Origin of the sequence: Blautia sp. AF32-4BH, assembly GCF_003460565.1 — a bacterium.
In the GTDB taxonomy this organism is placed as follows: domain Bacteria; phylum Bacillota; class Clostridia; order Lachnospirales; family Lachnospiraceae; genus Fusicatenibacter; species Fusicatenibacter saccharivorans.
The window spans coordinates 1-57,671 of the sequence record NZ_QTVL01000006.1 but is presented as its reverse complement, the minus strand read 5'-3'; the positions used below and the strand labels follow the sequence as shown (position 1 = coordinate 57,671).

Annotated in this window: 45 protein-coding genes, 1 tRNA gene and 4 pseudogenes (1 of these 50 running past the window's edge); 37 read left to right on the top strand and 13 right to left on the bottom strand. The window is 45.2% G+C overall.

Annotation, left to right across the window (positions count from 1 at the left end):
* Positions 1 to 134, top strand: the end of a protein-coding gene (locus DWZ44_RS09010) for a sugar O-acetyltransferase (protein WP_022462409.1). Its footprint begins 487 nt before the window's first position; the window shows 134 of its 621 coding nt (coding positions 488–621); the start codon falls outside the window, past its left edge; it ends in the stop codon at positions 132 to 134.
* 170 nt (positions 135 to 304) lie between these two features.
* On the opposite strand, the gene DWZ44_RS09005 is transcribed toward DWZ44_RS09010, so the two are convergent.
* A tRNA-Phe gene (locus tag DWZ44_RS09005) sits at positions 305 to 377 on the bottom strand.
* 180 nt (positions 378 to 557) lie between these two features.
* On the opposite strand from DWZ44_RS09005, the gene DWZ44_RS09000 reads away from it, so the two are divergent.
* From DWZ44_RS09000 to trmL, 6 genes are all read left to right on the top strand, one after another.
* A complete protein-coding gene (locus DWZ44_RS09000) occupies positions 558 to 2,309 on the top strand; it encodes a B12-binding domain-containing radical SAM protein (RefSeq protein ID WP_117804694.1) in 1,752 nt (583 codons plus the stop codon).
* A 41-nt stretch (positions 2,310 to 2,350) separates the two neighbouring features.
* Positions 2,351 to 3,088 (top strand): 3'-5' exonuclease, encoded by a 738-nt coding sequence (locus DWZ44_RS08995; RefSeq protein WP_117804693.1) that lies wholly within the window; start codon positions 2,351 to 2,353, stop codon positions 3,086 to 3,088.
* A gap of 24 nt (positions 3,089 to 3,112) precedes the next feature.
* On the top strand, positions 3,113 to 3,271 hold the full coding sequence (locus tag DWZ44_RS18200; protein ID WP_158565857.1) for a hypothetical protein: 159 nt from the start codon (positions 3,113 to 3,115) through the stop codon (positions 3,269 to 3,271).
* Between the two features lie 55 nt (positions 3,272 to 3,326).
* On the top strand, positions 3,327 to 4,880 hold the full coding sequence (locus DWZ44_RS08990; RefSeq protein ID WP_117804692.1) for a VanW family protein: 1,554 nt from the start codon (positions 3,327 to 3,329) through the stop codon (positions 4,878 to 4,880).
* A 135-nt stretch (positions 4,881 to 5,015) separates the two neighbouring features.
* Complete coding sequence (locus tag DWZ44_RS08985; protein ID WP_158565856.1) at positions 5,016 to 5,996, top strand: AIR synthase-related protein; 981 nt, start codon at positions 5,016 to 5,018, stop codon at positions 5,994 to 5,996.
* A gap of 32 nt (positions 5,997 to 6,028) precedes the next feature.
* Positions 6,029 to 6,529, top strand: coding sequence for a tRNA (uridine(34)/cytosine(34)/5-carboxymethylaminomethyluridine(34)-2'-O)-methyltransferase TrmL (gene trmL, locus DWZ44_RS08980; RefSeq protein WP_117804690.1), 501 nt, complete (start codon positions 6,029 to 6,031; stop codon positions 6,527 to 6,529).
* A 42-nt stretch (positions 6,530 to 6,571) separates the two neighbouring features.
* On the opposite strand, the gene DWZ44_RS08975 is transcribed toward trmL, so the two are convergent.
* From DWZ44_RS08975 to DWZ44_RS08960, 4 genes are all read right to left on the bottom strand, one after another.
* Positions 6,572 to 7,063: a CinA family protein gene (locus DWZ44_RS08975; protein ID WP_022461605.1), complete on the bottom strand. Its 492-nt coding sequence runs from the start codon at positions 7,061 to 7,063 to the stop codon at positions 6,572 to 6,574.
* A gap of 63 nt (positions 7,064 to 7,126) precedes the next feature.
* Positions 7,127 to 8,545 (bottom strand): sensor histidine kinase, encoded by a 1,419-nt coding sequence (locus tag DWZ44_RS08970; protein WP_022461606.1) that lies wholly within the window; start codon positions 8,543 to 8,545, stop codon positions 7,127 to 7,129.
* The gene (locus DWZ44_RS08965) at positions 8,545 to 9,249 is read right to left on the bottom strand and encodes a response regulator transcription factor (RefSeq protein WP_022461607.1); all 705 of its coding nucleotides are present in this window, start codon (positions 9,247 to 9,249) and stop codon (positions 8,545 to 8,547) included. The genes DWZ44_RS08970 and DWZ44_RS08965 overlap by 1 nt, the downstream gene beginning before the upstream one ends.
* Before the next feature lie 74 nt (positions 9,250 to 9,323).
* On the bottom strand, positions 9,324 to 11,699 hold the full coding sequence (locus tag DWZ44_RS08960; RefSeq protein ID WP_117804689.1) for an endonuclease MutS2: 2,376 nt from the start codon (positions 11,697 to 11,699) through the stop codon (positions 9,324 to 9,326).
* 348 nt (positions 11,700 to 12,047) lie between these two features.
* Here DWZ44_RS08960 and DWZ44_RS08955 point away from each other — a divergent pair, with 348 nt between their 5' ends.
* The 11 genes and pseudogenes from DWZ44_RS08955 to rhaD all read left to right on the top strand — a co-directional run.
* Positions 12,048 to 13,484, top strand: coding sequence for a S1C family serine protease (locus DWZ44_RS08955; protein WP_117804688.1), 1,437 nt, complete (start codon positions 12,048 to 12,050; stop codon positions 13,482 to 13,484).
* A 237-nt stretch (positions 13,485 to 13,721) separates the two neighbouring features.
* Positions 13,722 to 14,672: a 3'-5' exoribonuclease YhaM family protein gene (locus DWZ44_RS08950; protein WP_055228015.1), complete on the top strand. Its 951-nt coding sequence runs from the start codon at positions 13,722 to 13,724 to the stop codon at positions 14,670 to 14,672.
* Positions 14,669 to 16,345: a 23S rRNA (uracil(1939)-C(5))-methyltransferase RlmD gene (gene rlmD, locus DWZ44_RS08945; protein WP_117804687.1), complete on the top strand. Its 1,677-nt coding sequence runs from the start codon at positions 14,669 to 14,671 to the stop codon at positions 16,343 to 16,345. Before DWZ44_RS08950 ends, rlmD begins: the two co-directional genes overlap by 4 nt.
* Before the next feature lie 30 nt (positions 16,346 to 16,375).
* Complete coding sequence (locus DWZ44_RS08940) at positions 16,376 to 16,879, top strand: AAA family ATPase (RefSeq protein ID WP_117804686.1); 504 nt, start codon at positions 16,376 to 16,378, stop codon at positions 16,877 to 16,879.
* A 588-nt stretch (positions 16,880 to 17,467) separates the two neighbouring features.
* Positions 17,468 to 17,671, top strand: coding sequence for a hypothetical protein (locus DWZ44_RS08930; protein WP_109257794.1), 204 nt, complete (start codon positions 17,468 to 17,470; stop codon positions 17,669 to 17,671).
* Positions 17,672 to 17,884: 213 nt separating this feature from the next.
* On the top strand, positions 17,885 to 18,889 hold the full coding sequence (locus tag DWZ44_RS08925; protein WP_055176168.1) for a virulence RhuM family protein: 1,005 nt from the start codon (positions 17,885 to 17,887) through the stop codon (positions 18,887 to 18,889).
* 3 nt (positions 18,890 to 18,892) lie between these two features.
* A complete protein-coding gene (locus tag DWZ44_RS08920) occupies positions 18,893 to 20,578 on the top strand; it encodes a recombinase family protein (RefSeq protein ID WP_117804685.1) in 1,686 nt (561 codons plus the stop codon).
* Between the two features lie 396 nt (positions 20,579 to 20,974).
* Positions 20,975 to 21,268 carry a ParB N-terminal domain-containing protein gene (locus tag DWZ44_RS08910; protein ID WP_055267517.1) on the top strand — a complete coding sequence of 98 codons (294 nt, stop codon included), beginning with the start codon at positions 20,975 to 20,977 and terminating at the stop codon, positions 21,266 to 21,268.
* Between the two features lie 429 nt (positions 21,269 to 21,697).
* Positions 21,698 to 21,961 (top strand): hypothetical protein, encoded by a 264-nt coding sequence (locus DWZ44_RS18690; protein WP_055267519.1) that lies wholly within the window; start codon positions 21,698 to 21,700, stop codon positions 21,959 to 21,961.
* Positions 21,962 to 22,375: 414 nt separating this feature from the next.
* The gene (locus DWZ44_RS08900) at positions 22,376 to 22,612 is read left to right on the top strand and encodes a hypothetical protein (protein ID WP_118700810.1); all 237 of its coding nucleotides are present in this window, start codon (positions 22,376 to 22,378) and stop codon (positions 22,610 to 22,612) included.
* 90 nt (positions 22,613 to 22,702) lie between these two features.
* A pseudogene (gene rhaD, locus DWZ44_RS08895) lies at positions 22,703 to 23,245 on the top strand (rhamnulose-1-phosphate aldolase); the annotation flags it as partial.
* An 8-nt stretch (positions 23,246 to 23,253) separates the two neighbouring features.
* Here the strand turns inward: rhaD and DWZ44_RS08890 are convergent.
* Positions 23,254 to 24,291, bottom strand: coding sequence for an AraC family transcriptional regulator (locus DWZ44_RS08890; protein ID WP_158565855.1), 1,038 nt, complete (start codon positions 24,289 to 24,291; stop codon positions 23,254 to 23,256).
* Between the two features lie 214 nt (positions 24,292 to 24,505).
* On the opposite strand from DWZ44_RS08890, the gene DWZ44_RS08885 reads away from it, so the two are divergent.
* From DWZ44_RS08885 to DWZ44_RS18195, 13 genes are all read left to right on the top strand, one after another.
* Complete coding sequence (locus DWZ44_RS08885) at positions 24,506 to 25,597, top strand: alpha/beta hydrolase (RefSeq protein WP_055267525.1); 1,092 nt, start codon at positions 24,506 to 24,508, stop codon at positions 25,595 to 25,597.
* Between the two features lie 35 nt (positions 25,598 to 25,632).
* A complete protein-coding gene (locus tag DWZ44_RS08880) occupies positions 25,633 to 27,885 on the top strand; it encodes a glycoside hydrolase family 3 C-terminal domain-containing protein (RefSeq protein WP_117802661.1) in 2,253 nt (750 codons plus the stop codon).
* A gap of 62 nt (positions 27,886 to 27,947) precedes the next feature.
* Positions 27,948 to 30,743 carry an alpha-L-rhamnosidase gene (locus DWZ44_RS08875; RefSeq protein WP_117804683.1) on the top strand — a complete coding sequence of 932 codons (2,796 nt, stop codon included), beginning with the start codon at positions 27,948 to 27,950 and terminating at the stop codon, positions 30,741 to 30,743.
* Between the two features lie 14 nt (positions 30,744 to 30,757).
* A complete protein-coding gene (locus tag DWZ44_RS08870; protein WP_117804682.1) occupies positions 30,758 to 33,388 on the top strand; it encodes a family 78 glycoside hydrolase catalytic domain in 2,631 nt (876 codons plus the stop codon).
* Between the two features lie 105 nt (positions 33,389 to 33,493).
* Positions 33,494 to 34,306: an SGNH/GDSL hydrolase family protein gene (locus DWZ44_RS08865; RefSeq protein WP_242953300.1), complete on the top strand. Its 813-nt coding sequence runs from the start codon at positions 33,494 to 33,496 to the stop codon at positions 34,304 to 34,306.
* Between the two features lie 103 nt (positions 34,307 to 34,409).
* Positions 34,410 to 35,786: an MFS transporter gene (locus tag DWZ44_RS08860; protein ID WP_158565854.1), complete on the top strand. Its 1,377-nt coding sequence runs from the start codon at positions 34,410 to 34,412 to the stop codon at positions 35,784 to 35,786.
* Between the two features lie 23 nt (positions 35,787 to 35,809).
* Positions 35,810 to 38,065, top strand: a complete 2,256-nt coding sequence (locus DWZ44_RS08855) for a beta-glucosidase (RefSeq protein WP_117804680.1) — start codon at positions 35,810 to 35,812, stop codon at positions 38,063 to 38,065.
* Positions 38,066 to 38,278: 213 nt separating this feature from the next.
* On the top strand, positions 38,279 to 41,089 hold the full coding sequence (locus DWZ44_RS08850) for an alpha-L-rhamnosidase (protein ID WP_055267552.1): 2,811 nt from the start codon (positions 38,279 to 38,281) through the stop codon (positions 41,087 to 41,089).
* 14 nt (positions 41,090 to 41,103) lie between these two features.
* Entirely contained in the window at positions 41,104 to 42,456 is a 1,353-nt protein-coding gene (locus DWZ44_RS08845) for an MFS transporter (RefSeq protein WP_055267537.1), read from the top strand.
* Positions 42,457 to 42,668: 212 nt separating this feature from the next.
* Entirely contained in the window at positions 42,669 to 43,079 is a 411-nt protein-coding gene (locus tag DWZ44_RS08840) for a family 78 glycoside hydrolase catalytic domain (RefSeq protein ID WP_081633645.1), read from the top strand.
* Entirely contained in the window at positions 43,076 to 44,170 is a 1,095-nt protein-coding gene (locus DWZ44_RS08835) for an alpha/beta hydrolase (RefSeq protein ID WP_055267539.1), read from the top strand. The genes DWZ44_RS08840 and DWZ44_RS08835 overlap by 4 nt, the downstream gene beginning before the upstream one ends.
* An 889-nt stretch (positions 44,171 to 45,059) precedes the next feature.
* Positions 45,060 to 45,890 (top strand): alpha/beta hydrolase, encoded by an 831-nt coding sequence (locus tag DWZ44_RS08825; protein WP_147326096.1) that lies wholly within the window; start codon positions 45,060 to 45,062, stop codon positions 45,888 to 45,890.
* A gap of 82 nt (positions 45,891 to 45,972) precedes the next feature.
* Positions 45,973 to 46,287 (top strand): hypothetical protein, encoded by a 315-nt coding sequence (locus tag DWZ44_RS18195; RefSeq protein WP_010782299.1) that lies wholly within the window; start codon positions 45,973 to 45,975, stop codon positions 46,285 to 46,287.
* Between the two features lie 2 nt (positions 46,288 to 46,289).
* Here DWZ44_RS18195 and DWZ44_RS08820 read toward each other — a convergent pair whose 3' ends face one another.
* A complete protein-coding gene (locus DWZ44_RS08820) occupies positions 46,290 to 46,607 on the bottom strand; it encodes a hypothetical protein (RefSeq protein WP_010782300.1) in 318 nt (105 codons plus the stop codon).
* 3 nt (positions 46,608 to 46,610) lie between these two features.
* Positions 46,611 to 47,528 (bottom strand): annotated as a pseudogene (locus DWZ44_RS19315) (ParM/StbA family protein).
* 220 nt (positions 47,529 to 47,748) lie between these two features.
* On the opposite strand from DWZ44_RS19315, the gene DWZ44_RS08810 reads away from it, so the two are divergent.
* From DWZ44_RS08810 to DWZ44_RS08790, 5 genes are all read left to right on the top strand, one after another.
* Positions 47,749 to 48,423 (top strand): response regulator transcription factor, encoded by a 675-nt coding sequence (locus DWZ44_RS08810; protein WP_117804679.1) that lies wholly within the window; start codon positions 47,749 to 47,751, stop codon positions 48,421 to 48,423.
* A complete protein-coding gene (locus tag DWZ44_RS08805) occupies positions 48,411 to 49,589 on the top strand; it encodes a HAMP domain-containing sensor histidine kinase (RefSeq protein ID WP_117804678.1) in 1,179 nt (392 codons plus the stop codon). The genes DWZ44_RS08810 and DWZ44_RS08805 overlap by 13 nt, the downstream gene beginning before the upstream one ends.
* 116 nt (positions 49,590 to 49,705) lie before the next feature.
* Complete coding sequence (locus tag DWZ44_RS08800) at positions 49,706 to 50,776, top strand: ABC transporter permease subunit (protein ID WP_117509306.1); 1,071 nt, start codon at positions 49,706 to 49,708, stop codon at positions 50,774 to 50,776.
* The gene (locus DWZ44_RS08795) at positions 50,773 to 51,429 is read left to right on the top strand and encodes a transporter (RefSeq protein ID WP_243002043.1); all 657 of its coding nucleotides are present in this window, start codon (positions 50,773 to 50,775) and stop codon (positions 51,427 to 51,429) included. The genes DWZ44_RS08800 and DWZ44_RS08795 overlap by 4 nt, the downstream gene beginning before the upstream one ends.
* A gap of 3 nt (positions 51,430 to 51,432) precedes the next feature.
* Entirely contained in the window at positions 51,433 to 52,305 is an 873-nt protein-coding gene (locus DWZ44_RS08790; protein ID WP_117802665.1) for an ATP-binding cassette domain-containing protein, read from the top strand.
* 37 nt (positions 52,306 to 52,342) lie between these two features.
* On the opposite strand, the pseudogene DWZ44_RS08780 reads toward DWZ44_RS08790, so the two are convergent.
* The 3 genes and pseudogenes from DWZ44_RS08780 to DWZ44_RS08770 form a co-directional block, all read right to left on the bottom strand.
* Positions 52,343 to 54,070 (bottom strand): annotated as a pseudogene (locus DWZ44_RS08780) (tetratricopeptide repeat protein); the annotation flags it as partial.
* Positions 54,071 to 54,226: 156 nt separating this feature from the next.
* Positions 54,227 to 55,468, bottom strand: a complete 1,242-nt coding sequence (locus DWZ44_RS08775) for an IS256 family transposase (protein ID WP_117804675.1) — start codon at positions 55,466 to 55,468, stop codon at positions 54,227 to 54,229.
* Between the two features lie 88 nt (positions 55,469 to 55,556).
* Positions 55,557 to 56,081 (bottom strand): annotated as a pseudogene (locus DWZ44_RS08770) (Archaeal ATPase); the annotation flags it as partial.
* Between the two features lie 250 nt (positions 56,082 to 56,331).
* Here DWZ44_RS08770 and DWZ44_RS18995 point away from each other — a divergent pair.
* On the top strand, positions 56,332 to 56,466 hold the full coding sequence (locus DWZ44_RS18995; protein WP_004844681.1) for a hypothetical protein: 135 nt from the start codon (positions 56,332 to 56,334) through the stop codon (positions 56,464 to 56,466).
* 47 nt (positions 56,467 to 56,513) lie between these two features.
* Here DWZ44_RS18995 and DWZ44_RS08765 read toward each other — a convergent pair whose 3' ends face one another.
* Together DWZ44_RS08765 and DWZ44_RS18685 are read right to left on the bottom strand one after the other, a co-directional pair.
* Positions 56,514 to 57,122: a hypothetical protein gene (locus tag DWZ44_RS08765; RefSeq protein WP_055195104.1), complete on the bottom strand. Its 609-nt coding sequence runs from the start codon at positions 57,120 to 57,122 to the stop codon at positions 56,514 to 56,516.
* The gene (locus tag DWZ44_RS18685; RefSeq protein ID WP_009245306.1) at positions 57,115 to 57,300 is read right to left on the bottom strand and encodes a hypothetical protein; all 186 of its coding nucleotides are present in this window, start codon (positions 57,298 to 57,300) and stop codon (positions 57,115 to 57,117) included. Before DWZ44_RS18685 ends, DWZ44_RS08765 begins: the two co-directional genes overlap by 8 nt.
* Between the last annotated feature and the right edge of the window lie 371 nt (positions 57,301 to 57,671).

The following is a 57,671-nucleotide window of genomic DNA, read 5'->3' as shown; positions in this document are numbered from 1 at the left end:
ACATTCCGGACTGGTCGATTGCAGCAGGAAATCCGTGTAAAGTCATTCGGAAGATTACCGAAGAAGATAAACAGTACTATTTCAGAGATAGAAAATTTGATGATGAAGCATGGGAGGTCATCAAAAATCTGTAAAAACGAAAAGCTTTCTTGGGCAGTTATGCGATGAAAAAAACTCTGTACCGTATCCATCCGGGAATTTCCGGGGATGCGGTGCAGAGTTTTTTTGCGATAGGGAGACAGGAGATTCTGCCAGATTTTGCTGTGGCAAAAAAATGTGAATCCTGCTTTTGTGCAGCAAAAAATGCCCAGAGCCGGAATCGAACCAGCGACACGAGGATTTTCAGTCCTCTGCTCTACCAACTGAGCTATCTGGGCATTTTGATTTCCTGTTGGAAACCTTTGTTAATATAACATGGATTCGCGAAAATTGCAACTGTTTTATCGAAAATCGCGAAAAAATTGTGCTTTTGGAGGAATGGCGGTGTATTTTCGTTCGAGAATGTGGTAGTATAAAAGATATGCAAAGAGGAACCAAGGAGAAGTATTAGAAAGATTATGAAAATTATTCTGACTGCGGTCAACGCAAAATATATTCATTCCAATCTCGCAGTTTATACACTGCAGGCGAGCGCGGAGAAAGCCGGCGCGTTCCCGGAGATCCGCGAATTTACGATCAATCAGTCAAAGGATTCCATGCTGCGAAGCCTGTTTCTGGCGCGTGCAGACGTTGTCTGCGTTTCCTGCTACATCTGGAATATATCAATCGTAGAGGATCTGATTACAGAATATCATAAAATCAGTCCGAAAACAAAGATCTGGCTTGGCGGGCCGGAGGTTTCGTACCATGCAGAGGAGATGCTGGAGCAGTATCCGTTCCTTGCCGGAATTATGAAAGGCGAGGGAGAAGTGACTTTCCGGGAAATAGCAGTTTATTATCAGAACCAGGAGAATGGGATGGAGGGGAAAACGCTGGAGGAGATCCATGGCATTACATACCGTGATGCAGACGGTGCAGTCAAAAGCAACCCGTGGCGTCCGGTTATGGATCTGTCCGAGGTGGATTTTCCCTATGCAAACCTGAAAAAATTTGAGAACCGCATCATTTATTATGAGTCGAGCCGTGGCTGTCCGTTCTCGTGCAGCTACTGCCTTTCTTCCATTGATAAAAGGCTCCGGTTCCGAAATCTCGATCTCGTAAAAAAGGAGCTTGCCTTCTTTTTGGAGCAGAAGGTACCGCAGGTTAAATTTGTAGATCGTACCTTCAACTGCAAAAAAGATCACGCAATGGCGATCTGGAAATTCATCGCAGAACATGATAATGGTGTGACAAATTTCCATTTTGAAATTGCTGCCGATCTGATTACGGAAGAAGAGCTGGAACTTTTGAATACGCTGCGGCCGGGACTCGTACAGCTCGAGATCGGCGTGCAGTCTACGAATCCGCAGACGATCGAAGCAATTCACCGGAAGATGGATTTTGGAAAAGTGACAGAGATTGTCAATCGGATTGCGAAAGGAAGAAACATCCACCAGCATCTGGACCTGATTGCGGGACTTCCCTACGAGGACTATGCAAGTTTCCGCCGTTCTTTTGCGGATGTCTATGCGCTCCGGCCGCAGCAGCTGCAGCTCGGATTTTTAAAAGTGCTTCGAGGCTCCTTTATGTATGAGCATACGAAAGAATATGACTGCCATTATCAGGAACGGGAGCCGTATGAGGTGCTTTATACAAAATGGCTGCCGTATGATGATGTGCTGAAACTGAAAGACGTGGAAGAGATGGTAGAAGTCTATTACAACAGCGGTCAGTTTGTCCACACGCTGCCGATGATCGAGCGGTTGTATGAGAACCCGTTCGACTTCTTCCAGGAACTCGGTGATTTCTACCGGGCGAAGGGCTACAGTGAGGCGGCGCATAACCGGATCCAGCGGTATGAAATTCTGCTCGAGTTTTTACGGGACGAAAAACAGCAGGACGAAGCATTCTTCCGCCAGATGATGGTACTCGATCTGTATGCGCGGGAAAATATGAAGACGCGGCCGCATTTTGCAAAGGATCCGTCGGAATGGAAAAACGAATCGCGTGATTTTTACCAGAAGGAAGCCGAAACGAGAACGCTTCTGCCATCGTATACGACATACGATTGGAAGCAGCTGCAGCGCATGACGCATGTGGAAGTTTTTGATTACGATGTGCTCGGAAACGGGGAAAAGGCGCGTACGGTACTCCTGTTTGATTATCAGAAGCGCGATCCGCTGACGGGAAATGCGGAGATGATCGACTGTAGTGAGCTTTTTTACGCTTGACATTTCAAAAGAACATGAGATACTAGAAAAGGTAATAAAAGATGAAAATACAAGATTTTGTAGTGCTCGATCTTGAGACAACGGGTCTTTCTGTAAAGGAAGACCAGATTCTGGAGATCGGTGCAGTAAAAGTGCAGGGCGGAGAGGTCACGGCATCGTATGAGACTTTCGTCAATCCGGGCAGAAAAGTGCCGGAGCGGATCACGGAACTCACCGGAATCCGGGATGAGATGATTGCGAATGCGCCCGATGTGGAGACTGCTGTCCGCGGCTTTCTGGATTTCTGCGGCGGCCTGCCGCTTCTGGGGCACAATATTCTGTTCGATTACAGCTTCATCAAGCAGGCAGCGATAAATGCCCGTCTGGACTTTGAAAAAGAAGCGTGGGATACGTTGAAAATTGCACGGAAAGCCCTCCCGGATCTGGAGAGCAGAAGCCTTGAAGCACTCTGCGGCTACTATCAGATCCCGCGGGAACACGCACACCGTGCAATGGACGATGTGCTGGAAACGCTGGCACTGTTCCGAAAACTGGAAGAAGGATTTTCGGAAGATCACCCGGAATGGTTTGCCGCAGCGCCTCTGAAGGCCAAAATGAAACGTGAGGTTCCGGCGACGGAGGCACAGAAAAAATATCTGGCGGATCTGATTCGGTACCATGAGCTGGATCTCGAACCGGAGTGGGGAGCACTCACAAAAAGCCGTGCATCCCGCATGATCGATCAGATTATTCTGGAACATGGAAGAATGGAAAAACGACAGAGAACTGAGAAAAAATAGAAGAGAAAAAGAAAGGATGGAACGATGAGTAGTAAAGTCAATCGAAAAGCCCCGACAGAGGCACAGAAAAAGAAGAAAGATCCGCTGGCAAAGAAGAGAAATGCAGCAAAGATACTGGCATTGATTCTTGCAGTGGTTATGGTGCTTGGTATGGTTCTTCCAGCACTTTTATGGCTGGTGTAAAGAGATTCTGTAAAAGACAGAGTGAAATGGGAAACGGATCAAGAAGAGGCACAGTATGAAAAACAGCAGAAAAATGAGAGGCCTGCTGGTGATGCTTATCGCATTCGCATTCTGCTTTCTGGCAGAACCAGTCAAAGCGGATGACCGGACAGCGCTGGACGGAATCTATGTAGAAGACATTTCCGTCGGCGGTATGACCGAAGAGCAGATCACACAGGCAGTAAACGACAAAATTGAACAGTTAAAACCCTCGGTTATCAACCTGTCTGCCGGAGAGCAGAATGCACAGGTGACAGCAGGGGATCTCGGACTTTCCTGTGCCAACCCGGAGGTGGCAAGAGAAGCCGTCACAATCGGGCAGGAAGGCAATGTACTGAAGCGGTTCCTGACACAGAACCGGCTCAAAAATGGAGAGACGGTGACGTTTTCCCTGAAATATACAGTCGATGGCGAGGCAGCGCGCCAGGCGGTAGAAAACAACACGGCTGTGCTGAACCGCGAGGCAACAGATGCAACGCTGACCCGCGAAAACGGCGAATTTATCGTCAATCCGGGCCAGACCGGATGCAGCGTCAACGTGGATGAGTCCACGGCGAAGGTTGTCAATTACCTGACGACAAGCTGGCGGGGCGGCATCGGCGGCGTAGAATTGGTAACAGAACAAACACCGGCAGGCGGTAATCCGGAGCAGCTTGCACTTGTCAAAGATCTGCTCGGCGAGGGTACGACGGAGTATGGCAACGGTACGAGCGGCAGAAAACAGAATGTCGCAGTCGGCGCAGAGAAGATTAACGGAACGCTGGTACAGCCGGGCGAGGAATTTTCCGTAGAGGCGGTCGTTGTGCCGTTTGATGCGGAAAATGGTTATGCACTGGCAGCATCGTATGAGATGGGCAAGGTCGTCGATTCGTACGGCGGCGGTATCTGCCAGGTTTCCACAACGCTCTATGTTGCTGTCTTAAAAGCAGAGCTTGAGGTGACGGAGCGGTACAGCCATTCCATGATTGTCCACTATGTGGATCCGTCGATGGATGCGGCGATTGCAGAGGGATTGAAAGACCTGAAATTCATCAACAATACGGATGCGCCGATTTATATTGAGGCGAGCGCGGACGGAAGCACCCTGCATTTTGCCATCTACGGCCATGAGACGAGAGATCCGAACCGCACGGTCCGCTATGAGAGTGAGACGACAAACACGGAGGATCCGACGCCGAGCCTGACGGAAGATGCGAATGCATCGTTTGGAACAATTGAACAGACATCGTACGGCTATCAGGGTTCGACGGCGCGGCTGTGGAAGATTGTGAATGACAATGGAAATGAGACGAAGGAGCAGGTGAATTCCAGCACTTACCGCATGACATCGGATGTCTATACCGTGGGAACAAAGACGGACAATGCAGCGGCGCGTGCGGAAATGCAGGCGGCGATTGCGGCAAATGATCTTGCAAAAGCAAAGGAAGTTGCAGCGAAATACAGCCAGAGCAGTTCGTCATCGAGTTCTTCGGAGAAGAAGGAAGACAGCAGCGATGATTCGGATTCGGATGGTACGGAAAAGACGGACGACAGCAGCGATACAGAGAAAACGGAGGACGATGAGGACTAGGCGTTTTCTGGTTACAGTTCGCTGGGAACCAGTGAACTGTAACATTTTCCGTGAAAAATGGGAAAGCAGAGGGAAAAGGAGTACGGATTCCGTCTGCTTTTTCGTTTGAAACAGGAAGTTCGAGGAGGACAAGGGATGCGAAAGGGTAAATTACAGCAGAGCGTGCTGGTACGCTCGGTGTTTAAGATGCTGGGGCAGAAAAGAGAGGACGCAGCAGGGCCGGCGGTCGGACGTGGGGTATCGGCACTTGCAGGAGAAAAGGAGACGCAGGTGTTTTCGTGTGCGCCGGTGCTGGTGAAGGATCCGGAGGACGCGGTGCTCGCGGTCTGCCGGGTGTGCAACAGTGTGGCCGCGGCGGGGGCATCGGCAAAAGGCGTGCTGGTGTCGCTGATGCTGCCGGAGGCGATGGAAGAAAAGGATTTAAAGGAGTTGATGCGGGCGGTTGACGGTGCGTGTGTGCGGTATGGAACTGCGGTGATCGGCGGGCATACGGAGGTGACGGACGGGGTTTTGTATCCGGTGCTTACCGTGACGGCGGCAGGCGGGACAACGCGTGCGGGGCTGTTTGATCCGTCGTGTGTGAAAGCGGATTTGGATCTTGTCGTGACGAAGGGGATTGCGCTTGGCGCGGTGTCTTATCTGGCAAAGACAAGAAGGGATGAGCTTCTGACGAGATTTTCTCCGGGATTTATCCATGGAGCGGCGGATTTTTCGGAGGATTACTCTGTCTGCCATGAGGCGGAGATTGCGATCGAGCACGGTGCGGCTGCGATGCAGGATCTCTCGGAGGGCGGGATTTTCGGGGCGCTCTGGGAGATGGCAGATGGCGCGGGTATCGGACTTGATGTGGCGCTGAAGAGGATTCCGATCCAGCAGGAGACGGTGGAGATCTGTGAGTTTTTCGGGGTGAATCCGTATCAGATGCTTTCGACGGGGGCGCTGCTGATTGCGGCGGCGGACGGCGAGGGGCTGGTGCAGAAAATGGCACTCGAAGGGATTCCATCGGCGGTGATTGGGCGGACGACATCCGGGAAGGAGAGGATTCTCCGGAACGGGGAAGAGGTCCGGTATCTGGATAAGCCGCAGATGGATGAGATGTACCGGGTTGGCAGATAAGGCTTAAATATACGACAGGAGTGATTGGTAAAATGGCACATTTGAATATTGTTCTTCATGAACCGGAGATTCCAGCAAATACAGGTAATATCGGACGGACGTGTGTGGCGACGGGGACGAGGCTGCATCTGATTAAGCCGCTGGGGTTTGATATTTCGGACAAGGCGGTCAGGCGCGCGGGGCTGGATTACTGGTCGAAGCTGGATGTGACAGTGTATGAGAGTTACGAGGATTTTCTGGAGAAAAATCCGGGGGCGAAGATTTACTATGCGACGACGAAGGGGCCGCAGACGTATGTGGATGTGCAGTATGAAGAGGACTGCTTTATCATGTTCGGAAAGGAAAGCGCGGGGATTCCGGAGGATATTCTGTACGATAATCAGGAGACGGCGGTGCGGATTCCGATGATTAATGATATTCGGTCGCTGAACCTTTCAAATTCCGTGGCGATCGTACTGTACGAGGCACTGCGGCAGAATAGCTTTGACCATATGCAGCTCGCGGGGCATTTGCGGACGCATGAGTGGAGGTAGACGGACGGGACTCTGGTGATCGTAGACGGAGCTGCATTCTTTTTATAAGGAAGAAGTTAAGATCATTTCCAATTCGGCAAAGACCTGCTCTGCGTAAAGCTGTTTGATTTCGTGGCGGGTCATGCCGGAGACGTTGGTCTGGAAGGTGAAGGTGTGGGCTTGGGCTTTGTATAAAATACAGAAGTAGACGACGCCCTGTACGCTGTCAGCGTTGTTGGGGTCGAGATTTCCGGTTGTGCCGGTGATTCCGATGGCGATGGCGGTGTGCAGGTTTTCTTGTACTGTGCGGGCCATGGCTTCGGCGCATTCGGGGGAGTAGACGCCGTGGATTTCGATGACGGAAGGGTCGACGCCGACGAGGACTTTGGTTTCGTTCAGATACGTGACGTAGCCGCCGGGGAAAATGGCGGAGGCGCCTTCGGTGTCGGTGATCAGGGAGGCGATCAGGCCGGAAGTGCAGCTTTCCATGGTGGAAATGGTGGTGTGGGATGCAATGAGCTGTTTGATGATGGAATCAATGGTGTTTGGGTTCATAGTGAAAATTACCTCCAGAGTTAGTTTGATATGTCTGGCAAAAAAGCCCCTCGGCGGAGGGGCTTATTTTGGTGCTTCGCCTTTGGCGAGTGTAAAGATAAATTCGGTACCAACGCCCTCTGTACTGATGACATTGATATTCTGGTTATGCGCAGTGATGATCTCTTTGACGATTGAAAGCCCAAGTCCCGTTCCTTTGCGGTCCTTGCCGCGGGAGGCGTCGAGCTTGTAGAAGCGCTCCCAGATTTTCGTGATGCTTGCCTTTGGAATGCCGCAGCCGGTGTCCTTGACGGAGACGAAGACTTTACCGTGCTTCTCCGTTGTCTCAACTGTGATGGTGGAATCGTTGTTGCTGAATTTGATTGCATTATCAATGAGATTGTACAGCACCTGCTGGATTTTTCCCATATCGGCGCAGACGTATAAGGTGCGCGATGCGAGGATCAGTGAAATGGAAATCCGTTTTTTTGTGCAGGTTCCCTCAAACGAAGCGGCGGTATCCTTGATGACGGCGTTGATGTCAAACGAGGTCAGATCGAGCATATTCCCTTTATCGTCGATGTCGTTCAGCGTCAGCAGGCTCTGCGTCAGCTTGTGCAGCCGTTCTGTCTCAAACAGAACGATTTTCAGATATTTTTCCTGCATTTCCGGCGGAATCGTTCCGTCGAGGATTGCCTCCACATAGCCTTTGATCGAGGTCAGCGGTGAGCGGAAGTCGTGAGAGACGTTCGCCACAAATTTCCGCTGGTATTCGCCGGTCTTGTTCAGCTCGCCGGACATGTAGTTCAGCGTGGAAGCGAGATACCCCATCTCATCGTGAGATTTAACATCAATTTTGTGGGTCAGGTTGCCGGAGGCATACTCCTTTGCACCGTTGATGATCTTTTTCAGCGGCCGGTACACGACGAGGGAGAAAAAGATCAGAATCACAAACGAGAGTCCGAACACGAGCAGGAACAGAAAATCAATCCGTGCCAGCAGACTTTCCCTCTGCTGATAGACGTCCTGCAGCGGAAGGTGGATGGCGACATAGCCATTGATCCGGAAATCGGAGGTGACGGGAACCATGACGCTCAGCATCTTGTCTTCGAAATAGCCGAAAAACGTTCCCGTGCTGTAATACTCGCTGCCGAGCGCAACCGGATCAAAACCGTCGATGATCTCCGGGTTTTCCTCATCGAGTGCAGCTGCCGTGTTCAGCAGAATTTCCCCGTCTGCGCTGATGAGCCAGATCTGGGAATTGTGATAGGAAGCCAGTGCACTGAGCGAATTGTAAAGATCCGTCAGGGAACGCTCACTGTGGTAATAAAGGTCGCCCTGTTTGGAAGCGATCTGCGTGGCCTCCCGGTACAGACTGGTGCTCGCGCTGGAGACCAGACTGTCCTCCACCATGCGGGAGCCGACCGTTGAGATCAGCGTAAAGCCGGCAATGGCGAGAATGACATAAATGAGAATTAATTTCCGGTAAAGCGTGCGTCGCATTATTTTTTAACCTCAAACTTGTAACCGATGCCCCAGACCGTCGTGATGGCCCAGGAGGCATGGTCCTTGATTTTTTCGCGGAGACGTTTGATATGAACGTCTACCGTGCGGGTATCGCCGATGTACTCATAGCCCCAGATATGGTCGAGGAGCTGTTCTCGCGTAAAGACCTGGTTTGGTGAGGAAGCAAGGAAGTAGAGAAGCTCCAGTTCCTTCGGCGGCATATCGACGGTGCGGCCCTGGTAAATGACGGAATAGTTCGTCTGGTTGATGATAAGATCCGGGTACTCGACACATTTTCCTGCGGTTGCGGACACCGGGATCGTGCGTGATGGCTGAAATCTCCGCAGCACTGCTTTCACACGGGCAACGAGCTCCTTGGAATCAAATGGTTTGATGATGTAGTCATCCGCGCCGAGTTCCAGGCCGAGGACTTTGTCGAACACCTCGCCCTTTGCCGAGAGCATGATGATCGGAACATCGGAATCGTGCCGGATTTCGCGGCAGACCTGGTAGCCGTCCATGCCGGGCAGCATCAGGTCGAGCAGAATCAGGTTCGGCTGGAAGGAGTGAAACTCCCGGACAGCCTCTTCTCCATCGTTTACAATTTTTGTGTCATAGCATTCCTTGGTCAGATAGAGAGAAATCAGTTCTGCGATATTGTTATCGTCATCGACGATCAGAATTTTCTGTTTGGAAGCCATAAAAGATTCTCCTTCACTGGGGACAGGACGGAACCGCATACAGTATGCGTTCCGTCCCATATTTTCCTGAGTTTTTATTTCTTAAACGTAACAATCGTAACGCCGGCATCGCCCTCGCCGAATTCCGCTAAATGGAAGTCCGCTACGTGTTTCTGGCGGCGCAGATAATTGTGAATGCCTTTCCGCAGTGCGCCCGTTCCTTTTCCGTGGACAACGCGGACACTCGGCAGATGGGAGAGATAAGCGTCATCGAGATATTTGTCGAGTTCGGCAACCGCTTCATCCACCGTTTTTCCGAGCAGATTGATCTCGGTAGAAATCGTGGCAGCCTTGGAAAGCTTCGATTTTCCGCTGCTTGTGCGGGAGATGGACGGGCCGGTGATGACAGCCTCGTCGATCAGCACAAGGTCGGAGATATGCACTTTGGTCCGCATGATACCCATCTGGACGAAGAGATTTCCCTTTGAATCTGGGCGGGTGCTGACAGTACCTTTGAGATTCATGCTTAAGACTTTGACGGCATCGCCGAGATGAAGATCCTGCGGGCGGAGATTTCCGGTGCGCTTCGGTACTTCCTTCGTCTTTTTCTTATCGAGCTTGTTCATCTTTTCACGCAGAGCGGTACGTTTCTGCTCCATTTCGCGGACGGAAACATTCTCTTTTCCAAATTTCTGGAAATCGCGCATCGTCTGGTCGGCGTATTCCTTCGCCTCGCGGAGAATTCTCTGTGCCTCCTCGGTTGCATTGGAGATCATCTTTTCTTTTCTTGCGTCGATCTGTTCCTGATTCTTGGCAAGGCTCTGCTTCAGAGATTCGACTTCCGCGCGGGTGCGGGCAAGCTCTTCTTTTTCGCGTTCCAGCGTGATTCGGTTCTGCTCGAGAGTGGTCAGAACGTCCTCAAACGATTCATCCTGCTCGCTGATTTCGTCTTTTGCCTTGTTGATGATGTAGTCCGGCAGGCCGAGTTTGCTGGAAATCGCAAACGCATTACTCTTTCCAGGAACGCCGACGAGCAGGCGGTATGTCGGGCTTAAAGTCTCGACATCGAATTCACAGCAGGCATTCTCCACGCCCGGTGTGGATAAGGCATAGATTTTCAGTTCACTGTAGTGTGTCGTTGCCATGGTGCGGATGCCGCGCTCGTGGAGCGTAGAGAGGATCGCGATGGCAAGCGCCGCGCCCTCTGTCGGGTCGGTACCGGCGCCGAGCTCATCGAACAGGACGAGGGAATTGCGGTCTGCCTTGTCGAGGAAGGAAACCACATTCGTCATGTGGGAGGAGAAGGTACTCAACGACTGCTCGATGCTCTGCTCATCACCGATATCGGCGTAAACCTCGTCGAAAACGGAAAGGGAGGAGCGGTCGAGTGCCGGAATGTGAAGTCCGGACTGGCCCATCAGTGTTAAGAGTCCGACCGTCTTTAAGGAAACCGTTTTACCGCCGGTATTCGGTCCTGTGACGATCAGAAGGTCGAAATCTTCGCCGAGCGACAGATCAATCGGAACGACTTTTTTCGCATTGATCAGCGGGTGGCGTGCCTTGCGCAGGTGGATTTTACCTTCGGTGTTGAAGATCGGCTCATTGGCGTTCTGCTCCATTGCAAGAGCGGCGCGCGCGAAGATGAAGTCAAGCTCTACCATGTTTTCGAGGTCGTAACGGATCTCATCGCGGTGCAGGTCTGCCTGGGCACTCAACGTAGAGAGGATGACCTCGATTTCTTTTGCTTCTTCAATTTCCAGCTCACGGATATCGTTGTTCAGTTTGACAACGGCCATCGGCTCGACAAAGAAGGTGGAACCGGTCGAGGACTGGTCATGTACCATGCCAGGAACCTGGCCTTTGTACTCGGATTTGATCGGGATACAGTAGCGGCCGTCGCGCATCGTGATGACGGCATCCTGCAGATACGTGCGGTAGGAACCGTTGACGAGCGAGATTAACTGGCTGTGGATTTTTTCCTCACACGATTTGATGGAACGACGGATGCGGCGTAGATTCGGGCTTGCATCATCGCTGATTTCATCCTCGGAGAGAATACAGCGGCGGATTTCCGTGGAAAGCAGCGTCAGAGGCTCCAGTGTTTCGAAGAGATCTTCGAGGCTGTCCGGCGTCTGGTCCGCATTTTCGCGGCGGCCGTACGCTTTGACGCGTGCCGTGTTTTCCAGAAGTGCGGCGGTCTGCAGAAGCTCCGTGATGTTCATGGAGCTGCCGATTTCGAGACGCTTTAATGCGCCGCGGATATCTTTGGCATCACCAAAGGAAATGTGGCCTTTTTTAAAGAGCCGGGTGAGCGCGTCGTGTGTCTCGTGCTGCATCCGCGTAATCTGGGAGAGGGAAGAAGAAGGAACGAGCTTCAGACATTTCTTCCGGCCCAGCGGAGAACTGGCATACGAAGCCAGTTGTTCGATAATTTTGTCGTATTCGAGCGTTTTTAATGCTTTCTGATTCATGATACTTACCTTTTCGTATTAATAATTCATCATCGTTTACAGATAATGCGGTATTTTTTATCACATACCGCCCGGATCTGATCTGGCGTCTGTACGGGAAAGCACAGAGCGCAGGTGGAATGTGGGTCACAGGTTTTTCCACTCCCCCAATTATACCTTAAAAAAGAAAAGAAAGAAACCCCAAGAACGAGAAAATGCAGGATGTTGCGCAAATGAGAAAAAAATGTAACAGTCTTCATAAAATGTTCATATCTATCTGGTAAAGTTTTTTATATATGTGAAGATTGCGGAAGCGCATATGCGCAGAGCAGTTCGGTATGGAATACAGATGTATGGAGAAAGAAATGTATGGAAAATGACCCAAAACCTTACAAATTCATGAAAGAGAGCATCAAAAAGCAGCCGCCCGACTGGAAAAAGATTGTTCTTCTGATTGCCGGATGGCTGGCACTTGCGGCGCTTGGCGGTCTGGTTGCGGCCGCGGTATTTGCGGTGACAGAGCCAAAGATTGCAGAAGCAGTTACCAGGGAAGAGCTGCCGGCGAAAGTGGATATCCCGGGAGATGAGGATCCAAACAGCGGACAGGAGCCGGATGAGACAATTACCGCATCTTCGGCGAGTGCGTCGGTAGACAGCAGCGGCTCCGGTTCGGAAATCAGCAGTTCTACAGTGGATAGCAGTACTTCAGAAAGCAGTGTATCCGAAAGTACGGTTTCAGAAAGCACAGAGGGAACGGAAAGCAGCACTTCCGAAGAGCCGGAGGAGGGCAGCGAGGTTTCCAGTGTCGATGGGGAAACGGATGCGGAGGAAAAGGACAGCAGCCTGAAAAATTATGAAGCGCTCTACCAGGATATGCTGGAAGTAACGGAAAAACCAAAACGAGCGCTGGTTACCGTCATCGGCATTACCAATCAGATGGACTATTTTAACCAGAACTATGAAAACCAGCAGCAGATTTCCGGTCTGATTGTTGCGGACAACGGGCAGGATCTCTTTATTCTGACGGAATACCGCATCGTGGAAAATGTGGAGCGGATTCAGGTCACCTTCTGGGACGAGACGATGGTGGATGCCACATACCAGCGCCACGATCCGAGCACCGGCCTTACGATTGTGAAGGTGGATGAATCGAAGCTGGATGAGGAAACACGGGACGGTCTTGCGGTTGCGCCGCTCGGCAGTTCGTATCTCGTCAGCCAGGGTGACCCGGTCGTGGCTGTCGGAAGCCCGGTCGGCTACAGCGATTCGATTGCGTACGGTGTGGTGACTTCGGTTACAAACAAGATTTCCGCGCTGGACAATGAGTACAATCTGCTGACCACCGACATCCTCGGCAGCACGGACGGCAGCGGCATTCTGGTAAATCTTGACGGCGAAATCGTCGGCATTATTGCGCAGAGTTACAGTGCCAAGGGAAACAACGTGGTGACGGGCATTGCGATTTCCCAGATCAAAAAGCTGATCGAAAATCTTTCCAACAACGTGAGCTGCGCGTATATCGGCATCCGCGGACAGGATGTCACAGAAGAACTTTCCGATAAAACCGGCATTCCAAAAGGCGTTCTCATCAGCCGCGTCGCAGACGATTCTCCGGCGATGATGGCGGGCATGAAAGAGTACGATGTGATTGTAAAGCTCGGGGAGCACAAGGTTGAGACGATCAAACAGTACCATGAACAGCTTGGCAAATACAGCACAGGAGACGTGGTTACCGTGACGGCGATGCGGAAAGGCGCCGAAGGGTATGCGGAGATGACGTTTGATGTGACGATGGGGGAAGTATAAAAAACAGAGGCTTTCGGGAGCAGAAAAAGCCGGTTTTAGCCGGTGGGGCTTCCGGAAGCTTTTCTTTTCGAATGGTTTTCCACTGGCGGATGAAAAAATACGTGCATTCTGCAGGAAAATCTGGTAGAATTGGTAAGGCATGCAGGAGCACAGGCTTTGCATCATAAAAACGGCATCATAGAAACAAAAACGGAACACTGTGTCCGCATTTATCTTAGAAAAAGAGGATTTATTTTTATGAAGTATATCAACGAACTCCGGGAAGGAAACCGCATTTCCGGAATTTATCTCTGCAAACATAAACAGTCGGCTGTTACCAAAAACGGAAAACAGTACGAAAACGTGATCTTACAGGATAAAACCGGTACGATCGATGCGAAAATCTGGGATCCGAATTCTATGGGAATCCGTGAATTTGAAGCACTGGATTATGTAGATATTATGGGAGATGTTTCCAGTTTCAATGGGGCACTTCAGGTTTCCATTAAAAATGCAAGAAAAGCGGAAGAGGGCGAATATAATCCGGCGGACTATCTGCCGACGAGCCGTTACGACATCAATACGATGTATCAGGAGCTGCTCTCCTGGATCGGAACGGTGAAAAATCAGTATCTCTCCGAACTGCTGACGTATTATTTTATCCAGGATCAGGAGACCGCAAAACGGTTCCGCATGAGCTCTGCAGCAAAAAGCGTGCATCACGGATTCGTCGGCGGCCTTTTAGAGCATACGTTAAGTGTCACCCGTTTCTGCGATTTTATGGTAAAATCGTATCCGATTCTGAACCGCGATCTGCTGATTACGGCAGCGATTCTGCACGATATCGGAAAGACGAAAGAACTCTCCCTATTCCCGCAGAACGATTACACCAATGACGGACAGCTGCTCGGCCACATTATGATCGGTGCGGAGATGGTACACGATGCGGCGCAGAAGATCGACGGTTTCCCACAGGAACTCGAGAATCAGTTAAAGCACTGCATTCTGGCACACCACGGCGAGCTGGAATACGGTTCCCCGAAAAAACCGGCAATGGTAGAGGCGGTAGCGCTGAACCTGGCGGACAATGCCGATGCCAAAATGGAAACCCTGACCGAGCTGTTTGACGCAGCGCCGGCCGGCAATGAGTGGCTTGGCTACAACCGGTTCTTTGAGTCCAACATCCGCAGAACAGGAGACTTTTCATGAGCTATCAGAAAAATGATGTACTGACGGTGAAAATTGAAGATATGGGACACGACGGAGAGGGTATAGGCAAATGCGAGGGCTATACCCTCTTTGTCAAGGACACCGTCATCGGCGATCTTGCCGAGGTAAAAGTGATCAAAGCAAAGAAAAATTACGGCTACGCGCGCCTGATGCGCCTGATCGAGCCGTCCGCACACCGCGTCGAGCCGGTCTGCCCGGTTGCACGTCCGTGCGGCGGATGCCAGTTGCAGATGCTCGACTATGCGGAGCAGCTTCGCTTTAAGGAGAAGAAAATCGCCGGAAATCTCCAGCGCATCGGCGGCATGACGGAGATCCCGATGGAGCCGATCGTGGGGATGGAAAATCCGTTCCGCTATCGAAACAAAGCCCAGTTTCCGATCGGGCAGGATAGAAATGGAAAGCTGATTACGGGATTTTATGCGGGAAGAACGCATCAGATCATGGAAAACCGGAACTGTTATCTCGGCGTGGAGCAGAACGAGGAGATTCTGAATCGCATTCTTGCCTGGATGGAGGAGAACGGCGTTCCGGCATACAACGAGGAGACCGGCAAAGGCCTGGTGCGCCATGTGCTGATCCGGTTTGGATTTATGACGAAAGAGATTATGGTCTGTCTCGTTGTGAACGGAAAGAAACTGCCGGCCGAGGAGAAACTCATCAAATCGCTGACAGAACTCGAAGACATGACAAGCATTACCCTAAGCGCAAACCGTGAGCGGACCAATGTGATCATGGGAAAAGAAATCCGCTGCCTGTGGGGACAGGGGTATATCACCGACTATATTGGAACCGTAAAATATCGGATCTCCCCGCTGTCCTTCTACCAGGTCAACCCGGCGCAGACGGAAAAGCTGTACGGTCTTGCCCTGGAATACGCAGGCCTCACCGGAAATGAGACGGTCTGGGATCTCTACTGCGGCATCGGAACGATTTCCCTGTTCCTCGCGCAGAAAGCCAAAAAAGTCTACGGCGTCGAAATCGTCCCGGAGGCAATCGCGGATGCGAAGAACAATGCGAAAATTAACGAGATCGAAAACGCTGAATTTTTCGTTGGAAAATCGGAAGAGATTCTTCCGGCCTACTACGAACAGTACGCCAAAGACCACCCGGGCGAACACGCCCACGCGGACGTCATCGTCGTCGATCCGCCGAGAAAAGGCTGCGAAGAAAACCTCCTCCACACCATGGCCAGCATGCAGCCGGACCGCATCGTGTATGTATCCTGCGATTCCGCAACGCTGGCACGAGATGTGAAGGTGCTTGGGGAGCTGGGGTATGAAGTAAAGAAAGTCCGAGGGGTTGACCAATTCCCGATGACGTGCCATGTGGAGACAGTTGTTCTTTTGTCCCAACTGAAACAAAAGCCGGATGATTACATTAATGTCACAATTGAACTTGATGATGTGGATATAACATCTGCAGAGACTAAGGCAACATATGATGAGATAAAGAAGTATGTGTCTGAACATAATGCCGGCATGAAAGTTTCCAATCTGTATATTTCACAGGTAAAGAGAAAATGTGGAATTGAGGTTGGAAAGAATTATAATTTACCTAAAAATGAAGACAGTAGGCAACCACAGTGTCCGGAAGATAAAGAGAGAGCAATTGTGGAGGCATTGGAGCATTTTAAGATGATTCAGCAGAAATAAAAGGAGTTTGATAAAGGAAAATACTGACTTATGAAAATACATATTATTGGTTGCAGTGGTTCTGGAAAAACCTATTTAGCAAATGTACTTTCAAAAAAGTATAATATTTCCTATTTCGACTTAGATGATATTCAATGGGATAATAACGCCAAAGAATATGGCAAAAAGAGAACGCTTGATGAACGAAAAGCGTTATTACAAGAAATATTATATAATAATGATGAGTGGATAATTGAGGGGGTATATTATGCCTGGGTACAGCAAAGTTTTGATGAAGCTGATAAAATATATGTTTTAGATATGCCTGGTTATTTATATAAAAGTAGAATTATTATGCGCTCTATAAAAAGAAAATTGGGAATACAAAAAGGAAAAAGAGAAACTTTGAAATCGGTCTATAACCTTTTGAAATGGACTGAAACTTTTCAAAATAAAAATCTGAAAGAAATAAGAAGTATTTTAGATAGATATGATGATAAAGTCATATGGATATCAAGAAAAAAAGATGTAGAGAAGATAATAAAGGTGGTATGATAACTTCCAGATTTGTATGTATGGTAAATCTAAACTGTATTTTAGCAATATTTCCTGAGTGGGGGCAGAAAGTGCCCCCACTTTCACTATTTGGGGGCGAAAAGCGCCCCCGGAATTCAAAAATGGCTCCATTTTGCGCCCCCGTTTTTTAAAATCTGGAATCTAAACAAGATTACAATGAAATCAGAACATAAAAAGTGGGAGCAAAAAGCGCCGTCAAAATCATAAAGTGGGGGCGGAAAGCGCCACCAAAATGATAAAATGGGGGCAAAAAGCGCCCCCACATATAATAAACAAAGGGTTCAAGGGAAAAATCCCTTGCTAGAACGGCATTTGGATGTAGACCTCTCTAATGCGTATCTAGCCGTCGCTGGGGACTGATATATAAGAAGGAATATTGTTTAAGCAGGAAAAGACATAGAAGACTCTGGCTATATCGCAGGATATGTGCCTTGAAAGAATTGATTTGTGATAGATAGAAATATTTGAAAACTACCATTCAGTAAAATCTATTCCATTTTAGTAAGTCTTGAGATAAAATATGTTCTGTGAATTATTCACAAGATAATATTTTAAGGAGGCTTGGCAATGAACAAGGATTTTGAACGCTGCTGTAGCTTTCTTGCAGACATGATTATTAAATATGCACCAGAGATAAAAGAAGAAGTAGAGGTGTGTATGATGATCAAGGATTCAATTGATGACGAGAAAGTAAGCAGGCAGAAACAATTTGACCGGTTCTGTTATTACTTAGGTGGGATAAAACAGCTTCTGGACAAAAAGGCTGCATAGGCAGCTGGCATCCTGTAGATAATATGCTACGGGATGTATACATATATTACGGGACTTCATTCATAAGAGTGGAGTCTTTTTGTTTTATTCTTTCATCTTGGAAAAAGTTTTGGTTGAACAGAGGTTGGAATGATGATAAAATTTAGTTGGGACAATAGCGAACGCATGCGTTCACATTTCATAACTAAGAAGCAATGGATTGGAGAGGTGCTTATGGCAGATAAAATTGGAACCGATGAATATGGGGAAATACTTATATATCAGACTGATGATGGGCAGACAAATATAGAAGTTAAAATAGAAGATGATACAGTGTGGCTGACACAACAGCAGCTTACTGAATTATATCAATGCAGTAAATCAAATATAAGTGAACATATAAAGCATATATTCGAAGAAGGGGAGCTGGATAAGGATTCAGTTGTTCGGAAATTCCGAACAACTGCAGATGATGGAAAAACATATAATGTTACTTATTACAATTTAGATATGATTATCTCTCTTGGATACCGTATTAAATCAGTGATTGCAACAAGATTCAGGCAGTGGGCAACAAAGCGGCTAAAAGAATATATGATTAAGGGATTTACGATAGATGACGAGCGTTTGAAAGGAAATGGTGGAGGAAATTACTGGAAAGAGTTACTTGACAGAATCAGGGATATAAGATCTTCAGAAAAGGTATTGTATCGCCAGGTTCTTGATTTGTATGCTACGAGTGTAGATTACAATCCTCATAGCGAAGAGTCTGTTAGATTCTTTAAAATTGTTCAGAATAAACTTCACTATGCAGCACATGGTCATACTGCGGCAGAGGTTATATATCAACGTGCTGATGCACAAAAACCATTTATGGGACTTACTTCATTTTCAGGTGAATTACCAGCACTAAAAGATATAGGAATTGCAAAAAATTATCTGGATGAGAGTGAACTAAAAGTATTAAATAATCTTGTATCTGGTTATTTTGATTTGGCAGAAATTAATGCAATTGAACATAAACCTATGTACATGGATGATTATGTAAAGCAATTGGATAGTGTTTTGTCATCAGGAAACAGAAAGCTTTTAACTGGTTCCGGTTCTGTAAGTCATAAACAGGCGTTGGAGAAAGCAAAGTCAGAATACAGAAAATATCAGGAGATTACTTTGACACCAGTCGAAAAAGCATATCTTGAAAGCATTAAAGAGGTTTCCAAGGAAGTAAAAAGGAGATAACATCTGATGAAAAAACAGCAGAAATGTTACATATATACAAGAGTTTCCACTTCCATGCAGGTAGATGGTTACAGTCTTGATGCACAGAAGGACAAGCTTAGAAAATACGCAGAGTATCAGGAAATGTCTATCGTCGGGGAATATTCTGATGAGGGTAAATCTGGCAAAAGTGTGGAAGGCAGACCACAGTTTAAGCAGATGCTTGCGGATGTAGAAAGTGGCAAAGACAATGTTGATTATGTGCTGGTATTTAAGCTGTCACGATTTGGAAGAAATGCTGCAGATGTTTTATCGTCATTGCAGAAAATGCAGGATTATGGAGTTAATCTTATCTGTGTAGAGGATGGGATTGACAGCTCTAAGGATGTCGGGAAGCTGATGATATCTGTGTTATCTGCGGTTGCAGAGATAGAACGTGAGAATATCCTTGTCCAGACAATGGAAGGCCGCAGACAGAAAGCGAGAGAAGGCAGATGGAACGGCGGATTTGCGCCATATGGCTATCAGCTGGTAAATGGTGAACTTATCATTGCAGAAGATGAAGCAGAGATTATCCGTATTATATATGATAAATTCGTCAATACAACGATGGGAATGGCTGCGATAGCTGCATTTTTAAATAACAGTGGTTATAAGAAAAAGCTTCGCCAGAATAACACAATTGAAGGTTTTTCTACATCATTCGTCAAGGGTGTGCTGGACAATCCGATATATTGCGGTAAGCTTGCATTTGGCAGAAGAAAAAATGAGAAGATTCCGGGAACAAGGAATGAATATCATATCGTAAAACAAAAGGATTACTTGCTAAGTGATGGAGTCCATGAGGCAATTATATCAGAAGAAATGTGGAACCAGGCACACAGAAAGCGGCAGGAGACAGGTGTTTTACAGGTAAAAACACATAGTCTTGAGCATGAACATATTTTATCAGGGATTATTAAGTGCCCTGTATGTGGAAGCGGTATGTATGGCAATGTGAATCGTAAGAAGCATCCGGACGGAGGCTATTACAAGGATTATTTCTATTATGCCTGCAAACACAGGAAGCTTGTGGACGGACACCGCTGTACTTATAAAAGACAGTGGAATGAGGACAGAATCAATGCGGCAGTTGAGGAAATTATCCGTAAATTTGTAAAGAACCCAAAGTTTGAGCAGGAAATCCGTAAGCAGATAGGAAGCAGCATTGATACTTCGGAGCTTGACAAGGAATATGATGGATTAAAAGATAGACTGAGCCAGACAACCGGGGCAAAAAACAGGCTTGCTGACCAGATGGATCATTTATCTGTATCCGATAAGAATTATGACAAAAAATATAATGACATGCAGGAACGTTTGGACAAGCTATATGATGAAATCACTGATATTGAGGATGCCATGGAAGAAGTCGAAACAAGACTATATAATATCAGGCAGGACAAAATCTCAGAAGATAATGTTTACCAGTTCCTTTTATTCTTTGATAAGCTGTATGATAAATTTACAGATCTGGAAAAGAAGACATTTTTGAAGAGCTTCCTGTCGGATGTGTTTATCTATGAGGAAGAGCAAAAGGATGGCAGAATATTAAAAGGTCTCCGGTTTAAATTTCCTATATATATGAATGGCAGAAATGTATTAGGCGTGGATTGGGACAACGAGAGTACAGATGAGTGCGTGGTTGCACTACATCGGGTCGATATGTAAGAATCCTTGATTTGCGCGAAGGCAACGAGGAGAGTTCCGAAGAAATAACTGGCTGTAAAGCCAGTGTTTATGCGGAATTCGACGACTGCCCGCGAGTCGGGAAGTTTGTAAAACTTCTCGACTTCCGGCACTTTGAGCGACATATGATGTTCTCACAGAGTGATAGAAAAACCTACAAAAAAGCAATTTCAGACGGTGTGAATGTCTCAGTCGTATTGGATGTGGGGTGTGGAAACACATAAAAGTACAATTAATATTTTGAAGTTATTCAATAGAATACGAAGCGTGAAAGACCGTTCATTTTCAAGTAATTGGAGATGAGCGGTCTTTTTCTGTTTGCAGATAACATTGACGTAACTGAGTAGAAGTTATTCTACCGGAAGAACGGAGGTTGTAATGGAAGAGATAAAGAGTATCAGAATAAGCGAGTTAAAGGACTTTAAGAACCATCCTTTTCATGTGCAGCAGGACATAGAGCTGTGTGCCCTTATGAAAAGTATTGAAGATGAGGGTGTGATTGTACCTTTGCTTGTAAGACCGAATCCTGACGGAGAAGGTTATGAAGTGATTGCAGGACACAGACGAAAGGCAGATGCCGGCTGGGCTGGTCTTGCGGAGGTTCCGGCAGTTATAAGAGAATTGGATGATGATCAGGCGATAGTGGCGATGGTAGATTCTGTGCGCCCGTAAGGCGTTTGGGGTGGACACCCAAGCGACGTGGGTCATTATGATTTTGTTTTGAGAAAACAATAAGAAAAATTATCAAGTGTGAAGAACACAGTCTTATCGCCAACAACTAACCTTGAATGGAAACATAAAGGGGACAACAGCACGTTTGTAAAGGCACAAGTCAACAAAGCTTCCAAGTTGCGACTGAGTGTCGAGGTGAAAGGTACTATATGAGGATGAAAGCTAAACTGCTTGAAGGAAAGTCAGAGGCTAGAGCTAACCATCTCCGCACCGAAGGGAAGATGTTACGGTGATGTATTGGCAGATTAGTATTTTGCTGTCTGCAATCTGCGTGATAATCAATGCAAGCTAGCCATAGGTTCATTTGAGGATGCATCTGAAATCAAGGAAAAATTCAGAGTATTTCTCGAGGATACTCTGCATCTTGAGATGTCCGAAAAAAAGACCAAGATAACACATAGTCAAGATAAAGCAAGATTTCTTGGATATGATATCACCACCGCAAAGAACTCAGCGCTTATGCAATCATCAGGGCATACAGAAATGCCTATTCAGGCGGTTGGACAGGAACAACCTGTGCCTGACGATAAGGGTGCTTCTGGGAATATGGATTACACAGAGGAGGATGTGAAGAAGTATCAGATGGATCCTGATATCAATGAGTTGCTGGATTTCAGTTTTTGCGGGGAATGACAGCAGAAGGCTACAAAACATTTATAAATGGAAGTGTTATGGCATCATTTATGGAAGGAATTGTAGCCTCAATTTTAGAAGAAAAAAGTGGTGCCGGATACGGCACGAATTGTAGCCAATTAAATACAGTTATCAGCGTAATTGAAGCCATGTATCTTTGCGAAGGTATGTGGCTTTTTCCTTTTTGCGCTGAGGATAGATTTTTTAACCAGCCCTCGTGCATTTATGCGAGGGCTAAGCCTCGCAGAGCGAAATACACCCATCGCACAAAACTTCGTTTTGTACTCTGTGTATTTCGCCCTTGCAGGGGGCTATCACGCCGGATACGGCGGTGGGTTCGTAAACGGACACCTATATGTCCACTCACATTGGCATTAGAAGTGAAAGAAAGAGTTGCAGGAGCAGATTGCTGTATTGGATAGAAAAGCAGGGAGGATGAAATCAGAGCTTTCAAATGTGCTTCAGGATGCAGACTATGCAAATGCTTCGGAGTTTTATACCGAGCTATTCATGGTTCGTGAGGAGAGGCAAAGGTATGAAGAGGCTTGTAAGGAATGGCAGCAGAAGTGTGTTGAGGTGGAACTTGTAGCGGTGAAGGATAGTAAGTATTTTGGGGACGTAATTCCGATTAGCAGGAATAGAGGGCGATAAAGTAAGGCGATGCTATTAGTGAATCTGATAGCATCTGTGTAACTACATAGTGACAATTTTGCATCTTCGAAGTGGTAGTCTATGCAAAATATCATCGAATTGGATGAAAAAGGAGAGAATTACCGCATCCTTTGGGGTCTGGTAAACGGAGGCAGACCGACCAGTGAGCTGCCGAGTCACCTGATGAACCATGAAGTGAAAAAAGGCGTTACCAATGTTTATCATGCACATACCACGAATGTGATCGCACTGACATTTGTACTGCCGTTGGAGGATAAAGTATTTACTAGAGAACTCTGGGAGATGGCGACCGAGTGCCCGGTTGTATTTCCTTCCGGAATCGGTGTAGTAGGATGGATGGTGCCGGGCGGCCGTGAGATCGCAGTGGCGACAAGTGCCCTGATGAAAGAATATGATGTGGCAATCTGGGCGCATCACGGCATGTTCTGCTCAGGGGAAGACTTTGATCTTACATTCGGATTAATGCACACCGTAGAGAAATCCGCGGAAATCCTTGTAAAGATGCTGTCCATGAGACCGGATAAAAGACAGACAATCTCACCTCAGAATTTCAGAGATTTGGCGAAAGATTTTAAAGTAACTTTACCGGAAAAGTTTCTATATGACAAATAATGTACATATCACATATTTGGCGTATCAGAAGCATGAAGCATGTTTCGATATTCCATAGGCGTACATCCGTATTTCTTGCGGAACAGCTGAAAGAAAAAGCTGGTATTCTGATATCCGACGGCAAGGCTGATATCATTTGTGGAAAGTGCGGTGCTCCTTAACAGTTTTGCCGCCTGAGAAAGCCGCTGTGTCTGGACCAGCTCTTTGTAAGTGATTCCGGTATGCTGGCGGATATAGGCAGAGAGATAGTTTGGGTGCATATTAAAAAACTCAGCTGTAGAAGAAAGGGTACAGTCCGCAAAGTTTGTTTCGATATATCGGAGTATGGTATAAATCTGATCCACTGAGGAGTGATCCAGAACCATACCGTGCTGGAAAAGATTAATCATCTCACAGGTGATCAGTGTAAAAAGACTGTCTAAAAAAGGCCCGGATGTTACGGACGGAGAATAAAATTCACAGAGAAACTGGTTGGTAAGATCTGCCAGCCGGTTTTGTTTTTGTTCCGGGGAAAAGACAATATACCTGCTTTCCTGCATCGTGGTGTTCAGAGCCTCAATGAAAAAGTGTGTAAGGTAATTATCCTGAGACAGGCGTTCAAAAAAAGTACCGTTCAGATATTCGCGCGTCAGCAGAAAATTGATGATAATATCATTTTCTGAACATCTTTTGACAGAATGAGGTGCATTCTGGCTGATCAGAACCATCTGCCCGGCTTTTAGCCTGAATGTAGTCTTATTTATCGTCATTGTGCAGGCGCCAGAATAAATATAACTCAATTCCAGCCACTCATGGATATGCAGAGGTACGTTTTCAAAACGATCTTGTTTTACAACAGCGAAGTTGTAATAACTCGGAAGAACTTTCTTTGAAAGAAATAAAGAACGCAGATCTTCAAGGTTCGTATCAAAACGGTAACAGGGTGTATCAAACTTACCTCTGGCAACAGGAAATTGTGAATAATCTTTCTTTACACCATTCAGACGCTGGGTTTCTTCGGTAGTGTGCTGCTTCAGAAATTGATTCAATGCAGATAATGTCATCATATATAATCTCTCCTTTTCGAGATATGAATGAACTGTGATTATAGTCATCAGCAGTTTATTTAACCTGTCTAAAATATACCATATTGGGGGCAAAGGTGTACAGAGTAATCTCGGATATTTATTAAGTTTGGTCGGTAAATCACTTATGTTTCGTTGATGTAATTTTAGTCTGTATAAAGTAAGATGTCAGTAAGAAAAGGAGGCATAGGTTAGGATGAAGATATTTTTTGCAGTAGTGGTGATTGTTTTATTATTTGTAATCGGTGCGACATTATATGTCTATAAAAAAAGTGCCATGTTTTTGCCGGCACTTCTTGGCATCTGCGGATTTCCAAAAATAAAGGAAAGCAGCTATTACGATGAAAACGGACATTTCCGTCCGGGAACGGGGGAGGACAAAGTTGGATTTTTCATGCAGCATCCGGTATTCGGCGGTTTTAAACATATGTTTTTCAATGTGGAGGACAACGTGCTGAAAGCTATTGCGCCTGTAAAGTATAAGGATTTTTTAAAGGCGCCGGGCCGTGAGGAACAATTGGATGCAGCCTTGGAATCTTTCAATTATCTAACCGGACTTGTTGAGAAAGGTCAGGCAAGGCTGGTGTCGGATCTGTATCCTGCGGAAGCAGTGAAGGGTCATCCGTACAGGTCACATCTGACGGGAATGTTTTATCAGGGACAACAGGGAAAACCACTTGCCATTGTAGTTCCGGGAGGCGGATTTATCAGTAATGTAACTGATTGCGAGGGGTATCCTGTGGCGATGAAGCTGCATAAAATGGGATATTCTGTTTTCGTCGTAAGTTATCCGGTCGGCAGACAGCTGGGTGAGACAGAACAGGTAAAGCAGGGACAGGCTGCCGCGAGGGAACTGACACAAGTGATTCGATATCTGACGGAGCATCAAAAACAGTTTTCTGTAAACATGGATGATTATGCCATCTTTGGTTTTTCAGCAGGAGGACTTATGACCACGGCGTATTCATTTGCCAATTATGAGGACTGCTGCCACAAGAATCATCTGCCAAGACCGAAGGTGATCTTCCCTATGTATGGTCTGGACTGGAATATCAAAGCTTTGCAGGAGGACAAGGGACTGGCGGTATTTTCTATCGTAGGGCGGGATGATGAGTTCGGTTTTGCAAATGTGGAAGATAAACTGCCGGAATTAGAGAAGGTACTGGGCAAAGAAAATGTGTCGGTCAGAATCGTTGACGGACTGGGACATGGATTTGGAATAGGAAATGAAACAAAAGTGAAAAACTGGCTTCAGGAAGCAGTCATCTTCTGGGAAGCCCACAGATAGGAACAGATAAGAATTTATTTAAGGAGGATTTCATAATGAGCAGAAACCTGAAAGAATTGATCAGACAGATGACACTGGAGGAAAAAGCAGGACTATGTTCGGGAGCGGATTTCTGGAACACGATGGGAATCGAAAGGTTAGGGATTCCTTCCGTTATGATGACAGACGGCCCGCACGGCTTGCGCAAACAGGAAGGCGCGGCAGATCATCTCGGCCTGAATAAAAGTGTGAATGCAGTCTGCTTTCCGGCAGCCTGCGCCACGGCATCCAGCTTTGACGTGGAACTGATGGAATGTATGGGACAGATCCTTGGGGACGAGTGTCAGGCTGAGAACGTGGGCATGCTCCTCGGCCCTGCAGTTAATATCAAACGCAGTCCTCTCTGCGGAAGGAATTTTGAATATATGTCCGAAGATCCATATCTGACAGGAAAGATGGCGTCAGCATATATCCGGGGCGTACAGTCGAAAGGCATCGGAACCAGTATGAAACACTTCGCCGCGAATAATCAGGAAACAGACCGTATGCAGATATCGTCGGAAGTATCGGAACGGGCTTTCCGGGAAATTTATCTGCCGGCTTTTGAGGAGGCGGTGAAGAAAGCGCAGCCAAAGACTGTGATGTGCAGCTACAATAAGATCAACGGAGTATTTTCTTCAGAGAATAAGAAGCTTCTGACAGATATCCTGCGGGATGAGTGGGGATTTGAAGGATATGTGGTCAGTGACTGGGGAGCTGTAAATGACCGGGTGAAAGGACTGAAAGCCGGTCTTGACTTGGAGATGCCGGGATCAGGAGGATATAATACAAGAAAGATTATTCAGGCAGTGGAGAATGGAGAACTGGAGGAAGAAATTCTTGACAGAACGGTGGAACGCATACTGAAAGTAGTCTTCTCCTACACAGATAACAGGAAAGCGGAGACTGTATTTGACAGGGAAAAGGATCACAAAGCAGCGGCAGATATCGAAACAGAGTGCGCCGTACTTCTGGAAAACAGGGGAGTGCTGCCGCTGAAAAAAGAACAGAAAGTAGTCTATATCGGGGAATTTGCAAAGAAACCGCGATACCAGGGCGGGGGATCGAGTCACATCAATACGGACAGCGTAGTGTCGGCTCTGGAAACTGCGGTGAGAAAAGGCAGGGCAGTGGAGTACGTGAAAGGCTTCTCGTCAGAGCGTGACGAGATGACAGAAGAGGATCTGAAACAGGCGTGTGAAGCGGCAGCGGGCGCAGATGTAGTTGTAATCTTTGCCGGACTGCCGGACAGCTTTGAGTCGGAAGGATATGACAGAACATCCATGGAACTGCCAAAGTGTCAGAATCGCCTTATAGAGGCTGTGGCTGAGATACAGAAAAATGTGGTAGTGGTTCTTCATAACGGAAGTCCCGTAGAAACTCCATGGGCGGAGTCTGTAAATGCCATTCTGGAGATGTATCTGGGAGGAGAAGGCATTGGGGAGGCCAGCGACCGGCTGTTATTTGGGGAGGCAAATCCAGGAGGACGTCTGGCGGAGACGTTCCCATATCGTCTGGAAGACAACCCGAGTTACCTGAATTTCCCTGGAGACGGCAGGACTGTTCTCTATGGAGAAGATATCTTTGTCGGATACCGTTACTATGATGCGAAGAAAGTACCGGTGCGCTGGGCATTCGGCCATGGACTGTCATATACGGAATTCAGCTACAGCAATATGAAACTCTCTTCTGCGGAAATGAAAGATGGAGATATTCTGAAGGTGAGCATTGATGTGGAGAATACAGGGAAGAGGGCAGGAAGTGAAGTGGTTCAACTCTATGTCAGTGACAAGGACAGCACGGTGCCAAGAGCAGTGAAAGAACTAAAAGGGTTTGCGAAAGTATTTCTGAATCCGGGTGAGAAGAAGACGGTTACAATGGAACTTTGCGCGAGAGATTTTGCTTACTACGAGACAAAGATTCACGACTGGTACACTCCGTCAGGTACATATGAGATCCAGATCGGGCATGCCAGCGATGAGATCAGAGAGGCTGCAGAACTTACATTTACTACTGATGTGCTGCTGCCGTTCACTGTGGATATGACCACTACAATGGGGGAATTGATGAACCACCCGAAGACAGCAGGGAAAATGATGGAGTATCTTGAGGGGATATCACAGGGAGAAGAACCTAAGAAAGAAGATGGGGAGGTACAGCTTGTGACTCCGGAAATTATTGCGCAGATGCCGCTGAAATCATTTTTAAGCGTTATTCCGGGCGAAGCGATCGAGCAGATGATCGTGGAGTTAAATGCTCTGTGTCAGTAGTGGGAGGAACGGTTGGCTTATTATTGGATGAAAAAGTATCAGCATGAAAATGAGGAAGAATTATGGGCAAGATTTATGCGGCAAAAACAAATCATATCACAAACCCTTTAGGGTTTTATCTGAAACCGTTGGTATTTTCATGGAAAGTGAAAGGCGGAAGAGGACAGGAACAGAAACATGCAAGGATTGTGATCAGCAAGAACAAAACCTTTACAGATATCTGTCACGACACGGGGGAGGCAGAGCTGGACAGTCTCTCTGCAAGAGTGGAATTTGAACCGCAGCCGTATACAAGATATTACTGGAAAGTTATTGTGACAACAGATGCAGAGGAAGTGATCGAATCAGACACGCAGTTCTTTGAGACCGCCAAAATGGATGAACCGTGGACGGGCAGGTGGATTACCTGTGACAGCAGTCAGGAACGGCATCCGATTTTCTCAAAGAGGATTCGTCCGGCAAAAGAAGTGAAAAGCGCAAGACTGTACATTTGCGGCCTGGGATTGTATGAGGCATATTTTCTTGGGGAAAATAAAGAAAATCCTAAGAAAATCGGTGAAGAGTATCTGACTCCGTACTGCAATAATTATGACCGGTGGATCCAGTATCAGACGTATGACATCACAGAACAGGCAGAACGAGGAGGTGTGCTGTCTGTTCTTCTCGGAAACGGTTGGTATAAAGGCAGGTTCGGTTTCAATGATCCGGAGCGGGAAGCATATTACGGTGACGAGTGGAAGCTGATTGCGGAGATTCACATAGAGTACAAAGACGGAACGAAAGATGTGATCAGTTCTGATGAAACCTGGTCAGTTACAAGAAGCAATTTGTGGTTTTCCAATATCTATGACGGTGAGAGAAGAGATGATACGCTGCCGCCGGTAGAGGAGTCTCCTGCGCGGATCGCAAAGGTTCCGAAAGGCCGGCTTATGGAACGGTTATCTCTTCCAGTTAAGGTACAGGAGGAGATGAAGCCGGCAGAGCTGATCCATACTCCTGCCGGAGAAGAGGTATTTGATCTGGGGCAGGAGATCACGGGGATCTTCCGGCTGCGGGTGCATGAGCCGGCGGGGACAACTATCAGGATTCAGACGGGCGAGGTGCTTCAGGACGGATGTTTCTACAACGAGAATTTAAGAACTGCACTTTCGGAGTACATTTATGTTTCTGATGGTACAGAAAAGGTGATTACGCCTCATTTTACATACTATGGTTATCGATATGTGAAAGTGACCGGGGTTAGGGACCTTTCGTGTGAGGATTTTACGGCGCTTGTTCTTTACAGTGATTATGAGAGCATCGGGGCAATCGAGACAGGGAATGATCTTGTGAACAAATTAATCTCCAATATCGAATGGGGAATGAAAGGGAACTTTCTGGATGTGCCTACAGACTGTCCCCAAAGAGATGAGAGGATGGGCTGGACAGGAGATACACAGGTATTTTCCGCGACTGCAAGCTATCTGGCTGATACCTATGCGTTTTACCGAAAATATTTATACGACCTGTATCAGGAACAGCTTCTGGCGGGCGGAATGGTTCCGGAGATTGTCCCCACATTCGGACCGACAAAATGTTCCTGCGCATGGGGAGACGCCGCATGTATCATTCCCTGGAACGTATATCTGTTCAGCGGGGACAAAACAATACTCGAAAACCAGATTGAGAGCATGAAAGCGTGGGTCGATTATATACGGAGAATTGACGGGGACCATCATGGATGGAGACAGGTTTTCCATTATGGGGACTGGCTTGCTCTTGACCGTACAGGCGCCGCCGCGAACAGCGTGTATGGAGCGACTGATGAAGCATATATTGCAGACATCTACTACGCGGCAAGTGCGCAGACTGTTGCAAAAGCAGCAGAAGTGCTTGGACTGGAAGAAACGAGACAGGAATATCAGAAAATCGCAGACCGTCAGTGGCAGGTCGTGAAAGAAGAATATTTTACTGCCACCGGCAGATGTGCGGTGAAGACGCAGACAGGGCTTATCCTTGCACTAAAATATCATCTGTCTGAAAATGAAGAACTGACAAAGCAGATGCTGCAAAAGCTTCTCAGGGACAATAAAAATAAATTAAATACCGGATTTGTAGGAACCCCGCTTCTGTGCAATGTCCTAACTGATCATGGAATGACAGACGCGGCATACCGGCTGCTCCTGAATGAGGAATACCCGGGCTGGCTCCATGAAGTGAAGCTGGGAGCAACGACGGTGTGGGAGCGTTGGAATTCACTGGATGAGAGCGGACATGTCTCCAGCACGGGGATGAACAGTCTGAATCATTATTCCTACGGCGCTGTATTGGAATGGATCTTCCGTCATGCGGCCGGGATTGATATGACGGAACAGAGCCCGGGAGGCAGGGTGATGCGGATCAGTCCTAAAGTGAATAATGGACTCAAATATGTAAAAGCTGTTTATGATTCGGCAAGCGGATGCTATCAGTGCGGCTGGGAGATATCAGAAGATAATAAAATTACGGTCACTGTTACGGTTCCGTTCGGCGGAAGTGCAGAAGTGGTTCTTCCATATGCGTCGGAATCTGTATATGAAGATAAAGAAAATCCATTATTTGAAGAGGTAGAAAATGGAATCTGCCGTGTGAGAGCTGGAGAATATGAAGTCGCTTATGAGGCGTCACAGCCTTTAAAGAGGAAATACAGCATAGACTCGACAATGGAAGAACTGCTGAACCATCCGCAGATTCGCGCGTTCCTTTCTCAAATGATGGAAGTGGATATGATTCCCGATATTGCATATGGACTTTCGCTTAGAGATGTCGCGAGAACATTCGCAGGAGAGATAAAAAAAGATGAGGCGCAGATGCTGGATACGGCGCTTGCGAAATTCTGATCAGGAAGGCTGCTATGGAGCTTACAAGACTTAAGGTAAACAGTCAATACAGACCATGCGTGGACGAAGCACCTTATTTTTCATGGGTGATTACCAGTGACAAAAAGAATGTGATGCAGACATCCTATCATATTACAGTGACAGGTCTGGGAGAAGTGGTGTGGGATTCCGGGGTGGTAGAAAGTGATAAAAGTACTTTTGTAGAGTACAACGGAAAACCATTGAAAAGTCTCAGTGACTATAGCTGGACAGTGGAAGTGACGGTTAATAACGGAGAAAAGGCAGCGGCATCCTCATCCTTTGAGACAGGATTTATGAAGAAAGAATGGACGGCCGAGTGGGTGAAATCTCCGTTCCCGATGAAAAAGGTAAAACCCGGAACCGGCGGACAGAATCCGGCAGAATATTTCCGCAAAGAATTTGAGGCACGAGAAGGTGTGAAACGGGCACGCGTCTATGCCACATGTCACGGAGCATATCAGCTCAGCGTGAACGGAATACGTCCGGACGACAGAGAGTTTGCGCCGGAATTTACCGTCTATTCTAAATATCTGTGCTACCAGACTTATGATGTGACTCCGTTCTTGAAAGAGGGAGGAAATGTCATAGGAATGCTGGTGGGGGACGGCTGGTATGACAGCGCGAACTTTAAACCGAGAAGAAGGAAGTTTAAAGCCGAACATTCTGTGTTATTTCAGATAAAGATTGATTATGAAGACGGAACGAGTGAAATGGTTCTGTCCGATGATGCGGTGAAGGTTTCGGAAAGTCCGGTCCGGTCTTCCGATCTGTTTGCAGGAGAACTCTATGATGCACGGATGGAACAGGAGAGGTGGAACTGCTGGGGATTCGATGACAGCAGCTGGAAAGCAGGTATCCCATGTGGAAAATCTTACGCAAACCTGGCGGCTCAGTACGGGGAACCGGTGCGTCCGGTAAAGGAAGTACCGGCAGTCGGAATGACAGTCAGCCTGAAAGGCGAGACGATTATTGACTTCGGGCAGAATCTGGCGGGGGTTCTGCGCGTAAAAGCGAAACTGCCTGCCGGAACAAAAATGGTATTAGATCATTTTGAGACTCTGGATCAATATGGAAACTATTTCAATAATATTTTCATGTCAGAGAAAACAGGGCACAAGCAAAGCGATATTTATATTTCAAACGGGAAATTTACAGAGTATATACCGCATTTTACATATCACGGGTTCCGCTATGTGAGAGTGACATGCGATCAGCCGGTGAGCCCGGAGGATTTCACAGCGATCGTCCTGTCTTCTGACAATGAGGATCTGGGAACTTTTGAGACATCCAACGAAGATATAAACCGGCTTTACGAAAATACAAGATGGTCTCAGCGGTCGAATCTGTTCTCAATCCCCACGGACTGTCCGCAGAGAGAAAAAGGCGGATGGACCGGAGATATCCAGATTTATGCAAGAACAGCCATGCTCAACGAAAATGTAACCCCGTTTCTGACAAGATGGCTGCGCAATATGACCTGCAGTCAGCAGAAAAACGGGGCAATCCCTAATGTGATCCCCCTTACCGGAATCTATGAATTACTGGAGAAACTGAATCGGATCGTATACCGCAATTTTGAACCGGTGGGAGAAGCGGGATGGGGAGATGCCGCCTGTATCGTACCGTGGAGCATGTATCAACTTACAGGAAATATAAGGATACTGAGAGAACAGTATGACACAATGAAAAAGTGGTGCGACTATATCATCAACACCGCAAAGAAGCGTAGAGGCAAGATGAAACATCCAAAAGAAATTGACCAGTATCTGTGGAATACAGGACATCAGTACGGGGAGTGGCTCATACCGAGCCAGACAGTAGACGGAGCAGACCAAAGCGCTGCAAAACCTGTCAATACTTCTGCATACTGCGCGCCAATCTTTGGATGGAATTCCTGCCGGATCATGGCAGATACAGCAGCGCTCCTCGGGCATACATCAGACGAATTATACTATGATGACATTGCGTCTAGAATGAAATCTGCCATTCAAAAAGGACTGATCGATGATGACGGGAAGATGCCTCTTGATTTTATGGGCAGTTATGTGCTGGCAATCGCATTTGATCTTGCTCCTGAAAGGAAGAAAGAAAGTATCGCCGGACATTTGATCCGCAAGATAGAAGAAAACGGGGATTGTCTGGATACAGGGTTCCTGACGACGCCGTATCTGCTGGATGCGCTCTGTAAGATCGGCAGGATGGACAAGGCATATAAAGTCCTGCTCCAGACAAAGTGCCCGTCATGGCTTTATGAGGTGAATCAGGGAGCGACAACAATCTGGGAAAATTATATTTCTTACAAGGAGGACGGGTCTCCGGTTATGACAAGCCTGAACCATTATGCCTTTGGATGCGTGGACGACTGGATGTTCCGGAAGATAAGCGGCATTGATATGGCTGCTCCCGGATTTAAGAAGATTGTGATCGCGCCGGAGCCGGACAATGCGTTTACCAGTGCAAAGCGTACTTATATGAGCGAGTACGGGGAGATCGCAGTCGGGTGGAGTATGGATAAAGGGAAATTTAAGCTGAAAGTAAAAATTCCCTGCAACACGACTGCCGTTGTAAAGATGCCGGATGGCAGATTATACAAGGTAGGAAGCGGAATGTATCAGTTTGAATAAAGAATCAAAGAAAACAAAATGACAGTATTTGCGAGAACTGACCGGTAAATACAGACGGCCAGTTCTCTTAATATGAAAGTTGAAAATAATAAGGAGTTAAGGATTATGAAAAAGAAAATATTGAAGATCACCTTAAGTATCGTTTTAATTCTGATTCTGGCTGCGGGAATCGGCCTGACATATTTAGTAGGAGCGGCAGGCGGTGGAGGACCGTTTGATTTTGTCTGGAAGAACAAGCTGAAAAAAATGGCGGGAAACGCAGAAAAATACAGTCTGGAAAATATAGAACCGTTAGAAAACAGCCCTCTTGGAGGGAAGCGCATCTGCTACCTTGGATCATCTGTAACCTTGGGTCTGTACTCAATGGATGTTTCTTTTGCAGATTATATCTCTTACAGAAATGGCTGTGAGTATGTAAAAGAAGCCGTCAGCGGCACTACTTTAGTGGATAACGGAAAGACGTCTTATATCCAAAGAATGAAAAATAATATCGGTACAGATGAGAAATTCGATGCGTTTGTCTGCCAGCTTTCCACGAATGACGCGTCGAAGGAAATGCCGATGGGAGAACTCAGCAGTTCAGAAAATCTGGAGGATTTTGATACACAGACAATAACAGGAGCAATGGAATATATCATTGTATATGCAAAGCAGGCATGGAATTGTCCCGTGATCTTTTATACCGGAACAAAATATGACAGTAAACAGTATCAGCAGATGGTAGATGTATTGTTTGAGCTTCAGGATAAATATGGAATAGGCGTGATCGACCTTTGGAATGACGAGGAGATGAATGACGTTTCTGAAAAAGAATATGAAGTTTATATGGCAGATCCGGTTCATCCGACGCAGGCAGGATATCTGGAATGGTGGACGCCTAAGATGGAAGAATACTTATATCAGTTTTTAGAAAGATGATTATTATATTAAGTTTCGTCGGTAAACTGCTTATATATCGTTGATGATTTGCCCTTTGGGATTATTTATAATTAAATCAAACAATGAAAGGACGGATAACGAAATGGAAAATGCAGTTACAAAAAGAGAAAAAATCAGTTATGGTTTGTATTTTATGGGACAGAATGTATTCTATGGACTGATAGGATATATGACTACATATTTTACAGATATCGGCATAACGGCAGCATTGGTTGCGATCGTGGCGCTGATCACGAAAGTGTGGGATGCCATCAACGATCCGATCTTCGGTATGATCATGGATAAGGTAAATTTTAAGAAAGGGAAATTCCTGCCGTGGCTTCGAATATCTGTCATAGCGATTCCGGTGGCGACCATTCTTCTTTTTACAATACCTGCCGGGATTCCGATGATGGCTAAAATCATATGGGCAACACTTGCTTATATGTTATGGGATACAGCCTATACCCTTTGCGATGTGCCGATTTTTGGTATTGTTACCACGATGACAATAGACCAGAAGGAACGTATTTCACTAAACAGTATAGGAAGAATGTTTGTTATTTTTGCAGGTATTGTTACAGGAATTGTCCTGCCGTTGGTACGGCAGCGGTTAGGCGGCTGGGCGACAACAGTAATTGTGTTATCTCTTTTGTCAGCTGTTATGATGATTCCGATCTGTCTGTTCGCAAAGGAGAGAGTAATTGAAAAAGAAAGAGTACTGGACGAAGGGGCAGAAGAAAGTTATACGCTGCGCGATATGGCAGAATGTCTGCGGAAGAACAAATATTTATTGATTTTCTTTGCGGCTCCGCTCATCAGCAGCCTGCTTAATGTTGGGGCAAATTGGGGCTTATACGTTGCCCGGTACTGCCTTGGCGGTGAAGAAGCTGCCTCATATGTTTCGATGACGGTGATTATTCCGACCTTGATTGGTGCGGTTATGGCAGTAGAATTATGCAAAAAATATGATAAATTTAAAGTCTTCTATATTTCATATATTTTCGCGTTACTTCTGGGAATTGTAAGATTCATAGCCGGGTATGAGAATATGATGGTGTATGTGATTTTAAATGCCTTAGGAGGAATTCCGCTGGGAATAGCAGTTATACTGCAGTATCAGTTTACGCCGGACTGCTACGAGTATGGACAGTACAAGACAGGATTAAAAATGCGTGGTGTAACGTTTGCGGCGCAGACATTTTTTACAAAATTAAGTGGAGCGATCGCAACAGCAGTCAGTGTGTTTGCGTTAACTATAATCGGCTTCCGAGAGGGAGAAGGCGTTGTTCAGGCGGCAGGATTTGCCGATAAATTATGGACATTCAGCTGTCTTGGCAGCATTATCGGGGGTATTTGCACTCTGCTTATACTTCGTCTTTACAAGCTTAATGACCATGATGTCCAGCTGATGGCAAAATGCAATAATGGTGAGATCAGCCGTGAAGAAGCAGAGGCACAGATGATCAATCAGTATTAAGAAAAGAAAGGAGGACTTTTGCGATGGACAGAATAAAGGAACTGATTTCAAAAATGACGCTGGAAGAGAAGGCAAGTCTCTGCTCGGGCGCTGATAACTGGCATACGAAAGAAATCAAACGACTGAACATTCCGTCAGTTATGATGGTGGACGGCCCTCACGGACTGAGAAAGCAGGAAGGGGAAACGGATCATCTGGGATTGAATGAAAGTGTGAAGGCCGTTTGTTTCCCGGCAGCCTGTGCAACAGCCTCCAGCTTTGATGTTGACCTGATGGAACGGATGGGAGAGACGCTGGGAGCGGAGTGTCAGGCCGAGAATGTAAGCATACTGCTTGGCCCGGCGGTGAATATTAAAAGGAGCCCGTTATGTGGGCGGAACTTTGAGTATCTGTCGGAGGATCCATATCTGGCAGGTAGGATGGCATCGGCATATATCCGCGGAGTACAGAGTCAGGGCGTGGGGACAAGCATTAAGCACTTCGCACTGAATAACCAGGAAACACTCCGTATGACGATATCTTCCGAAGTGTCAGAACGTGCGCTCAGGGAAATCTACCTGCCTGCGTTTGAGGAAGCGGTGAAAGAATCAGCTCCAAGAACCGTCATGTGTAGCTACAACAAAATAAATGGAGAATATGCTTCAGAAAACAGATATCTTCTGACAGATATCCTGAGAAAAGAATGGGGATACAAAGGCTGCGTCGTCAGTGACTGGGGCGCTGTAAATAACCGAGTGAAGGGACTGCAGGCCGGACTGGATCTGGAGATGCCTTATTCCGGAGGATACAATGACAGACAGATTGTAACGGCAGTACAGGAGGGAAGACTGGACGAAGCTGTGCTGGATGAAGCGGTGGAACGGGTATTGAATGTTGTATTTGCCGGTGAAGGGCAGCATCGTCCGGAAGTTATATCTGATAAGGAAACAGATCATAAAAAAGCAGCGGATATTGAGACGGAATGTGCGGTCCTACTGGAAAATAACGGTATACTTCCGCTGAACACAGACAGAAAGGTTGCCTATATAGGGGAATTTGCTGAAAAGCCGCGGTATCAGGGCGGTGGCTCCAGCCATATCAATCCGTTCAGGGTTGTCTCGGCATTGGATGCTGCCGGAGAAAAAGGGCGCAGCGTAACTTATGCAAAAGGATTTTCTATGGAAAATGACGCGATGACGGAACAGGAGCTGGAAAAAGCGCTTCGAACTGCTGCAGAAGCAGATGTTGCGGTAATCTTTGCCGGGCTGCCTGAGATATTTGAGTCAGAAGGGTATGACAGAACATCCATGAAGCTGCCCCAATGCCAGGACCGCCTGATTAAAGAAGTGCTGAAAGTACAGCCTAATGTTGTAGTTGTACTCCACAATGGAAGCCCGGTAGAGCTGCCATGGGCTGATAAAGTAAGCGCGATCCTCGAAATGTATCTCGGAGGTCAGGGCGTTGGCGAAGCCTGTGACCGGCTGTTATACGGAGAAGCGAATCCGTCCGGCAGGCTGGCGGAGACATTCCCGTACCGGCTGGAAGATAATCCGAGCTTCCTTCATTTTCCGGGAAATGGAAAGCGGGTGTTATATGGCGAGGATATCTTTGTCGGATACCGTTATTATGATACAAAGAAGGTCCCGGTGCGGTATGCATTCGGACATGGGCTGTCTTACACGGAATTTACTTATGGGGACCTGACTTTGTCATCGGCTCAAATGACGGATGAGGATATCCTGACGGTCTCCTTCAAGGTGAAAAATACAGGGAAGACAGAAGGAAAAGAAGTCGTACAGCTGTACGTAGCTGACCTGTGCGGCACACCGGAAAGACCGGTCAAGGAATTGAAAGGATTTGCCAAAGTTCATCTCCTGCCGGGAGAGGAGAAAACGGTGTCGATGGAAATTTCGGCGAGGGATCTTTCCTATTATGAAGAACGTCTCGGGGACTGGTATGCGCCATCCGGAACATACCGGATCCTGATCGGCCATGCTTCTGATGACATCCGATTACATGCGGATATTGTGTTTGAAACACAGAAAGAACTGCCCCTTCGCGCAGATTTCACAACAACGTTCGGAGAATTATTGGATCATACGAAAACCGCTCCCGTTATTACGGAACTGCTGGCGCCTTTGGCAGCAGCGGCCGCATCAGCAGAAGGGATGAGTGACGAATACAAGAAGCTGGGAGAGCAAGTTATCCGGGAAATGCCGCTGAAATCTCTGCTGGGGCAGATGCCGGGAGAGCAGGTGGAACAGCTGATCGGGCAGCTGAATTGTTTACTTGCACAATAGGATAATTGAGGATGAGGTAGCGGTAAATGGTATTCGTAATATGGCAGAAGAGATTGTGTTGAAAGAATTGATTTACAGGTAAACAAAGAGCTGAAATCTTAAGCTTGGTAGGTAAAATGATGAAATTCCGTAAATGATTTTATGAGGCAAATCCATTATACTCGAATTACAGTGTACACAATGAAAAAAGGAAGGAGCTTGGAAAACGGCAATATGAATCAGATTTACGCAGCAAAAACAAATCATATCACGAATCCGGTGGGATTTTTACTGAATCCGGTGGTTTTTTCGTGGAAGGTCAGAGAATGCAGGGGAAAGAACCAGAGATGTGCCAGAATCCTTGTGGCAAAGGATGAAACCTTCGCGGATGTTCTTTGGGACACCGGGGAGGCAAAGCTCGACAGTCTGGCTGTAAAAGCGGAGATGAATCTGGAGCCTTGTACCAGATATTACTGGAAGGTAATCGTTACTACGGACGCAGACGAAGTGCTGGAGTCCGACGTACAGTTCTTTGAGACGGCAAAGAGGGACGAGCCGTGGGTGGGAAAATGGATTACCTGCGACAGCAGGATGGAACGCCATCCCATTTTCTCAAAGCGAATCATTCCCCGTGGAAAGGTAAAAAAAGCCCGTCTCTATCTCTGCGGACTGGGGCTTTATGAGGCATATTTTACGGATGGAGAGAAAACCGAAACAGATATTTTAAAATCCGCGAAAATTGGGGAAGAATATCTGACCCCGTACTGCAATAACTACAATCAGTGGTTACAGTATCAGACGTATGATGTGACCGCGCAGATGCAGCGCGAAGGTGTGTTGTCCGTTCTTTTGGGGAATGGGTGGTACAAAGGGAGGTTCGGGCTCAATCAGACAGAACAGAAAGGATTTTACGGCGACGAGTGGAAACTGCTGGTAGAGGTGCATCTGGAATATGAGGATGGCACACAAGAGATAATCGGCACGGATGACACATGGGAAGTGACAAGGAGCAATCTGTTTTTTTCCAATATATATGACGGGGAGAAACGGGATGATACCTTGGAACCTGTCGAACCTGTCAGCGCGCAGCTTGCGGAGGCGCCGCAGGGGCGACTGACGGAGCGGCTGTCCCTTCCGGTGACTGTGCATGAACAGTTTACACCGAAGGAACTGATTCACACCCCGAAGGATGAATGGGTGTTTGACTTAGGGCAGGAGATTACCGGGATTTTCAAACTTCATGTCCATGAGCCGAAAGGAAAAGAAATCAGAATCCAGACAGGCGAAATCCTGCAGGACGGATGTTTTTATAACGAAAACTTAAGAACCGCTTTGTCGGAATATGTGTATATCTCTGACGGGGAAGAAAAAGACATTGTTCCGCATTTTACATTTTACGGATACCGGTATGTAAAAATCAGCGGGGTAACCAATGTCTCCTGTGAAGATTTTACGGGAATGGCACTCTACAGTGATTACGAAGGTACCGGTAGTATACAGACAGGAAATGAACTGGTAAATCAGTTGATTTCCAATGTGGAATGGGGCATGAAGGATAATTTCTTAGATGTGCCGACAGACTGTCCGCAGAGAGATGAGCGCATGGGATGGACAGGCGACACACAGGTGTTTTCGGGTACGGCATGTTATCTGGCGGATACCTATGCATTTTACAGAAAATATCTGTACGATTTGTATAAGGAACAGCTGATTGCCGGAGGGATGGTTCCGGAGGTGGTGCCGACCTTCGGTCCGTCGAAATGTTCCTGTGCATGGGGCGATGCGGCCTGTATCGTTCCGTGGAATGTCTATCTGTTCAGCGGGGATGCTGCCATATTGGAACAGCAGTTTGACAGTATGAAGGCTTGGGTGGACTATATCCGTAAGGTGGACGGAGAGCACCACGGATGGAGACATTCCTTCCATTACGGAGACTGGCTGGCGCTTGACCGGGTGGGAGCCGCGGCGGGAAATGTATACGGAGCGACCGATGAAGGCTATATTGCGGATATTTATTATGCGGCAAGCGCGGAGCTTACAGCGAAGGCAGCGGCGGTTCTCGGGCGAAAGGAAGAGGAAAAACAATATCGGGAAATCGCCGAAAAACAATGGCGTGTGGTAAAAGAAGAATATTTTACCCCGACCGGAAGATGCGCGGAAAAGACACAGACGGGTCTTCTGCTGGCTCTGAAATATCATTTGTCAGAGGACGAAGAGCTGACCAGAGAGATGTTAAAGAAACTTTTCCGCGAGAGCAGAAACAAATTGAATACCGGATTTGTGGGAACCTCTCTTTTGTGCAATGTGTTGACCGATAACGGAATGACGGATACCGCCTACCGCCTGCTTTTGAACGAGGAGTATCCGGGGTGGCTGCACGAAGTGAAACTGGGAGCCACCACAGTCTGGGAACGATGGAATTCACTGGATGAAGACGGTAAGATATCCAGTACCGGAATGAACAGTCTCAACCATTATTCTTACGGGGCGATTCTGGAATGGATGTTCCGCCATGTGGGAGGAATCCATCTTTTGGAAGAATCTCCGGGAGGAAGAAGGATTGCAATTTGTCCGAATGTCCATTATGATTTGAGAAGGGCAGAGGCAGTGTATGATTCGGCCGTCGGACAGTATGCATGCAGCTGGGAAATTATGGAGGATAACAGGATTAGAATCAAAATTACGATTCCGTTTGGCGGAGAAGGCGAGGTGCGATTGCCGCATGCTCCGGAGATTCTGTTTGAAGATAAGACAAATCCACTATTCGCAACAGTGGTGAACGGTATTTGTTATATCACTGCAGGAAACTATGAAGTCGTATATGAGGCAACTGAGAAGTTAAAGAAAATATACAGCGTGGAGTCAAAGCTGGAAGATTTGCTGAACCATCCGCAGATACGGGCATTTTTGTCGACGATGACCGAGGTGGATATGATACCGGATGCGGTCTATGGACTGTCGTTTCGACAGGTGGCGGAGATGTTTTCCGGACCGATGGATGAAGGGCAGACAGAGATGTTGAATACAGCATTATCACAATATTAACGAGGAGAGAACAAATGAGTGAGAAGAGTAAAAAACAAAAGGTTAGTATCGTGGAAAAAATGGGCTTATTTATGGTATGTGCGGGAAATATTCCACTGATGGGATTATTGTCAGGATTCTTTATGATTTACTATACGAATGTGGTTGGTCTGGAACCGGCAGCACTGGCGACCCTGTTTTTAATATCCAAGGTGGTGGATGGAATCAGCGACCCGATTATGGGATATTTTCTGGACAAATTTCCGGTAACAAAAATGGGAAAATTTCGCCCTATGATTATTCTGGGAACAATCATCTGTGTTATAAATTATATTTTACTGTGGTTTGGCGCAGTCTGGATTCCGGTCGGAAAATATGTGATTGTGTATGTGACGTATCTGCTGCTGGGCTGGACGTTTGATATTATGGATATCTCCAAGAACAGTTTGCTCCCGGTCATGAGCGCGGATGACAAGGAGAGAAACAGTTTGTCACTTTTCAACGCGTTGGGAACAATGATAGGTAGCGCGGTACTGGCTGTGGCAGCACCGATTCTTGTGGCGGAAGGAACGTTACAGAACTATTACGTGTTAATTTTCGGTTCCATGGCCATGGTGTTGGTTTTATCTATTGCAGGGGCTCTTTGTGTAAAGGAAAGAGTAGCTTTTGAAGGAAAAAAAGAAGAAAGTTATACATTCAGGGAATTGTTACAGTTTTTGCGGTATAAACCTGTCTGGGCACTGTTTTTAGTGGCACTGGTAGTCGGGGTGGGCAGTAATATAGCAGGAGGAGCCGGCGCTTATTTTTACACATATATATTGGGTGATATGACGCTTATGTCAGGGGTGTCACTTGTTTCAATGATAACTGCTCTGGTGGGAATTTTCCTTGGACCAATTCTGGCAAACCGGTTTGGAAAGAAACAGATTTTTGTAATGGCAATCGTCGTATCCATCCTGTTTTCCGCACTGCGTTTGATTGATGTGAGATCTATGCTTTTGATCTATATTAGTACAGTGGCAGGAGGTGTGGCAGGCGGATGTATAGCACCGCTGACAACCAGTATACAGGCAGATAATACTACTTACGTGCAGTATAAAACCGGAAAACGTGCAGAAGCGGCGATCGCATCGCTTACATCTTTTATTACAAAAGTGGCGCAGGGACTCGGAGGAGCGATTCCGGGGTATGTATTGGCAGCTACAGGTTTTGTTACCGGCTCGGTTGCCCAGCCGGAGAGTATCAATACAGGAATTATCCTCTGCGTACTGATACTTCCGACTATCCTGACTGCCGCAGGGGCGATTCTTTTTGGTACACAGTATACGTTGGATAAAAAAGCAGTAGAGGAAATGCACACGGCAATCGCAGCGCGCAGCAATAAGTAACATATTGAAGGAGAATGCGATGGAACTGTCAAGATTAAAAGTAAACAACCACAGCGACGGATAACACCGGTGATACCGCCACCGCCACATCCTCCTTTGAAACAGGTTTTATGAAAAGGGAGTGGAGTGCGCAGTGTTGTTTGAAACGAGAATTGAGTATGAAGACGGCACATTTGAGACAGTTCTCTCTGACGATAAGTTGAAAGTTGCCGATGGTACAGTATGGTGAACCTGTGCGGCCGGTGAAAGAAGTGGAGGCGGTCGGTATGGAGGTAAGCCCAAAGGGAGAGACCATTATCGATTTCGGTCAGAATCTGGCAGGTGTACTGCGGGTAAAGGTGGATTTGCCCGCAGGAACAAAGTTGATACTAGATCACTTTGAGACCAAGGATTCTCAGGGGAATTATTTTAATAATATAGCTGGTGCTGACATGACAGGTCATACACAGACGGATGTATATATATCTAACGGGAAACCCGCAGAGTACAGACCGCATTTTACATATCATGGTTTCCGCTATGTGAGAGTGATATGTGATGCTCCGGTAAAGCCGGAAGATTTTACGGCAGTGGCGCACGCAGGACAATTTTGGGCAAGAGATAAGGAGGAAAAGAACATATGAAAATTCTGGCAATGATAATGCTCGTGCTGCTCATTTTAGCAGTCGGCTTTGTGGGGTATGTTTATAAGAAAAATGCGATGTTTCTGCCGGCACTGTTTGGCATCGGCGGTTTTCCGAATATAAAAAAGAAAGATTATTATCAGGCAGACGGAACATTCCGGAAAGCGGAAAAAGATGATAAAATGGCATTTTTTATGCAGCATCCGGTGTTTGGCGGCTATAAGCATATGTTTTTTAATGTTGAGGATAACGTGTTAAAAGCGATTGCCCCGGCAAAATATGCAGATTTTCTAAAAGCGCAGGGCAGAAGTGATCAGATGGAAAATGCACTGGAGGCTTTTAATTACCTGACCCGGCTTGTGGAAAGTGGAGAGGCGCAGTTGATTTCCGATATTAACTCGAAAGAAATGATAGAACAGAATCCATATCAGTCTCATTTGACCGGAATGTTTTACAAAGGAAAGCAAGGAAAACCGTTGGCGGTGGTCGTTCCCGGAGGTGGATTTATCAGTAATGTGACGGACTGCGAGGGATATCCCGTGGCAATGAAATTACACAAGTTGGGGTACTCCGTATTGGTAATCAGTTACCCGATTGGCAAACAGCTGGGAGAAACGGAACATGAAAAACAGGGGCAGGCAGCGGTCAGGGAGCTGGTGCAGGTAATCCGTTATCTGAAGGAGCATGAGCAGGAACTGTCTGTGGATATGGATGACTATGCGATATTCGGTTTCTCGGCAGGCGGCATGATGACTACGGCATATTCCTTCGCAAATTACGAGGACTGCTGTCACAAAGTAAAACTGCCGAGACCGAAAGTGATTTTCCCGATGTATGGTCTGGACTGGAATGTGAAAGCGCTTGAGCAGGATAAGGGACTGGCGGTATTTTCCATCGCAGGGCGCGAGGATGAATACGGATTCGGAAATGTAGAGAAGAGACTTCCGCAATTGAAATCCGTGTTGGGTGAGGACAATGTGTCTGTACGGATTTACGATAATCTCGGACATGGATTTGGTATTGGTTCCAATACCATAGTACCTCATTGGTTTGAAGAGGCAGTGGAATTCTGGGAGGCACATCGGAAATAATTTTTTCAAGAACAGGAAGAGTGAATTTTGAGAGGTCAAGTGTTTTATAAAATTATAAAACATCTGACCTTTTTTAAAGATGTTGGGGTCAAAAGCCCCCAACTATGATGCCTACGGATTGTTCCGTGCTTTGCACTCCCACAATCCTCCCAATTATTCGCAGAGTAGTCTCGGAAACTCAATAAATAATTGATATAATTCAGAGAGTATTCCAGCAAATCAGTAATACAGTGGTTTGCGAGCGGAGGAGATGATGTTTAGAAGAGCTGCAGTAAAAAAAAGACATGGTAAGCAGCCCTCTTGAATGAGAGCTGAAACAAACGCTATTGGGGAAAGAGTCCGCTTATATGTTGGATAGTTATCCATGGCAGAATCAAGGCACATATTTGATATGTGCAGGTCGGGCATGTGTTTTTCAAATTCATGGAAAGCTACCAGAAAACTGACAGAATCATGTCTTTTGGCACTGGTAAACCGCAAAAGGAGTGGAATATCAACGTGTAGTGAATGGCGCACAATTCACGAGAAATGACAATAGTTTTTTGGAAATTTGCTGAAAAAATTTAAAATCCCTCTCTGAAAATGGGAGGAAACGAAAAAAGTAACAAGTACAAAAAGAGCGGAGATTCGGGTTTTATGGAGTTTCCGAGACCGTTCTGAAATAGATAAGGAGGAAAAAAACATGGGTAAGTACAAAGGGCTGTTCTGGCCGGCAATCTTAGGCGTCAAGCATATGCCGAAGGTAAAGGAATCGGAGTTTTACAATGTCGCGGGAGGGTTCCGCAGGGCTACGATCAATGACAAGATTGCGTTCTTCCTGCAGCATCCCGTATGGGAGGGCAGGCCGGAGCTTTTTATGAAGACCGGGTCGCCAAAGGAAATATATGCCATGTCAGGCATGAGCGTCCATGGTTTGTGCAATCTTATCGGGCAGCCCGCACAGGCGCAGAGCATCGTGGATGGTTTCAACTATGTCGTGGAGCAGAAAGGGCTGAAAAAGGTGCATTTCATCAGCGGGCTTTATGCGGAGGATGAGGTAAGGCGTGATCCCGACAAGGGAAAGGTACAGGGGATCCTGTTCCAGGGGGAGCCAGGGAAGCCCGTGGCTGTGCTGATTGCGGGCGGCGGGTTTGACGGCGTAGCCTCTTATTTGGAGAGCATCCCGGCAGCCATGGAGCTGCACAGGAGGGGATACAGTGCGTTTGTGCTGGTCTACCGTGTGAATGTGGAGCTGCATGAAACCGAACCGCAGGCCAAGGGCGGGGAGGCATCCAAGGATGTGCTGCCGGCGGTAAGGTATCTGATAGGGCATCAGGCAGAGTACGGCTATACGATGGACGGCTTTGGTATGTTCGGGTTCTCCGCTGGAGGCCTGATGACGACAGCCTACGCATTTTCTGATTATAAGGACTGCTGCCATAAACATAATCTGCCAAGGCCCGCCGCCATCTTCCCCATCTATGGCCTGCACTGGGAGCTTAAGGTTCACGAGGAGGACAAGGGGCTTGCTATATTTTCCAGGGTCGGGCGGGATGACCCTACCGGTTTTGCGGCCGTGGAGAAGATCATCCCGGACATCAGGAAAGCGCTGGGGCAGGAAAATGTCGATATCGTCATGTATGATAAGCTGGGTCATGGCTTTGGCCTGGGGATAGATACTGCGGCAGAGGGCTGGCTGCGGGATGCAGTCGCATTCTGGGAGGAGCATCGGAAATGTTGATTTGCTCTTCACGGATTTCAACTGTTGTTTGTGCCGCGGTGCGGCATGTCCGAAAGCGTGGGAGAACAGGAGAAATGACAGTATGGGACAGGTAAAAAACAATGATTCTTTTTTGGGCAAGGCTGAAAAATTAAAGCCTGTGCTGAAGCACAGGATGCTCCGGCCGGTGGGCGTTGTGTCCTTTGAGCGGAAAAAGGCGGACAGCGGGGCGGATTTCTGGAATACGGTGGGAATTGAGCGGTTGGGGATCCTCTCCGTTATGTTATCGGACGAGCCTCTCGCATATCGTGGGATTGTCATCCCACTTTTAGGCTCATATTGGGGCGGGTCCCAAGGCCTTTCATCCACTTATGAGCAAGCTCATGTGGATTTAGACCTTTTGACCTTGGCATCATGACATTACCTGATTTGGGGCTCCCTTTGCGCCATGCCTGCAGTCAGTCCGGAAAGAAAAAGTGGCAATGCCTGTTTCAGACTGTTTTCCACTGCATCTACAATCTGTTTCACAAAAAGTTCTTCCCGTTCTCTTGTTTCCAGATAAGGATCAGCCCGTGTGCGGTAGTAGCGGTCAAAATAATCTACCAGTGCAAGAGAGATTACCTGACTGTAAGATTTAAAATCCTGCCTGTCCATTGTCTGTAAATATTCCCAGGCTCTCCGCTGCTGTTCTTTGTCCAGATTAAAACGCAGGTTTGTGTTGCGGATATTGTTCTGCATGGTTTATCCCCTCCTTTTCAGGCTCATATAAGCAAGAGATTCGTAACCTTTAGCGGTGGCGCAGATGTCATCAATGATGGTGACTCGTGATTTGTCATACGTTCCGAAGTTACGGAACAGGCATCCACCGCCGCCAACCACATACAGGCGCATCAGGTCAGGATTGTATTCATATTTGCGGAGCGTGGAAAAAAGTTCTGCCACATACTGTCTGGCAATAGAACTGATACAATCCAGATATGGTGCTGAAATGTCAGCTGTTCCAAACCGCAGAATCTGTTCTACTGTGGATTCTTCAATTTTCACTCCGAATTTGTCCAGAACAGCGTTCTTTGCAGCAATCATGCATTGGTTTACACCAAGTTTTTCTGTCCAGCATCGGCTCTCCTGCGCTTTCTTATTGTTGATATACAGAATGTTCATGGTTCCGTTTCCGATATCTGCAAGGAGATTGGTTCCCTTGAAATCTCCAAGTTGGTTTACGATAGCCGGATACCCCTGTGGGTAAAGGCTGCATCCCACAAAGTGGAGATGATACTCTTTGCTGTTAAAAAGGTAACGGACTTCTGGATTCTGGAGCAGATAGGAACGAAAAGCTTCTCTTTGAGTTCAGATCCATGTCAGAGGGAGTCCGGCAGCCAGATGAACATCTGCTTCACGGATGGAAAAGACATTCAGTTCCCTTGCAATAGCCATTAGCGTCAGAAGATAATATTCTTCGTCCATAGCTTTATCCGGGATAAATTCTTTGTGTCCTTCGCCAATCCGGTAGTAAATGCCGTTATATTCCAGAATATTCCCGGTGAAGATTGGTTCGGTTTCATAGGCTTTGATGCCGGTTGGTGTGACGATGTTTGCTGTTTTCATATTGCCGTAGCCATGATCTACAGCAATGATTTTTGTGTTTCTGAGTTCTCGCATAAAAAATACCTCCGTTTTCGTATTGATTGATTCAGCAGGTCGTACCGGTGTGGTACTGCTCTGCTGTGAGATAAGCATACGAAGATCGGAGGAAAAAGGCATTGAGGGGAAATTGAGCAGGAATTGAGAAAAAAGATATATTGTGCTTACGTTCTTCATGTACTCTTGTTGTGATTTCATTGTTTTTTATCGTATAATATGGATACTGGAGGTGGTTTGGATGAAATACAAGATTTTAGTTGTCGATGATGATAAAGAATTGGTGAAAATGCTTTGTAGTTATTTTAATATGAAACAATATGAAACCATTACGGCTACAGATGGAATGGAAGCATTAAATAAAATAAAAATGAAACCGGATATTATTTTATTGGATATCAACATGCCACGTATGGATGGGATTGAAGTATGTCGTCTGATACGCAGTAAAGTGTTATGTCCGATTTTGTTTCTAACAGCAAGAGTTGATGAAGATGATAAAATTAATGGGTTGCTTTCAGGTGGGGATGATTATATTACGAAACCAGTTAGTCTTCGGGAGTTGGAAGCAAGGATTGTCACAAACATAAAGAGAGAAGAAAGGCATCAACAAAAAACGGAATACCGTTTCATGGATGAAATGCTGATTGATTATTCTGAAAAAATAGTAGCTATAGCTGGACACAGGATGGAGTTCACAAAAATTGAATATCAGATTATTGAATTCTTATCCATGCATCCAGGGCAGGTGTTTGATAAAGAACGTATATATGCACAAGTCTGTGGATATGATGCGGAAGGGGACAGTAGAACGATAACGGAATTAGTACGGCGTATAAGGAAAAAAATAGCGGATTATTCAGAAAAAGAATACATAGAAACTGTATGGGGGATTGGATACCGATGGAAAAAATAAGAAACTTGTCACTGAAAAAAACAATTCTGCTTTATTTTGTGATCAGCTTAACGGCAGCATTTCTGTTATCTGGATTTACAGTTCATTTTGCAAGAAATATGCAGAATAAAATATGGGAAAAATATATTGATTATGCAGATTATACGGACGTGTTTCAGCAATATGGAAAGAAATACGAGATTGAGATATCAAGACCTAATCAATCGCAGATGAACCGTTTGGACTATCATCTTTCGGAAATGTGTGACTTTATGGAAACATATTCGGTACTGATTTTTTCGATTGTTGGGAGTGTTGTTGTGGTATTCTTTTTTTATAAAAATAAGTTAAAGACACCTCTACAGGAACTAAAAGATGCCTCACAAATGATTGCAGATAATGAACTGGATTTTCATGTGTCCTATGAAAATAAAGATGAGATGGGAACTTTGTGTAAAGAATTTGAAATGATGCGAAGTGATTTAGCAAATAACAACAGAAAGATGTGGCGAATGATTGATGACGAGAAGGCTTTGCGGAATGCAATTGCACATGATATACGTTCTCCACTTTCCATATTGCGTGGGTATCAGGAAATGCTCTTAGAGTTTGTTTCTGCTGAGAGTATAAAAACAGAGGATGTTATTGATATCTTACAAACAGGCATGTATCAGATTGACCGTATAGAGCATTTCACGGAAAACATGAGAAAAATGTCCCATTTAGAACAGAGGGAACTGCAATGCTCAGAGATAGAATTATCGGAACTGGCAAAAAAGATTGAGGCAGAAGCTGCCATGCTGTCCAAGAAGGAAAGTAAATTATGTAAGGTAGAAAGAGTGCAGGAACAAAACATTGTGAAAGTGGATGAGGAACTTGTCATGGAAGTGACAGACAACTTACTGGAAAATGCGGTTCGATATGCACAAAAAAGTATTGCTTTGCAGATAAAGAAAAAGGATGGTTTTCTTATAATTTCTGTTGAAGATGATGGAATAGGATTTGTGGATACTGAGGAAAAAGTAACAGAACCATTTTATCATAAGAATCCACAAGATGATTTAAAGCATTTTGGCCTTGGTATGTATATTTCTCGTATTTTCTGTGAAAAGCATGGAGGAAATTTGAAAATATATAATGCCAGACAAGGCGGTGCTCATGTAGAAGCTCTTTTCAAAGCTGAATAAAAATACTTTATAAGGCTGAAATCACAAATAAAGTGGTTTTAGTCTTTTTTGTTGTGAATTTATTGAGAATTGATTTGTATGATGTTGTTAAAGAAATAAAGAAAGGAAGAGATACAATGAAAACAATCATAAAAAGAAGTATACTTGATTATTTAAAGAACCCTGTTTTGTGGATTGGCTTGATTATTATAGTTGCCAGTATGTATCAATGTCTGTCACCGTATTTGCAAATTCATTATATCAAACAGAATGAACAGGTCACACAAAATGATGTAGAATTGGAAGATGCCGATGTCATGGATGGGTACATTCCCACATCTGATGATAAAGAAAGAAGAAGGGAGTGGGAAGATACGATCAAAGAGACGTTAATGGACACCTCCCAAAATGGTTTTGGATTTAGCAGGCAGGAAGCGGATCATGTAATGAAAGAAATTCAGAATATGGATGTAAAGACTGCTTCTGAGTTTTTGGAATCCCAATATGGCTATTATAATGCAATATATGCTTATGAGGACCTTGAAATTCATAAGGGGACAGCAGAAGAAATCAATCATTATATCGAGCGGAAATTATCCGAACATTCTTTTTCCTGGTACTTTGCCAAAAAGTTCACGGATTTTGCAGGATTGCATATGGCCTTTTTTGCAACAGTCTTGCTATCATTTTTATTTATTCAGGATACACGAAAAAGTACCTATGAATTATTACATACAAAGCCTGTTACGGCAATCCAATATATATGTGGGAAAGTAATAAGCGGATTCATTAGTATGCTGGGAGTATTAGTGATTTTGAATGTTATATTCTTTATGCTGTGTTTGAAAACGTCTTTAGAATCGGGATTTCCGGTAACACCAATTGATTTTTGCGTGAATTCTCTGATCTATATTGTGCCGAATCTTTTGATGATATGTTGTGTCTATACAATTACAGCATTAATATTTAAAAATCCGCTTCCGGCAGCACCAGTTTTGTTTTTACACATTATATATTCAAATATGCTGACCGAGAAGAATGATATTTATTATATGAGACCGTTCTCTATTATGGTGCGATTTCCTGGCAGGTTTTTTGAAACACATGCAGCCAAAATGTCAAATATAAATCAGATTATGCTTGTGATCGCATCTGTTATATTAGTATGTATTTCTGTTACAATCTGGAAAAGGAGGAGGGTTCATTGAAAACGGAACTCAAAAACTGCCTGTCGTTATATAAGATTTTTTATTCATGTGCCTTTATACTGATATTGTGTGTTATTCATCCGATTATATACTATGAAGAAATCGGTTCAGCAATTCAGTCTCCAATAGCATTTTTAACAATTATTTTTTGTAGTGACACATATTTGATGGAAGTAAAAAGTAAGCGTGCCGATGTATTTCATTTGTATGATCAAAAAAAGCAGTTAAAAGTAATATCACAGAGAGTGTGCGTTCAAATATTATATTTATTAATACTTTCCTGTGTTGGATATGTTTTATTTTTCTGGCAAAAACCGGGCAGTGTAAACGAAGGCATTTCAGGTATTCAGATATTTCTTTTATATTTCATTGCAATGTTTGGAACTATCTGGCTTTGGAGTATATGCTCTGTGATTTTGTGTACATTGCTTGGAAATATGTGGGCAGGTATAGGATGTTTATTTGGAATTGTCATTGGACTTATATCAAAAGCGGGAAGTTCATTTTTCGGAAATCTGGGATTGTTTTCTTTCAGCTTTTGTGAACCTACTCAATTAATGTCCGAGAGTTGGATTTATGGAACGCTTGTGTCTTTTATAACGGGGCTGTTTTTATTTGCAGTATTACCAATGGCTTTAAAGAAAAGAGGATAGATTATGAGTATTAGAATAAATGATTTAACAGTTAGATTTAAAAATGGTGTAGTTGCAGTAAATAAGGCATCTCTTGAAATACCCAAGGGAATTTACGGACTTTTGGGAGAGAATGGTGCGGGAAAAACCACGCTGATGAGGGTTCTTACAACCGTTTTAAAACAAACGGAAGGAGTGGTTTCGATTGATGGAATTCTGTATAACGAGGGAAATTATGAAAAAATACAGAAAAAGATTGGTTATCTTCCACAGGAAATCGACTTATATCCGAATCTTACGGTGAAAGAATGCCTTGTATATATGGGGGGACTGTCAGGAGTATCCAGAAATGACCTCGAACAAAGAATTACCTATTATCTGGAAAAGACTTCTCTTACAGAGCATCAGAATAAAAAAATGCGGCAATTATCTGGTGGTATGAAGAGACGTGTCGGACTCATACAGGCACTTCTTAATAATCCGGATTTTTTGATTATTGATGAACCTACCACCGGGTTAGATCCGGAAGAAAGGATTAGGATCCGCAATCTTCTGGTTGATTTTTCAAAGGATAGAACTGTGCTGTTTTCCACTCATGTAGTAGAAGATTTAGCAGCAACCTGTACACAGCTTGCCATTATGAAAAAAGGAAGTTTTTTATATTCCGGAAGCGTGAGTGGATTGCTGGAAAATGCAAAGGGCTGTGTTTGGAATTGTACGGTACAAAATGCAGAAGAAGCCCGTTTGTTAGAAGCCAATTATTCTATATCATCTAAGCAGTATGTAGAAAATGGAATTCATATGAAAGTATTAAGCAAAGGAAAGCCAAATGAGAATTGTGTCCTGAATAATGATATCACTTTGGAAGATGCATATATTTATTTGACGAATAGTTGAATATAACGGCGGGCAAGTTGCCCGCCGTAAATTATGCTTATTTTGTTAAAAGACCGGATAGATTTTTTCCAATGCAAAATCCAATCTGTGGATATAACTCCTGAATTTCCTGATATTTTGCTTCAATCATTTCTGGTTCATCAGCCCAGATCTTTTCATATATTTTGAAAGCTCTTTTAAAATGTGTTTTGGCTTGCGGAAGATTGGCAGTCATCAGATAAATGGTTCCAAGGGTTTCCTGTACTTTGGCATAATCCAGACATTCATCGGAATGGTATTCCTTGATGATGCCGGATAATTTTTGCAATTCGGAGATTCCTCTTTCGGGTTCCTGCTGTTCTGTCAGGAACATTGCATAATTGGCAATCTGAGGTATGCTGTCATTTATATGAAGCAGGTTAAATTGGTCAAGCAGTGAGATACTTTTTTACATGTGTTCTCTTGCAAGATCGGGATAACCGTTCATGCGGTAAAGTCCTCCAAGATTGGCATGAAGGTTAGAAACGAGGCGAGCATTGTCAGCAGTGATATTTTCTATCTGGGCAAGTGCATCTTCTTCCAGTTTTATTGCTTTTTCAGGTTTGGTTTCAAGGGTTGCCTGAAAATCCAGTAATAACGCCCGGTCAGAGTAGGTGCCAATGCTTTTTGTCTTTAACAGCACCTTCAGTTCCTGAATGATTCCCTTCATACCTTTGTGATAGTTATAGTTATCCATGTATGGAAATGCATTTTCCAGAAAAAGCAGATACTTTGGCATATCATCTTTTTCAATTAATTCTATGATATTTCCGATTGTTTGAAATAGCTTTTTATAATAATCTACTTCCATTCCATGCATTAAACATATGTGCTGTAAAGAATCCAGCAACGTGTGACAACTACTTACAGATGGTTTTGTCTCTGAAAGGGTGATTTCCTGAATCATCGGATGCAGAGAGATAGTGCGACGTGTTGTTGTCTGAACGAAACCAGTCTCAATTAAATCGTTGATCTCATTTAGTGTGGGCAGTTCCAGCCATTTGGCAAACATACGGGCAGAAATACCGGTGGAAGGAAGAAAGCACATATTACACATGATATCCTGCTGTTTAAGAGATAAAGTGTATAAAGAAAACAGCGTATGGATATGGCTATAATAGGTGGCTTTGCTGCTTTGTCCATCTTTGATTATTTTAATTTTATCTTCGTTATGGAAAGATGCTTTTTCCGCCTGAAGTCTTGTTAATAACTGGTCTGGAGTCGAGATTCCATTTTCCAGAAGTTTTGCTGCCAGTTCCACGGCAAAAGTATGAGAGTGAACAGTTTCGATGATCTTTTCAACTGTTGTCCGGTACGTGTCTGCCTCTGAATAAAATGCTGATGCCAGCTGGAAGAGAGCGTTCATGTCCTCTATTTCTTTTAATGGCAGAGTACAGTATTCATCCAGTTTGCTTCTGGTTGTAAACAAAATCTGGAAGCGATATTTTAATACTACTGACAGAAAGCTGTCCTGTGTGGCAGTGACATTAAAATTATCTATGATAAGCAGAGTATCAGATTTCAGGGAACGCAGGAAACGGTTATGTCTTTGAAACCGTTCCTGTTCAGTGCTTTCCGGAAGATCGTCAATAAAATCCATGTCAGTAATATCCTGATGAAGATCACCTGTATATTCTACATATAGAATGTTAGTGTAATGCTCTTTGTAATGTTTTGCGTAGGCTTTGGCAAGTTCGCTTTTACCAATACCGGCAATTCCGCAAAGAAAAACATGCCGGTTTTCCGAGACTATGAGAAAATCTCTGTAAATTAGATTCTTCTATGATAATGAAGGGTGAAAAGCTTACAAATCAGGCTTTTCACCCTTGTTTTATATATAACAGTTACTGCCAGGCATGTCAAGAGCAGGCGGCTGGCCGCCTGTCTTAGACTATGTTTTTACTTATTCTGGAAGTCGCCCTTCGTACATGATACTCAACTCCCCATAGACCTGGCCCCAGTCCCGGATGGTAGTTGTCCATTTCTTAGTAGCCTCGAAAGTGGCCAGATATAAGGCTTTTAACAGCGCTGTATCACTTGGAAATACGCTTCTCTGGCGATTCAGTTTCCGGTATGTGGAGTTCAGTGATTCTATCGCATTTGTTGTATAAATGACCTTCCGGACAGTGGTTGAAAACTTAAAAATTGGAGAAACAGCATCCCAGTTGTCCTTCCAGCGTTTCATGGAATTCGGATATTTCGGACTCCATTTTTCTGTCACACGGTCTAAAGCAGCCAGAGCCTTCTGCTCATCAGCAGCCTGATAGATGGTTTTTAAATCTGCAGCGAAAGCTTTCCTGTCTTTATCCGGGACGTATTTCAGCGTATTTCTTACCTGATGGACAATACACCTCTGATATTCTGTCTTTGGAAATGCCGCCGAAATCGCTTCTTTAATGCCTGTAAGGCCGTCTGCACAGATAATCAGGATATCTTTAACCCCTCGATTTTTTAGTTCATTTAAGACAGAAAGCCAGTATTTCGCACTTTCATTGTCGCCAATCGTGATGGTCAATACTTCCTTTTTGCCCTCTGTGTTAATGCCCAGAATTACATAGGCTGCAAGTTTACGAATCACTCCGTTGTCCCGCACAGAATAGTGGATAGCATCAATGTAAAGAATCGGATACACGTCGTCTAGCGGTCGATTCTGCCAGTCTTCAATCTGCGGAAGTATCTTATCTGTTACATCAGAAATAAAACTCTCAGATGTTTCAAATCCATAGATATCTTCAATCGTTTCCGAAATTTGGCGTGTAGTCATTCCTTTGGCATACATGGAGATAATCTTCTGGTCAATGTCAGAAATATCCTTCTGACGCTTTTTGACAACCTGTGGTTCAAAGGTGGACTTTCGATCTTGTGGTACTTCGATTTCCATAGAACCATACCGACTGTTTACCTGCTTGCGTTTATAGCCGTTTCGATAATCGTCGTTGTCAGAACGCTCGGATTTCTCATATCCGAGATGGTCATCCATTTCTGCCTCCATCATTTCCTTGATGGTGCCACCAAGGAGATCTTTAAGAGCATCCTGGATATCTTCAGCAGTCTCAATATCGTATTCTTCGAGAAGCTGACGAATGATATTTCTTTTTCCATCGGTCATTTGTACTCTGTGTACAGGTTTCTTTTGTCTTGCCATAATAAAAGGCCCTCCTAATGATATTTATTTTATCATAGAAGGACCTTGGTGATGGTTATTTTACAGAAAAAGTTTCACAGGCTCACTTTTCCTCAAGCATGGTATATAATTCTTCCAGTTCTTTATCTCTTCCGATAAAATGACGGCATGGTTTCGGAACCTCACTGTCCATAATATAATCCAGCACAATGGGTGACAGGGCACCTCCGGCAATTAATTTTTGATTTTTAGTATCACGTTTGATAAATTGTCGCTCCATGCCAAAAGAAATCAGCTTTGCAAGAAAAAGCAGACGTGAGCTGGCTGGTTTATATAAGGGAGTCAGATTTTTCTTTTTCGCATCTGAGATGCTGTCATCATGAATGAATAAAGTGTAAATATCTTGTATAGCCATATTACAGTCAGACATCAGTGGAAGAAGATTCTGGTGGATGGTATGGGCTAATTTTTCCTGATTGGATGGCTTGGAATAGTAAGCGGATATTTTAGGACTGATTTTAGCCTGACCAGTCATCCAGCGGCAAACCAGACCGTTATCCATTGAAAAATCCTGATTTGCCGGATCATCCATAAAATCTTCAAATAATTCATATAAAAAATCAGGCTGACTCATTTGATTACTTTCGCTGATATGATTTTTTAAGCAAGTGCTAATAGAAGAAAAATCGCATCGATTCAATAGAAATTCCCCTTTCGTAGTTAAGATTGAGTACATCTATCATAACGCGAACGTACATTCGATTCAAGGGAACGCGGATATTTTAAAATTGATTGTGTCAATTTACAATCAATTTCTATTCAATGTGGTTTTCCGGCAGGTTCTGTAAAATAAGCTCAGATCAAAACAATGACGGGAGGAGCTTATGCAACAGAATATTGAATTTGAGCGGTGCATTGATTTTCTGGTACGGATGATTGATAAGTATGGCGAAGAAGTCCTCCGGGAGTTGGAGGAAGAAAAACAGAATAAAGAAGAAAAAGAAGCGGCAGTTTCCTGAAATACAAAATGTAAATCAGACTGTCGCTTTTTTCATGTATTTTTAAATCAAATAAATTTTAAAAGCTGATGCAGAGTGTGTGACTCATTATTCTGGGAAGCGGTAATACGAGTATCAAATGGCTTGAAATGATTCTGTGTATAAAAGCTCAGAAGAAATTCATTATCTTCGCATTCAAGAAACTCCATAACGCCGCCTACGGAATATTTGAGACTGGATATGGTTTCCAGTGCAAATCCCAGTAGAATATTTCCAGGGATTCGTTTATTCTTTGGAAGAGAATAGTTCTTTCCCAACTGGGCAATCAGGTAAGCTGCGGTAGTATAGGATTGTGTTTCTTCATCCAAAATACTGACACGGGACAGCTTTTTTGCCATTGTCTTGCTGATATTTGAAGCACGGACAGAGATTGGTTTTACTGTAAGTGAAAAATAACCAACCAGTGAAGCATCTTCAGCATCAAATACCAGATAAGTGATAGACTGATCTTTTTTGGTAAACTCAATCGCATTATGTAATAAAAAGTATTCCACATCGGGATTTTTGGGACAAGAAAAATCGGAGAGTAAGTCGTAAAGACTTTCCTCTCCGATATATGTCGGTTCGTCTTTATCCAAATATGCCCGAATATTAACGGTAAAATATTTATCAGACATGTTTTTTCTTCCTTTTTGACATTAAAGCTAAGATTTCCTGTGGGTTCGTTAACTGACGTCCGGGAAGTGTCTGCTTTGGTGTGCGGTCACGGTCGGCTTCGTCAATTGCTGCGACAAAACGCTTTATGCTATTTGGATTGGATACGACAAAATTATGAGTAATACTTGAAGTAGCCATACTAACACCTCCTCTTTTTTGGCTTTTTTGTGTATTTATAGTATATGCAATGTGTGATAAAAACACAATATCGAAAACAAAAATAATTTCTAAATAATTTTCAAGCCGGACATTTATTAGACGCTTCCGGTAAGCGAACAATATTTTCGAGCCAATCATTTATAAGTTGCCAATGGTGGGCGGGCAATATTTTGATAACAGAAATGCTCTGTATCTAACTTAATTATACGATTGGCGAAGAAATGCGTCAATACGGAAAATAAGCATTGAAAATAGTTGGAACAAGTACTAAAATAAGGTTGGGACAATAAAACAGAGTTATACTGCGAGGAAGATTATGAAGAATAAAAAGATTAAATGCGATATATATA

What these genes read in the sequence shown, in the direction of transcription:
- DWZ44_RS09000 (WP_117804694.1), top strand. Translation starts at nt 558, where the DNA reads ATGAAAATTATTCTGACTGCGGTCAACGCAAAATATATTCATTCCAAT.
- DWZ44_RS08995 (WP_117804693.1), top strand. Translation starts at nt 2,351, where the DNA reads ATGAAAATACAAGATTTTGTAGTGCTCGATCTTGAGACAACGGGTCTT.
- DWZ44_RS18200 (WP_158565857.1), top strand. Translation starts at nt 3,113, where the DNA reads ATGAGTAGTAAAGTCAATCGAAAAGCCCCGACAGAGGCACAGAAAAAG.
- DWZ44_RS08990 (WP_117804692.1), top strand. Translation starts at nt 3,327, where the DNA reads ATGAAAAACAGCAGAAAAATGAGAGGCCTGCTGGTGATGCTTATCGCA.
- DWZ44_RS08985 (WP_158565856.1), top strand. Translation starts at nt 5,016, where the DNA reads ATGCGAAAGGGTAAATTACAGCAGAGCGTGCTGGTACGCTCGGTGTTT.
- trmL (WP_117804690.1), top strand. Translation starts at nt 6,029, where the DNA reads ATGGCACATTTGAATATTGTTCTTCATGAACCGGAGATTCCAGCAAAT.
- DWZ44_RS08975 (WP_022461605.1), bottom strand. Translation starts at nt 7,063, where the DNA reads ATGAACCCAAACACCATTGATTCCATCATCAAACAGCTCATTGCATCC.
- DWZ44_RS08970 (WP_022461606.1), bottom strand. Translation starts at nt 8,545, where the DNA reads ATGCGACGCACGCTTTACCGGAAATTAATTCTCATTTATGTCATTCTC.
- DWZ44_RS08965 (WP_022461607.1), bottom strand. Translation starts at nt 9,249, where the DNA reads ATGGCTTCCAAACAGAAAATTCTGATCGTCGATGACGATAACAATATC.
- DWZ44_RS08960 (WP_117804689.1), bottom strand. Translation starts at nt 11,699, where the DNA reads ATGAATCAGAAAGCATTAAAAACGCTCGAATACGACAAAATTATCGAA.
- DWZ44_RS08955 (WP_117804688.1), top strand. Translation starts at nt 12,048, where the DNA reads ATGGAAAATGACCCAAAACCTTACAAATTCATGAAAGAGAGCATCAAA.
- DWZ44_RS08950 (WP_055228015.1), top strand. Translation starts at nt 13,722, where the DNA reads ATGAAGTATATCAACGAACTCCGGGAAGGAAACCGCATTTCCGGAATT.
- rlmD (WP_117804687.1), top strand. Translation starts at nt 14,669, where the DNA reads ATGAGCTATCAGAAAAATGATGTACTGACGGTGAAAATTGAAGATATG.
- DWZ44_RS08940 (WP_117804686.1), top strand. Translation starts at nt 16,376, where the DNA reads ATGAAAATACATATTATTGGTTGCAGTGGTTCTGGAAAAACCTATTTA.
- DWZ44_RS08930 (WP_109257794.1), top strand. Translation starts at nt 17,468, where the DNA reads ATGAACAAGGATTTTGAACGCTGCTGTAGCTTTCTTGCAGACATGATT.
- DWZ44_RS08925 (WP_055176168.1), top strand. Translation starts at nt 17,885, where the DNA reads ATGGCAGATAAAATTGGAACCGATGAATATGGGGAAATACTTATATAT.
- DWZ44_RS08910 (WP_055267517.1), top strand. Translation starts at nt 20,975, where the DNA reads ATGGAAGAGATAAAGAGTATCAGAATAAGCGAGTTAAAGGACTTTAAG.
- DWZ44_RS18690 (WP_055267519.1), top strand. Translation starts at nt 21,698, where the DNA reads ATGTCCGAAAAAAAGACCAAGATAACACATAGTCAAGATAAAGCAAGA.
- DWZ44_RS08890 (WP_158565855.1), bottom strand. Translation starts at nt 24,291, where the DNA reads ATGATGACATTATCTGCATTGAATCAATTTCTGAAGCAGCACACTACC.
- DWZ44_RS08885 (WP_055267525.1), top strand. Translation starts at nt 24,506, where the DNA reads ATGAAGATATTTTTTGCAGTAGTGGTGATTGTTTTATTATTTGTAATC.
- DWZ44_RS08880 (WP_117802661.1), top strand. Translation starts at nt 25,633, where the DNA reads ATGAGCAGAAACCTGAAAGAATTGATCAGACAGATGACACTGGAGGAA.
- DWZ44_RS08875 (WP_117804683.1), top strand. Translation starts at nt 27,948, where the DNA reads ATGGGCAAGATTTATGCGGCAAAAACAAATCATATCACAAACCCTTTA.
- DWZ44_RS08870 (WP_117804682.1), top strand. Translation starts at nt 30,758, where the DNA reads ATGGAGCTTACAAGACTTAAGGTAAACAGTCAATACAGACCATGCGTG.
- DWZ44_RS08865 (WP_242953300.1), top strand. Translation starts at nt 33,494, where the DNA reads ATGAAAAAGAAAATATTGAAGATCACCTTAAGTATCGTTTTAATTCTG.
- DWZ44_RS08860 (WP_158565854.1), top strand. Translation starts at nt 34,410, where the DNA reads ATGGAAAATGCAGTTACAAAAAGAGAAAAAATCAGTTATGGTTTGTAT.
- DWZ44_RS08855 (WP_117804680.1), top strand. Translation starts at nt 35,810, where the DNA reads ATGGACAGAATAAAGGAACTGATTTCAAAAATGACGCTGGAAGAGAAG.
- DWZ44_RS08850 (WP_055267552.1), top strand. Translation starts at nt 38,279, where the DNA reads ATGAATCAGATTTACGCAGCAAAAACAAATCATATCACGAATCCGGTG.
- DWZ44_RS08845 (WP_055267537.1), top strand. Translation starts at nt 41,104, where the DNA reads ATGAGTGAGAAGAGTAAAAAACAAAAGGTTAGTATCGTGGAAAAAATG.
- DWZ44_RS08840 (WP_081633645.1), top strand. Translation starts at nt 42,669, where the DNA reads ATGGTACAGTATGGTGAACCTGTGCGGCCGGTGAAAGAAGTGGAGGCG.
- DWZ44_RS08835 (WP_055267539.1), top strand. Translation starts at nt 43,076, where the DNA reads ATGAAAATTCTGGCAATGATAATGCTCGTGCTGCTCATTTTAGCAGTC.
- DWZ44_RS08825 (WP_147326096.1), top strand. Translation starts at nt 45,060, where the DNA reads ATGTCAGGCATGAGCGTCCATGGTTTGTGCAATCTTATCGGGCAGCCC.
- DWZ44_RS18195 (WP_010782299.1), top strand. Translation starts at nt 45,973, where the DNA reads ATGGGACAGGTAAAAAACAATGATTCTTTTTTGGGCAAGGCTGAAAAA.
- DWZ44_RS08820 (WP_010782300.1), bottom strand. Translation starts at nt 46,607, where the DNA reads ATGCAGAACAATATCCGCAACACAAACCTGCGTTTTAATCTGGACAAA.
- DWZ44_RS08810 (WP_117804679.1), top strand. Translation starts at nt 47,749, where the DNA reads ATGAAATACAAGATTTTAGTTGTCGATGATGATAAAGAATTGGTGAAA.
- DWZ44_RS08805 (WP_117804678.1), top strand. Translation starts at nt 48,411, where the DNA reads ATGGAAAAAATAAGAAACTTGTCACTGAAAAAAACAATTCTGCTTTAT.
- DWZ44_RS08800 (WP_117509306.1), top strand. Translation starts at nt 49,706, where the DNA reads ATGAAAACAATCATAAAAAGAAGTATACTTGATTATTTAAAGAACCCT.
- DWZ44_RS08790 (WP_117802665.1), top strand. Translation starts at nt 51,433, where the DNA reads ATGAGTATTAGAATAAATGATTTAACAGTTAGATTTAAAAATGGTGTA.
- DWZ44_RS08775 (WP_117804675.1), bottom strand. Translation starts at nt 55,468, where the DNA reads ATGGCAAGACAAAAGAAACCTGTACACAGAGTACAAATGACCGATGGA.
- DWZ44_RS18995 (WP_004844681.1), top strand. Translation starts at nt 56,332, where the DNA reads ATGCAACAGAATATTGAATTTGAGCGGTGCATTGATTTTCTGGTACGG.
- DWZ44_RS08765 (WP_055195104.1), bottom strand. Translation starts at nt 57,122, where the DNA reads ATGTCTGATAAATATTTTACCGTTAATATTCGGGCATATTTGGATAAA.
- DWZ44_RS18685 (WP_009245306.1), bottom strand. Translation starts at nt 57,300, where the DNA reads ATGGCTACTTCAAGTATTACTCATAATTTTGTCGTATCCAATCCAAAT.